Below are 54,707 nucleotides of genomic sequence, written 5' to 3'. Positions count from 1 at the left end.
GCGTATGAACATGTACTGCTTGCGTCGCGCGAAGTATCTGCGGATGCAGAAGGTGCGGTCGTGCGTCAGCCCTGGCGCTGCTTGTGGCGCGGGTTTTCGCAGATGACCATGACCCGGCCGTGACGGCGGATCACCCTGCACTTGTCGCAGATCTTCTTGACGCTCGGCTTGACCTTCATTGGTGAGGTTCTCCGGGTCAGTGCCACCGCCCCGCGGACACGGGGCACAGGCAAGATCTACTTGTACCGGTAGACGATCCGGCCACGCGTCAGGTCGTACGGAGACAGCTCCACCACGACCCGGTCGTCAGGGAGGATGCGGATGTAGTGCATACGCATCTTGCCGCTGATGTGTGCCAGGACCTGGTGGCCGTTCTGGAGCTCGACCTTGAACATGGCGTTCGGAAGAGACTCGACGACAGTGCCCTCGATCTCGATGGCACCTTGCTTCTTGGCCACGCTTCGCCCTTCGAATCGACTACCTTGATCGGCTCGCGTGGTGAGCGCATGCAGGCATGCGGGTGCACGAGAGCCGACGAGTCAGTCTACGTCAGCGCACCCGGAAAGACGAATCGAGGAAGTTTGCCCCACAGGGGTGATCTTTAAGCAAGGGGATCGGGAGCAGCTGTCACGCCGTGCTCGGCGAGCTTCGCCCGGCCGCCGTCGGGAGCGGTCAGGACCAGCGGGCCCTCCTCGGTCAGCGCGACGGAGTGCTCCCAGTGCGAGGACCAGGTGCCGTCGGTCGTGATGACCGTCCAGTCGTCGTCCAGGACCTCGGTCCGCGGGGTGCCGAGGGAGACCATCGGCTCAATCGCCAGGCAGAAACCGGGGACCAGCTTGGGACCCTTGCCGCGGCGGCGCTCGACGTAGTTCAGCAGATGCGGGTCCATGTGCATCTCGGTGCCGATGCCGTGGCCGCCGTAGTCCTCGACGATCCCGTACTTGCCGCCGCCGGGCTTGGGCTGGCGGCGGATGTACGTCTCGATGGCGCGGGAGACGTCGACCAGGCGGTTGCCGAGCTTCATGGCCGCGATGCCCGCCCACATCGACTCCTCGGTCACCCGGGAGAGCTCGACCAGTTCCGGAGCGTGCCCGGAGCCCACGAACGCGGTGTAGGCGGCGTCGCCGTGCCAGCCGTCGACGATGGCGCCGGCGTCGATGGAGATGATGTCGCCGTCCTTGAGGACGGTCTTCTCGTCCGGGATGCCGTGGACGACAACCTCGTTGACCGAGGTGCAGATCGTCGCGGGGAAGCCGCCGTACCCGAGGAAGTTCGACTTGGCGCCGTGCTCCTCCAGGACCTTGCGGGCGACCTCGTCCAGGTCCTTCGTGGTGGCCCCGGGGACCGCCGCCTCGCGTGTGGCCGCATGGATGGCGGCGACGACCAGGCCCGCCTCACGCATCTTGGCGATCTGCTCGGGGGTCTTGATCTGCACCATGGCGGCCTGCGCTCTCCGTCTTCTCCGACATCCGTTACGTACACAACACTACGGCCGCGACGCCCGTCGAGGGCACCGCGGCCGCAGCAGCGTTCACATCTACTTGCTCTTGAGCGCGTCCATCGCGCGGGCGGTGACGTCCTCGACCTTGCCGAGCGCGGAGATCGTGACGACCAGGTCCTGCGCCCGGTAGTAGTCGATGATCGGCTCGGTCTGCGTGTGGTAGACCTCGAGTCGCTTGCGGACGGTCTCCTCGGAGTCGTCGTCGCGCTGGTACAGCTCGCCGCCGCAGACGTCGCAGACGCCCTCGACGGCCGGCTTCTTGTACTGCACGTGGAACACGTGACTCGAGTCCTTGCGGCACACGCGGCGGCCCGCGATGCGCTTGACCACCTCGTCCTCGGGGACCTCCAGGTCCAGGACCGCGTCCAGCTTCATGCCCTCTGCCTTGAGCATGGCGTCCAGCGCCTCGGCCTGCAGCACGTTGCGCGGGAAGCCGTCCAGCAGGAAGCCGTTCTCGGCGTCCGGCTGCTCCATGCGGTCCTTCGCCATGGCGATCGTGACCTCGTCCGGCACCAGGTTGCCCGCGTCCATGTAGGACTTCGCGAGCTTGCCCAGTTCCGTCTGCCGACTGATGTTGGCGCGGAACAGGTCGCCCGTCGAGATGTGCGGGATCGACAGGTTCGTGGCGAGGAACGCAGCCTGCGTTCCCTTGCCGGCACCGGGCGGCCCGACGAGGACGATTCGCATCAGCGGAGGAACCCTTCGTAATTGCGCTGCTGAAGCTGGCTCTCGATCTGCTTCACCGTCTCGAGACCGACACCCACGATGATCAGGATGCTGGTGCCACCGAACGGGAAGTTCTGGCTTGCCCCGAAGCCAACCAACGCCATCGTCGGTACGAGAGCGATCAGGCCCAGATACAGCGAACCCGGCCAGGTGATCCGGTTGAGTACGTAGCTGAGGTACTCAGCGGTCGGCCGGCCAGCCCGGATGCCCGGGATGAAGCCACCATACTTCTTCATGTTGTCCGCGACTTCCTCGGGGTTGAACGAGATCGCCACGTAGAAGAACGCGAAGAAAACGATCAGAAGGAAGTACATAGTGATGTAAATCGGGTGGTCGCCCTTGGTCAGATTCTGCTCGATCCACGTCTTCCAGCCCGAGTTGCTCTTCGAGAACTGCGCGATCAGAGCGGGAATGTAGAGCAGCGACGAGGCGAAGATGACAGGAATCACACCTGCCTGATTCACCTTCAACGGGATGTACGTGGACGTACCGCCGTAGGACCGGCGACCGATCATGCGCTTCGCGTACTGGACCGGGATGCGGCGCTGGGCCTGCTCGACGAAGACCACCAGGCCGACCATGACCAGACCGACCAGGATCACGGTGCCGAACTCGATCCAGCCGTCGGCCAGCGAGCCCTGCTGCTTGATCGCCCAGAGGGCGGCCGGGAAGGTGGCGGCGATCGAGATGAACATCAGGATCGACATGCCGTTGCCGATGCCGCGGTCGGTGATGAGCTCACCGAGCCACATGACGACGGCCGTACCGGCGGTCATCGTGATGACCATCGTGATGGTCACGAAGATGGACTGGTCGGGCACGATCTGGTTCGCGACCGGGCAAGTGCTGAACAGCGCGCCGCTGCGGGCGGTGGCCACCAGGCCGGTGCCCTGCAGGATGGCCAGCGCCACCGTCAGGTATCGGGTGTACTGCGTGATCTTCGCGGTGCCGGCCTGACCCTCCTTCTTGAGGGCCTCCAGGCGCGGGATCACCACCGTCAGCAGCTGAAGGATGATGCTCGCGGTGATGTACGGCATGATGCCGAGCGCGAAGATCGTGATCTGCAGCAGCGCGCCACCGCTGAACATGTTGACCAGACCGAACAGACCCTGGCTGCCGCCTTGCGACGCCGCATCGATACAGGTCTGGACGTTCTTGTAGTCGACTCCCGGGATCGGGATGTGGGTACCGACCCGGTAGACCACGATGATGCCGAGCGTGAAGAGCAGCTTCTTGCGCAGGTCGGGCGTCCTGAACGCCCGGGCGAACGCGGTGAGCACGGTGCCTCCTGCGACCCCCGCGTATCGTCGCGTGAGGTGATGGTCAAAAGGGATGATGGCCTGTCAAACGAGATTACGGCACCCCGGCAACGCATTGGGCACCAGCGGCACAGCCTACCGATACCAGCGGCATCTCGGAACGACGATCTCCGCCTAAACGCTCTGTCTCGGAATTCGGCCGCCCCGGGTCGACGGAGGACGAGGCCCGCCGCTCCCAGGTGAACCGTGACGCGGGTGGTCCCGGCGGACCGCGACCACCGTGCGTCTGACGGCTTTCTCACAACCACCCGGACGGGGAACTCGCCGCGGATGGCACATACGCCGACCGGGGATGCCTCCAAGAGGCATCCCCGGTCGGGTCGTTCAGGTCAGCGAGACGTCGGTCAGACGAGCTCGGTGACGGTGCCGCCGGCGGCGGTGATCTTCTCCTTGGCGGAACCGGAGACGGCGTCGACCGTCACCTGCAGCGCCACGGAGATCTCGCCCTGGCCGAGGACCTTGACGAGGCTGTTCTTGCGAACGGCACCCTTGGCGACGAGACCCTCGACGGTGACCTCGCCACCCTCCGGGTACAGCGACGCCAGCTTGTCGAGGTTCACGACCTGGAACTCGGTCTTGAACGGGTTGCGGAAGCCCTTCAGCTTCGGGAGACGCATGTGGAGGGGCATCTGGCCACCCTCGAAGCGCTCCGGAACCTGGTAGCGGGCCTTCGTGCCCTTGGTACCACGACCGGCCGTCTTACCCTTCGACGCCTCACCACGGCCCACACGGGTCTTCGCGGTCTTGGCGCCGGGGGCGGGACGGAGGTTGTGGATCTTGAGCGGGTTGTTCTCCGCCATGATCAGTCGACCTCCTCAACCGTCACGAGGTGGCGGACGGTGTGCACCATTCCGCGGAACTCGGGGCGGTCCTCCTTGACGACCACGTCGTTGATCCGCTTGAGGCCAAGCGAACGAAGGGTGTCGCGGTGGTTCTGCTTGCTGCCGATGTACGACTTCGTCTGCGTGATCTTGAGCTGAGCCATGATTACGCACCCGCTCCCGCACGCGCACGCAGCAGAGCCGCGGGGGCGACGTCCTCGAGGGGCAGACCGCGGCGGGCCGCGATCTCCTCGGGACGCTGCAGGCCCTTGAGGGCCGCCACGGTCGCGTGCACGATGTTGATCGCGTTGGACGAGCCGAGCGACTTCGACAGGATGTCGTGAACGCCGGCGCACTCGAGCACCGCACGCACCGGGCCACCGGCGATGACGCCGGTACCGGGGGAAGCAGGCTTGAGCAGGACGACGCCCGCGGCCTTCTCGCCCGTGATCGGGTGCGGGATGGTGCCCTGGATACGGGGGACCTTGAAGAAGTGCTTCTTGGCCTCCTCAACACCCTTGGCGATGGCGGCCGGCACCTCCTTGGCCTTGCCGTAACCGACACCGACGGTGCCGTCACCATCGCCCACCACGACCAGCGCGGTGAAGCTGAAGCGACGACCACCCTTCACAACCTTGGCGACGCGGTTGATCGCGACGACGCGCTCAACGTACGCGGTCTTCTCGGCGGCAGCAGCGCCGCCGTCACGGCCCTTCCGGTCCCGCCGCTCGCCGCCACCGGCACCGCTTCCGCGGCGCTGGGGTCCAGCCATTGGAATTACCTCTCTCTGTTTCCGCTAGCTACGGAACCGACTCAGAACTTGAGTCCGGCTTCGCGGGCGGCGTCCGCCAGAGCGGCAATGCGCCCGGCGTACTGGTTACCACCACGGTCGAATACGACAGCCTCGACGCCCGCGGCCTTGGCGCGCTCGGCGACCAGGGCGCCGACCTTGCCGGCCTGCGCGGACTTCTCGCCCTCGCCGCGGATCGACGCGTCCAGGGTCGACGCCGACGCCAGGGTGTGACCCTTGATGTCGTCGATGACCTGGGCCACGATGTGGCGGTTGGAGCGCGTCACGACCAGGCGCGGACGCTCAGCCGTACCCGAGATGTGCTTACGGATCCGGATGTGACGACGCTTGATGGCAGCACGCTTGTAAGCGTCGCCCTTAGCAATCTTGACACCGTATGCCATGGCTTACTTACCCGCCTTTCCGACCTTGCGGCGGATGACTTCGCCTTCGTACTTGACGCCCTTGGCCTTGTACGGGTCGGGCTTGCGCAGCTTGCGGATGTTGGCCGCAACCTCGCCGACCTTCTGCTTGTCGATGCCCTCGACCGAGAAACGGGTCGGAGCCTCCACCTTGAAGGTGATGCCCTCGGGCGCTTCGACAGTGATCGAGTGGCTGTAGCCGAGCGAGAACTCCAGGTTGGAGCCCTTCGCCAGGACGCGGTAACCGACACCGCTGATTTCGAGCTTCTTCACGTAACCCTGGGTCACGCCGGTGATCATGTTCGCCACCAGCGTGCGGGACAGGCCGTGGAGGGCCTTGTTCTGACGCTCGTCGTTCGGGCGGGTGACGTTCAGAACGCCGTCCTCGCCCTTAGCGATCTCGATCGGCGACGCAATGGTGTGGGAGAGGGTCCCCTTCGGGCCCTTCACCTGCACCGTACGGCCGTCGATGGTGACGTCCACGCCGGCGGGAACCGTGATGGGGAGCTTGCCAATACGCGACATAGCTGTTTCCTCCGTTCCCTTCCGCTACCAGACGTAGGCGAGAACTTCTCCGCCTACGCCCTTCTTGCCGGCCTGCTTGTCGGTGAGGAGCCCGTGGGACGTGGAGATGATCGCCACGCCGAGGCCGCCCAGCACCTTGGGCAGGTTGGTGGACTTCGCGTACACCCGGAGACCGGGCTTGGAGATCCGCTTGATGCCCGCGATGGAGCGCTCACGGTTCGGGCCGAACTTCAGCTCGAGGACGAGGTTCTTGCCGACCTCGGCGTCCTCGACCTTCCAGCCCGTGATGAAGCCCTCCTGCTGGAGGATCTCCGCGATGTGCGACTTGATCTTGCTGTGCGGCATACCCACGGTGTCGTGGTACGCCGAGTTCGCGTTACGCAGACGCGTAAGCATGTCTGCGATCGGATCAGTCATGGTCATGAATTGGCCTTCGGCCTCTCTCGCCGGGGTTTCCTGTATGCGCCATCCCTCTCCCCACTCAGTGGCGGGACGGGTGCGGTGCGGGGACCTACGGCGTAGTAAGTCGTACGGGCGGTCAGACGCCCAACCCTCCTAGCCTAAGCCATGGAGAGCCGGGGTCTGACCGAACCTCTACTTACCGAGAGCTTCCGGAATCCCGAAGTACGGGATTACCAGGAGCTCTTGGTCACGCCCGGGAGCTCGCCACGGTGAGCCATCTCACGAAGGCACACGCGGCAGAGGCCGAACTTGCGGTACACGGAGTGCGGACGGCCGCAGCGCTGGCAGCGCGTGTAGCCACGGACGCCGAACTTGGGCTTACGAGCAGCCTTGGCAATCAGAGCCTTCTTCGCCATCTCGCTTACGCCTCCTTGAAGGGGAAGCCGAGGTGACGGAGAAGGGCACGGCCTTCGGCGTCGTTGGTCGCCGTGGTGACCACGGTGATGTCCATACCCCGGACGCGGTCGATCTTGTCCTGGTCGATCTCGTGGAACATGACCTGCTCCGTGAGACCGAAGGTGTAGTTGCCACGGCCGTCGAACTGCTTGGGGGACAGGCCGCGGAAGTCGCGGATGCGCGGCAGCGCGAGCGACAGGGTGCGGTCCAGGAACTCCCACATGCGGTCGCCACGGAGCGTGACGTGGGCACCGATCGGCTGGCCCTCGCGCAGCTTGAACTGCGCGATGGACTTGCGGGCCTTGGTGACGGCCGGCTTCTGACCGGTGATCGTGGTCAGGTCACGGACGGCACCGTCCATGAGCTTCGAGTCACGGGCGGCGTCGCCGACACCCATGTTGACCACGATCTTGACCAGGCCGGGGATCTGCATGACGTTCTCGTAGGAGAACTCTTCCTGCAGCTTGGCCTGGATCTCCTCGCGGTACTTCGTCTTGAGACGCGGAGTGGTGGTGGTAGCCATCAGATGTCCTCACCCGTCCGCTTGGCAACGCGGATCTTGTTGCCCTCGTCGTCGAAGCGGTAACCGACGCGCGTGACGACCTTGTTGCCGTCCTTCTCCACGACGAGCTGAACGTTGCTCACGTGGACAGGGGCTTCGGTGGTCACGATGCCGCCGGCCTGCGAACCGCGAGCGGTGGGGCCGGCCTTCGTGTGCTTCTTGACCCGGTTGACACCCTCGACCAGGACGCGGTCCTCGCGGGGGTAGGCCGCGATGACCTTGCCCTGCTTGCCCTTGTCCTTACCGGTGATGACCTGGACCAGGTCGCCCTTCTTGATCTTCATGCTTACAGCACCTCCGGCGCGAGCGAGATGATCTTCATGAACTTCTTCTCGCGCAGCTCACGGCCGACCGGGCCGAAGATACGGGTGCCGCGAGGGTCGCCGTCGTTCTTCAGAATGACGGCGGCGTTCTCGTCGAAGCGGATGTACGAGCCGTCCGGACGGCGGCGCTCCTTGACGGTGCGAACGATGACCGCCTTGACGACGTCACCCTTCTTCACGTTGCCACCGGGGATCGCGTCCTTGACGGTGGCGACGATGACGTCACCGATGCCCGCGTAGCGGCGACCGGAGCCACCGAGCACACGGATGCAAAGGATTTCCTTCGCACCAGTGTTGTCGGCGACACGCAGTCGCGACTCCTGCTGGATCACGTCTATCTCCTGATTGTCTGCCGGTTCCCGGCAGGGGCTGCCTCTGGGAGGCGGAGCCCCTGCCGAGCCTGGCGGAACGAACCCGAGGGGGAAACCCCTCAGGTGTGTCGTTGGAATCCCCTCGCGGGGATTTCCTTACTTGGCCTTCTCGAGAATCTCGACGACGCGCCAGCGCTTCGTCGCGGACAGCGGCCGGGTCTCCATCAGGAGGACACGGTCGCCGACGCCCGCGGCGTTCTGCTCGTCGTGGGCCTTGAGCTTGTTCGTACGGCGGATGACCTTGCCGTACAGCGCGTGCTTGACGCGGTCCTCGACGGCGACGACGACGGTCTTGTCCATCTTGTCGCTGACGACCAGGCCCTCACGGGTCTTGCGGAATCCGCGGTCCGTCTTGGTCTCTTCAGTCACGTTGTTCTCGCTCATGCGCTCTCCACCGTCTCGATGCCCAGCTCGCGCTCACGCATCAGGGTGTAGATCCGCGCGATGTCCTTGCGGACGGCCTTGAGCCGTCCGTGGTTCTCGAGCTGACCGGTCGCCGCCTGGAAGCGGAGGTTGAACAGCTCTTCCTTGGCTTCGCGGAGCTTCGCAAGAAGCTCCTCGTCACCCAGTTCGCGCAGCTCGGACGCCTTGGTACCGGCCGACATCACGCTTCACCTGCCTCGCGCTTGACGATCCGGCACTTCATCGGCAGCTTGTGGGCTGCGCGAGTGAGCGCCTCACGCGCAATCTTCTCGTTGGGGTAGGACAGCTCGAACATGACCCGGCCCGGGTGCACGTTCGCGACCCACCACTCGGGAGAACCCTTACCGGAACCCATGCGGGTCTCGGCGGGCTTCTTCGTCAGCGGGCGGTCCGGGTAGATGTTGATCCAGACCTTGCCGCCACGCTTGATGTGGCGGGTCATCGCGATACGCGCCGCCTCGATCTGGCGGTTGGTGACGTACGCCGGCGTGAGGGCCTGAATGCCGTACTCGCCGAACGAAACCTGCGTACCGCCCTTGGCCTGACCACGGCGCTTCGGGTGGTGCTGCTTGCGGTGCTTGACCCTACGGGGGATCAGCATTTCGGTCAGGCCTCCGTTCCGGTGCTCTCAGCCGGAGCGGCAGCGGCGGCGGGAGCGTCGGCCTTGGGGGCCTCGGCAGCCGGCGCGGACTGCTGCTGCGGCTTGCGGCCGCGACCGCCACGCTCGCCACCACGGCCACCACGGGCCGGGCGGTCGTTGCCGCCGCCACGGGCCGGGCGGTTACCCGCACGGGCAGCGGCGTTCTCGGCGCGGACCTCGGCGATGTTCTTGACGTCGCCCTTGTAGATCCAGACCTTCACACCGATACGGCCGAAGGTCGTCTTGGCCTCGAAGAAGCCGTAGTCGACGTTCGCGCGGAGCGTGTGCAGGGGCACGCGGCCCTCGCGGTAGAACTCCGAGCGGGACATCTCGGCGCCGCCGAGACGGCCACCGCACTGGATCTTGATGCCCTTGGCGCCGGCCTTCATCGTGCCCTGCATGCTCTTACGCATGGCGCGACGGAAGGAGACGCGGGAGGACAGCTGCTCGGCGACGGCCTGAGCGACCAGCTGAGCGTCGGTCTCGGGGCTCTTGACCTCGAGGATGTTCAGCTGGACCTGCTTGCCCGTGAGCTTCTCGAGGTCGCCGCGGATGCGGTCGGCCTCGGCGCCACGGCGGCCGATGACGATGCCGGGACGCGCGGTGTGGATGTCCACCCGCACGCGGTCACGGGTGCGCTCGATCTCAACCTTCGAGATGCCGGCGCGCTCCATGCCGGACGTCATCATCCGACGGATGGCGACGTCTTCCTTGACGTAGTCCTTGTACAGCTTGTCGGCGTACCAACGGGACTTGAAGTCCGTGGTGATGCCGAGCCGGAACCCATGCGGGTTAACCTTCTGGCCCATTACCGGGTTCCTTCCTTGCTGCTGACGACCACGGTGATGTGGCTGGTCCGCTTGCGGATCCGGTAGGCGCGGCCCTGGGCGCGCGGCCGGAACCGCTTCAGGGTCGGGCCCTCGTCGACGTAGGCCTCGGAGATGAAGAGGCTGTCGGCGTCGGTGTGGTCGTAGTTGTGCGCGGCGTTGGCAATGGCGCTGTCGAGCACCTTGCCCACCGGCACGCTCGCGGCCTGCGGGGCGAAACGCAGGACCGCCTGAGCCTCCGTGGCATCCATGCCACGGATAAGGTCCACCACGCGGCGGGCCTTCATGGGCGTAACGCGGATGTACCGCGCCTGGGCCCTGGCTTCCATGGTTGTCCTTCCAGTGTCTGTCATGGTCATTCCACCCCGCGTTAGCGGCGCTTCGACTTCCGGTCGTCCTTCACGTGACCCCGGAAGGTGCGCGTCGGCGAGAACTCGCCGAGCTTGTGGCCGACCATCGACTCGGTGACAAACACCGGAATGTGGGTCTTGCCGTTGTGCACCGCGATCGTGTGGCCGAGCATGGCCGGGATGATCATCGAGCGACGGGACCAGGTCTTGATGACGTTCTTGGTACCGGCTTCGTTCTGAGCGTCCACCTTCTTTACAAGGTGTCCGTCGACGAAGGGTCCCTTCTTGAGACTGCGCGGCATCTAAACCCGCTCCTAGCGCTTCTTGTTCGTCTTGCGGCGGCGGACGATGTACTTGTTCGAAGCCTTCTTCGGCGAACGAGTACGACCCTCCTTCTGACCCCACGGCGAGACCGGGTGGCGACCACCGGAGGTCTTGCCCTCACCACCACCGTGCGGGTGGTCAACCGGGTTCATCGCCACACCGCGAACGGTCGGGCGGACGCCGAGCCAGCGCTTGCGGCCGGCCTTGCCCCAGTTGATGTTCGACTGCTCGGCGTTGCCGACCTCGCCGACGGTGGCGCGGCAGCGCACGTCGACCAGGCGGATCTCTCCGGACGGCATGCGCAGGTGGGCCATCTGGCCCTCCTTCGCGAGCAGCTGCACGGAGGCACCGGCGGAGCGGGCGAACTTGGCACCGCCACCGGGACGGAGCTCGATCGCGTGGATCGTGGTACCGACCGGGATGTTGCGGAGGGCCAGGTTGTTGCCCGGCTTGATGTCGGCCCCGGGACCGTTCTCGACGCGGTCACCCTGCTGCAGGTTGCGCGGGGCGAGGATGTAGCGCTTCTCGCCGTCCGCGTAGTGCAGCAGCGCGATGCGCGCGGTGCGGTTGGGGTCGTACTCGATGTGCGCGACCTTCGCCGGCACGCCGTCCTTGTCGTGACGACGGAAGTCGATCACGCGGTAGGCGCGCTTGTGTCCGCCACCCTGGTGGCGAACGGTCACACGACCGGCGTTGTTACGGCCGCCCTTGCTGTGCAGCGGGCGGACCAGCGACTTCTCCGGCGTGGACCGCGTGACCTCGACGAAGTCGGCGACGGAGGAGCCACGGCGGCCCGGCGTCGTCGGCTTGTACTTGCGGATTCCCATTTCTCAGTCCTCGTCCGATATTCGGACCAGGGCGCTCCGTTAGGAGGCCTGGCCGAAGATGTCGATACGGTCGCCCTCAGCGAGGGTCACGATCGCGCGCTTGCTGTCCGCACGCTTGCCGAAGCCCGTCTTGGTGCGCTTGCGCTTGCCCTGACGGTTGATCGTGTTGACCCCGGTGACCTTGACCGAGAAGACCGCCTGGACGGCCTCCTTGATCTGCGTCTTGTTGGCGCCGGGCGCGACGATGAAGGTGTACTTGCCCTCGTCGAGAAGCGCGTAGCTCTTCTCCGAGACGACCGGCTTGAGCAGCACGTCACGGGGGTCCGTGAAGGACTTGCTCAGCGGGGTCTCGACGGTGTTCTTGCCCTCGGTGGCGTGGCGCTTCGCCTTGGCGACGCGCGCGGCCTTGGCGGCCTTGGCGGCCTTCGAGGCGATGCTCGGGTGACGCGTAGCCATCAGGCTTCGCTCCCTTCGGTGTCAGCAGCCGACGACTGCGGCGCGCCAGACACGAAGGACTCGAACGCGGCCTGGGTGAAGACCACGTCGTCCGAGACGAGAACGTCGTACGTGTTCAGCTGGCCCGGCTCCAGGATGTGGACCTGGGGCAGGTTGCGCGCGGAGAGCAGCGCGGCCTCGTCGGAGCGCTCGATGACCAGGAGCACGTTCTTGCGCTCGCTGACCTTGCCGAGGAAGCTCTTCGCGGCCTTGGTGGAGGGGGTCTCGCCCTCGATCACGCCGGTGATGACGTGGATACGAGCGTTGCGGGCCCGGTCGGTGAGGGCGTGGCGCAGGGCCGCGGCCTTCATCTTCTTCGGGGTCCGCTGCGAGTAGTCACGCGGCGTGGGGCCGTGAACGACGCCACCGCCGGCGAACTGCGGCGCACGGGTCGAACCCTGGCGGGCGCGGCCGGTGCCCTTCTGGCGGTAGGGCTTCTTGCCACCACCGCGGACCTCGCCACGACGCTTGACCTTGTGCGTGCCCTGACGGGCGGCGGCCAGCTGCGCGACGACGACCTGGTGAAGCAGCGGAATGCTGATCTTCTCTACGTCGAAGATCTCGGCCGGGAGCTCGACGGTCCCGGCGTTGTCGCCGGAGGGCGACAGAATGTCAATGGTGCTCATAGTCCTCAGGCCCCCTTGGCCGCGGTGCGGACCAGGACGAGGCCGCCGTTCGGACCAGGAACCGCGCCCTTGATAAGGAGCAGGCCCTTCTCCGCGTCAACGGCGTGAACGGTCAGGTTCTGGGTGGTGACCCGCTCGTTGCCCATGCGACCCGCCATGCGGAGGCCCTTGAACACACGGCCCGGGGTGGCACAGCCACCGATGGAGCCGGGAGAGCGGTGCTTGCGCTGGGTGCCGTGACCGGCGCCGAGGCCCTTGAAGTTGTGACGCTTCATGACACCGGCGAAGCCCTTGCCCTTGCTCTTGCCGGTCACGTCCACCTTGACGCCGGCCTCGAAGGTCTCGGCGGTGATCTCCTGGCCGAGGGTGTACTCGCTGGCGTCAGCGGTACGGATCTCGACGAGGTGGCGGCGGGGAGTGACGTCGGCCTTGGCGAAGTGACCCTTGAGGGGCTTGTTCACCTTGCGAGGGTCGATCTCGCCGAAGGCGATCTGGACCGACTCGTAGCCGTCGGTGTCGTTCGTACGGACCTGGGTGACGACGTTGGGGCCGGCCTTGACGACGGTGACCGGAACAACACGGTTGTTCTCGTCCCACACCTGCGTCATGCCGAGCTTCTCGCCCAGGATGCCCTTGATCTGCTTAGCCATCTTCAGATCACCGGCCTTCAGAGCTTGATCTCGATGTCGACACCGGCCGGGAGGTCGAGTCGCATCAGAGAGTCAACGGTCTTGGGGGTCGGGTCGAGGATGTCGATCAGGCGCTTGTGCGTGCGCATCTCGAAGTGCTCGCGCGAGTCCTTGTACTTGTGCGGCGACTTGATGACGCAGTACACGTTCTTCTCAGTGGGCAGCGGCACCGGGCCCGCGACCGACGCACCAGTACGCGTCACCGTCTCGACGATCTTCTTCGCCGAGCTGTCGATGACCTCGTGGTCGTAGGCCTTGAGCCGGATGCGGATCTTCTGTCCCGCCATGGCTACTCAGTAGTCCTTTGTCTCGAATAAAACGCTCTGGTACCCGGGGGGTTTGCGTCCCTCCTCCGACCCACGCGGTCGGGCGTGTCGCGTCCTCGCTGACAGAGATCTCCACGAATGGATTTCCCTACGAGGGACGCGGCCCTGAGACCGCAGATCGGGGGCTGAACACCCACCGAGCGCCTGGTCGGCACCCCGCTGACACTTCCCGGAAGATTCCCGTACGTCCGCCCCAGCGCTGCCTCTCGGCAGTTGGAGCGACGAGTACTGTGGGACTCGCTTCCGGTCCCCCCGGCGGGAGGCGCGCAGCATCGGCACTCGACCGAGCAACCCCGCTAGTCTGCCATACGGGGCATGTCGCTGGCCAATCGAGCCGAGGACTTTACCCCGAAGGTGACACAGGTCAAACCCTGGCGGACTTGGGAGGCTTCCGCCCTGGCGCCAAGGTCGATCCCCCTCCTACGTGACCAGGCTCACGGAGCGGACGCCGGAGCCGGTCGGACACCTTGTCCCTCTCGCACTCCTTCGCAGAAACATCACGCGGATCACCCTTCTCTTGCCGCCACTCGCCCCAGAAGCGAACTGCCGCACACGCGCGTTGCGTTGCTCAGGATGCACTTGTGATGATGTGCCGCATGTCTGAGCACGGGGGAAGAGCGGCAGAACCACCGCGGACCGGCGTCCCCAGGTCGAGTCTTGCCGCATACGCGGAGATGACCGGACAGCCGAGAAAAATCGATGATGCGGGGAGCCGGCGACGGGAAGGGCCCGAGGGTGCGCCCTCTGGAGCCGCGGCGCCCGTTCCTCCCAGCACGCCGACGGTGGGCGATCCGAGTCCTCCCGACGAAGACCCCCTGCTCGTCGAGCGACGTCTCAGGTATGTCACGTTGCTGGAGGAGTTCCGGCGGACGCCGGTTCTGGTGCCCTTGGGCGACACCGAGGGACCCGTTGACGAGCGCGGCATGCTGACGGCCGACCTCAATGGCGTCCGCTTCATCCTGGCCTTCTCGGATGAGCAAGCCTTGGCGCGGTACGCCCAGGCCCGTGGTGAGTTCCACCGTGAGTGGACCTATCAGACCGTTCTCGGCTCGCGCCTGCTCGATGCGGCCGTCCCGGCGGCCGGTACGGCGTGTGGAGTCGCGCTGGACTGTGCGGACGGACCTGACGGTGCGGTCTTCCCGCCGGTGCAGGGGATTGTGCCCATCGAGGCCGCTGTAGACGCCGACTGGCCCGGGAGGAGCAATCGATGAGCGCCGATGGCAAGGATCTCAAAGCCCAGGGTCTCGGCCTCATCGCCAAGGGCTTGACAGACGCGCTCGGTGAGTTGAAAGAGCTGGGCATGGTCGGTCAGGCTGGCGCCGGTCGTGGCTTCGGCGACGTTTCCCTTTCCGGAATGGAACTGGGCCATGAAGGGCTGGTCGACGTCTTCACGTCGTTCTGCGAGCGCTGGGAATGGGGCGTCCGCTCCCTCATCAATGAGGGAAACGGATTCGCGGTCAGGACCGGCCTGTCCGCCGGCACGTATTACGAGACTGAACAGTACGTCGAGGGCAGTTTCAAAGTTGTCGCCAATGCCGCGATAGGCAACCCCTACGCCTCCGAGGACGAGGTCACGCAACAGGGCTGGGGTGACATCGCGACATCCGGCGCCTTTGGCGGCGCCGATTACAGCCAGGAGTCGTTCGACCGGGCCGGGGAGAACATCAAGCAAGGCTGGAAGGACGCCAGCCGCGATGTGATGACTTCGCGCACCATGGGACCGGTGGGGCTGAACCCCGCGAACCTGCACGACGGCTTCGGCGTATCCGATGCCGAGTACGACCAGATGCTGGACAGCACGTTCGGCCCCTCGCCGGAGAAACGGGCCGAAGCGGCGCAGCAGGGCAACGGAGCGGGCTGATGGGCGTCTTCGGTGACATCGGCAATGACCTCAAAGGCCTGGGCCGCGACATCAAAGATGGTGTCAACGACGGCTTGGGTGCCATTGAGGAGGGTGTCGACGAGGGCAAACGACTCGTCGGAGTCGGGGTCGACTGGGGCACCGACAAGGTCGGGGACGGCCTGGACAAAGTCGGCATGCATGACGCTGCTGACGCCGTCGAGGACTGGGGTGACGGCCTCGCGTCCGATCTCGGCGCGACTCCGGGAGAGCAGCAACTCGGCCAGACAGAGGATCCTGACGAACTGATCCACGGCAATCCCGCCAGGATCCGCACGAGCGCGCAACACCTCAGGGACTTCCACGGAGCCTTCGACAAGGTCGGCCAAGGGATGCGCAGACTCGACTCCTCGCACTGGAGGGGCGAAGCGGGTGACGCATTTCGCGAGAAGTTCGAGCTGCACCCCACGCGATGGCTCCGGGCGTCGGACGCCTGTGAGACGGCGGCAAGCGCCCTGGACGGATACGCCGAAACCGTCAAGTGGGCTCAGGAGCAGGCCAAAGACGCCATTGGCCTGTACAAGAAGGGCAAGCATGCCTCCGAAGAGGCCGTGCGCGCTTACAACAAACGGATCGACGCCTACAACGCGAAGGTCAGAGCGGACCAGGATCCGGGACCGGTGCCCGACCCCTTCAAGGATCCAGGCAGGGCCGACATCCAGGCGGCCCGGGAGAAGCTCGCCGAGGCCCGCAAACAGCGGAACACGGCAGCCTCGACCGCTCAGGGCAAGATCAAAGCGGCGCTGGAGCACGCCCCCGCCGAACCTCCGCCCCTCGATCGTCTCGGCAACAACATCATCGACGGTTACCAGGCGATCGACATGGAACTCACCCATGTCGTCGGTGGCGTCCTCAAAGGTGGCGCGGGTCTCGTCACCTTCGTCCGCGGTCTCAACCCCACCGATCCCTACAACCTGACCCATCCCGCCGAGTATCTCCAGAACGTCAACATGACGTTGAGCGGGTTGGTGTCCACAGCCGCACATCCCGAGCGGGTCGTCCAGGCAGCGGTGGAAGGATTCAAGAAGGATCCCTCCGAATTTTTTGGCCGTCTCATTCCGGAGGCCATCGGAACCAAGGGGGCCGGCCTCGCCCGCAGCGGCGTAAGCCTGAGCGTAAAAGAGGGAATGGAGGTCGCGGCATCGAATGTGGCATCCAAGGGCCTCAAATACGGCGACGAGGCAGCCGGAGCGGCGCCGAAGAACTGGGACGATCTGGCGAGCAGCACCGAGCACGTCAAAGAAAAGGCAATCCATTACGACTCGGTGGATCCGAAACAGGCACAGGACTTCTTGGACTCCGAGTATCCTTGGCTCAAGGACGTGAACAATACTGGGCAGCCTGGATACACGTTGAATTGCAGCCACAACACCGTCGCCGTGGACCGCCGCCTGGACGGAATCGACGTGAGCGCCGCTCCCAAGCATGCCGGTGACCACATTCCGCCGGAACAGCTCGGCATGAAGGACAGAGTAAAAGGCCACTATGACATGGTGGACAGCTACGACGACATCATTCGTGACCTTCAGGGGCGGGGGCAGGACTCACGAAGCGCCGTCTACATCTCACGCCCGGACGGCACGGCCCACGTCTTCAACGCCGTTAACACTCCCCATGGCGTGGTCTTCCTGGACGGCCAGAGCGGAACACTGGGCATGTTGGAGAAAAACGTCTCTTCCATCGGGCACATCCCGTATCGCAATGGAGCTCCCTAAATGTTGACCAAGGATGAGGTAGTGGCCGCGGCCACTGACTTCCTGAAGAACCGCGCTTACCCGGACAGGCCGGATTCCGTAGTGGTACTCCCGGAAACAGGGGTCGAATTCACGTACGGCTGGACCATTCGCTTCGATTTCAAGGAACACATCGAGACCGGTGACCCCGCGCAGGCTCCGTTCACCTCTGTTGTCGTCGTGCCGCATGATGGAAGCACTGTCCACCTCGCTCCGACATTCCCTGCAGTAGCGGAATACATGGATCTTCAGGCTGCAGGCAACTGGCCCCCCAGGAAGGGGCACTGAAATGCCCACCCCCGAACGGCAGGCTGCGGAGTGGCTCCAGCGCACCTACCGGGGTCTCGTCGAACTGGCAGACCTCCAGCCGGTGCACGAGTCGGCAACCGCCTGGCTGATGGCGTGCCGGGCCGTGCAACAGCCGGGCTACCCCCAGACGCCCATGCTCGCGGCATCGATCGTGCTTCCCAAAGACGGCAGCTCCCCGTTCCACCCGTCACCCAGTGATCCGCTCGGAGATCTTGAACCGGCTCCCTTGCTCGATGCCGCCATCGCGCGCGTAGAGAACCAAGGGCGGCGGATCAACGCGCGCGGCTGTGTCGTCTCCCTGCATTCGGCGATCAACAAGAGCCCCTCGTCCCCTCTGGCCTGGCAACCCTCGGACGAGGCTCCGGGCTGGTGGAGCAGACTCTCCCGCAGGTATTTTCCGGAGTTCGAGCGACAGCGGGCGAGCAGCTGGGACGAGATTGTCAAGGCGGTCCAGGAGACGGGCCCCGACACCCGGGGCGTTGTGTGGCTACGTCGTGAGATCAACGGTCGGGAAGCGACGGGCAACCTGATTTATGCCCACAACAACAAGGGGCAGGTCGTCTTCCTCGACGGCCTGACGTCGTCCCTGGCACGGCTCGACAGCCAGCACGTGCGCGAGCTCGTACTCATCCGGGCCACGCCGGAGGCGATCAGGCCGCGGCGCCGCCCCTGGGAGCAGGAGGCGTTCGACTACGACTCGGCGGTGACGAAGGCCCGGCTATGGCTGGAAAGCACATACGGAGGCCAGGTCGAGCTGGTGGCTCCGAAAGCCGAGGACGAGACCCGTCGCGGCTGGGTGTTCTCCTGCGACACACGGCGCCACCTCCGGGAAGGTCATTGGCAGGACACCATGCTGGACGCGACGCTGGTCGTTCCCAAGGACACGGGCACGCCCTTTGGCCTGCCGAACTCTGATCCGTGGAACTGGCTGGCCCATTGGGACGTTGGTGGGGCTCCGGGCACTGGTCGGTTCCCGCCGGCACCAGCCCCCGGCCGCGCCCACTGGTTCGAGCCGACACTCGCCGAACTCGGGCCCGTCCTATCCACCGCCGACCACCACGACTGGCAGTCGGCGGTTGGTGAACTCTCATCGTTGCCAGTAGGGTCTCGCGCCCTGGTCTGGGTCCGTCGCACCGACGGCCGTGGCCGTGAGGCCGTGGGATGGCTGCTCAATGCGCTCATTACAGCGACGGGTGTGATGCTGTTCGACGGCTCGTCCGACGAGCCAGTGTCATTCGACCCCGTTGGCGTCCGCGCGCTGCACGTGATCCGGTACCGCTGAGACCGGGGACGGCCGAGTCAGGCCGGAGGACTGTCCGCGCTGCGTTCAGAGGACCGGAGGCAATTCGTCATCTCCGCGGCAGCCTCCCGGCGGACCTTCTTGTGAACGAGGAGAGCTCCGTGGCGACGTCGGCGACGGCATCCCGTGCCGCGTCGAACACGTCGACGTACCACGGCGAAGCCCCGGCCCCCGTCCCACCCTCACTCGCCAACACGCCGGACCCACACTCACCGGTAACTCTAGCCACGGCCAGTGACACTCCCCACGCGGCCTGTCACAGGCAGCGCCCGAGATCGGCCACTCCCCCACCCAACACCCCAGCCGCAGGGGGCACATGAGTGCCGGTCCTCAGATACGGCCCCCACGCCGAGACGGCCCCGGGATGAACCCCCGCCGGGACGACCCACCGCTTGCTGAGCCCCAACCGTCAGAAGCGCTCGACTTCCCGGCCCTCGGGCACCGTGTAGCAACCGGACACCACGGTCACGCTCAGCTTCGGAGGATCATTCTTCGCACGCCGCACGACATTGACGCCCACCTTTCGCTCGTCGTCATCGGCAGCGAGGGTGAGGTTCTTGTTCTTGCTGATGTCCGCCTCATAGCCGACGACTTCCACCCGTGCTTCGGCAGTTCCGCGGTGACACCGGGCCGACTGTCGGACGCCTTCCCCTTGACGCCGATCAGCTCACGGATCCCACTCGGCACCTCCTCCATCGCGTCCGAGGCGTCACGCGAGGTGCTGATGCCGGCGGACGGAATCCCCGTGGATCCGCCGGCGGTCATGCCGCATCCGGTGAGGGCGATCAGAGCCAGGGGGACGGCGAGCGTCAAGGCGCCCAGTTCGGTCTTCACGTCAGAGATCCCTGCTTCCTAGGATCGGGCGGCGGAGCGGCCTTCACACCCCACGCGCACCCGTGTGTTCGGTGACGCCGTCCGACGACTGGCAGCCCTCGTTGCAGCCGGCTCGCGTCGCCGCGGAGCCCGGGCGCGAGGGCTCGCGGGACATCGCTGTGCCCCGCCACTCAGCACCCTCGCCCCAAGCCGCACATGGGCACCGTACTCACATCCCCCAACGCAAAGAGGCCCGCCCGACCGAAGTCGTGCGGGCCCCTTCAGGAGCTCAGGGAAGAGCTACCAGGCGTTCAAGCCCAACAGGCAAGCGATGCTTACTTGTTGATCTTGGTGACCTGGCCGGCGCCGACGGTCCGGCCACCCTCACGGATGGCGAACTTGAGGCCCTCCTCCATGGCGACGGGCTGGATGAGCTCGACCTTCATCTCAGTGTTGTCGCCCGGCATGACCATCTCCGTGCCCTCGGGGAGGGTCACAACACCGGTCACGTCAGTCGTACGGAAGTAGAACTGCGGACGGTAGTTGTTGAAGAACGGCGTGTGGCGGCCACCCTCGTCCTTGGACAGGATGTAGGCCTGGGCCTCGAACTCGGTGTGCGGCGTGACCGAACCGGGCTTGATGATGACCTGGCCGCGCTCGACGTCCTCGCGCTTGATGCCACGGAGGAGCAGACCGACGTTCTCACCGGCCTGGCCCTCGTCGAGCAGCTTGCGGAACATCTCGATGCCGGTGACCGTGGTGGTGGTCTTCTCCTGCTTGATGCCCACGATGTCGACGGTCTCGTTGACCTTCAGGACACCACGCTCGATACGGCCGGTGACGACCGTACCGCGACCGGTGATCGTGAAGACGTCCTCGATCGGCATGAGGAACGGCTTGTCGACGTCACGCTCGGGCTGCGGGATGTTCTCGTCGACGGCCTTCATCAGGTCGAGGACGGACTGGCCCCACTCCTTGTCGCCCTCGAGGGCCTTGAGCGCCGAGACCTTGACGACCGGAAGGTCGTCGCCCGGGAACTCGTACTCGGAGAGGAGCTCACGAACCTCGAGCTCGACGAGCTCCAGGATCTCCTCGTCGTCCACCATGTCGGCCTTGTTCAGGGCGACGACGATGTAGGGGACGCCGACCTGGCGGGCCAGGAGCACGTGCTCCTTGGTCTGCGGCATCGGGCCGTCGGTGGCGGCGACCACGAGGATGGCGCCGTCCATCTGCGCCGCACCCGTGATCATGTTCTTGATGTAGTCCGCGTGACCGGGGCAGTCGACGTGGGCGTAGTGACGCGTCTCGGTCTGGTACTCGACGTGCGCGATGGAGATGGTGATACCGCGCTGGCGCTCCTCAGGAGCCTTGTCGATCTGGTCGAAGGCCGAGGCCTCGTTCAGGTCCGGGTACGCGTCGTGCAGCACCTTGGTAATGGCGGCCGTGAGGGTCGTCTTACCGTGGTCAATGTGACCGATGGTGCCGATGTTGACGTGCGGCTTAGTCCGCTCGAACTTCGCCTTCGCCACTGGGTCCTCCTGTGGAGTGGTTCTGGTACGCCTTACTCATCGGCGCCAGGTGATCTTTGCTGGGATGCCGCCCGCCGGGGTTCTCCCTTACCGGGGTGATCCCCGGCGGTCGGTGTCAAGCCTAAAGCGTGTAAACGGGGTGTGTTACTCGCCCTTGGCCTTCGCGATGATCTCCTCGGCGACGTTCCGGGGAACCTCGGCGTAGGAGTCGAACTGCATCGAGTAGCTTGCGCGACCCGAGGTCTTGCTGCGGAGGTCGCCGACGTAGCCGAACATCTCCGAGAGGGGCACGAGGCCCTTCACGACGCGCGCACCGGCACGCTCCTCCATGGCCTGGATCTGACCACGGCGGGAGTTGATGTCGCCGATGACCTCACCCATGTAGTCCTCGGGCGTGGTGACCTCGACGGCCATCATCGGCTCGAGCAGCACAGGGCTGGCCTTGCGCGCGGCCTCCTTGAACGCCTGCGAACCGGCGATCTTGAACGCCAGCTCGGAGGAGTCGACCTCGTGGTAGGCACCGTCGAGAAGCGTGACGCGGACGCCCGTCATCTCGTACCCGGCGAGGATGCCGAACTGCATGGCCTCCTGCGCACCGGCGTCGACCGAAGGGATGTACTCCTTCGGGATACGACCACCGGTCACCTTGTTCACGAACTCGTAGGAGGCGTCGCCACCCTCGATCGGCTCGATCGCGATCTGCACCTTGGCGAACTGACCGGTACCACCGGTCTGCTTCTTGTGGGTGTAGTCCACGCGCTCGACGGCCTTGCGGATCGTCTCACGGTACGCGACCTGCGGCTTACCGACGTTGGCCTCGACCTTGAACTCACGGCGCATACGGTCGACCAGCACCTCGAGGTGCAGCTCGCCCATACCACCGATGATGGTCTGGCCGGTCTCCTCGTCCGAGTGGACCTGGAAGGAGGGGTCCTCCTCCGCGAGACGCTGGATGGCGACACCCAGCTTCTCCTGGTCACCCTTGGACTTGGGCTCGATGGCGACCTGGATGACCGGCGCCGGGAAGTCCATGGACTCCAGGATGACCGGGTTCTTGTCGTCGCTCAGCGTCTCACCGGTGGTGGTCTGCTTGAGGCCCATCACGGCGACGATGTCGCCGGCGCCCACCGACTCGATCTCCTCACGCTTGTTCGCGTGCATGCGGTAGATCTTGCCGATGCGCTCCTTCTTGCCCTTGACGGAGTTCAGCACCGCGGTGCCGGACTCCAGGCGGCCCGAGTAAACCCGGACGAAGGTGAGCTTGCCCAGGTGCGGGTCGCTCATGATCTTGAACGCGAGGGCGGACAGCGGCTCGTCCTCGGACGGCTTGCGCCGGACGACCAGCTCGGGGTCCTTCACGTCGTGGCCTTCGATGGCCTCGACGTCGAGCGGGGTCGGCAGGTAGCGCACGACCGCGTCGAGCAGGGGCTGGACGCCCTTGTTCTTGAACGCGGTGCCACAGAACACCGGGGTGACCGTGGTGTCGTTGGACTTGCCGGACGCGATGGTGATGCGACGGATCGCGGCGTACAGCTGCTCCTCGGTGGGCTCCTGGCCCTCGAGGTACAGCTCCATGATCTCTTCGTCGTTCTCCGCGACGGCCTCGACCAGCTTGTTCCGCCATTCCTCGGCGGCCTCGGTGTGCGTGGCCGGGATGTCGACGACGTCGTACATCTCGCCCTTCGCCGCCTCGGCGGACCACACGAGCGCCTTCATGCGGACCAGGTCCACGACGCCCTTGAAGTCGGCCTCGGCACCGATCGGAAGCTGCATGACCAGCGGCTGCGCACCAAGGCGGTCCGAGATCATGTCGACGCAGCGGTGGAACTCCGCGCCGGTCCGGTCGAGCTTGTTGACGAAGCAGATACGCGGCACGCCGTAGCGGTCGGCCTGACGCCACACGGTCTCGGACTGCGGCTCAACACCGGCGACACCGTCGAACACCGTCACGGCACCGTCGAGCACACGCAGGGAGCGCTCCACCTCGACGGTGAAGTCGACGTGCCCCGGGGTGTCGATGATGTTGATCGTGTAGTCGTTGTCCTCGAGCGGCCAGTGACAGGTGGTGGCAGCAGACGTGATCGTGATGCCACGCTCCTGCTCCTGCTCCATCCAGTCCATGGTGGCAGCGCCGTCGTGGACCTCACCGATCTTGTACGAAACGCCGGTGTAGAAGAGGATCCGCTCGGTGGTGGTCGTCTTGCCCGCGTCGATGTGGGCCATGATCCCGATGTTGCGGACCCTGGCCAGGTCAAGTGAAGTGGTAGCCATAAGGCTTCAGTCTTCTCTCGGTCTCGATGTGGGTAGCGACTACCAGCGGTAGTGCGCGAAGGCCTTGTTGGACTCGGCCATCTTGTGGGTGTCCTCGCGCTTCTTCACAGCGGCACCAAGGCCGTTGGAGGCGTCGAGAAGCTCGTTGAGCAGACGCTCGGTCATGGTCTTCTCGCGACGGGCGCGGGAGTAACCGACCAGCCAGCGCAGCGCGAGCGTGTTGGCACGACCGGGCTTGACCTCGATCGGAACCTGGTACGTCGCACCACCGACACGGCGGGACTTGACCTCGAGGGTCGGCTTGATGTTCTCAAGAGCGCGCTTCAGCGTGATGACCGGGTCGTTGCCGGTCTTCTCGCGCAGGCCCTCCATGGCGCCGTACACGATGCGCTCGGCGGTGGAGCGCTTGCCGTTCAGCAGCACCTTGTTGATCAGGGAGGTGACAAGAGGAGAACCGTAGACCGGGTCGATGATGACCGGGCGCTTCGGGGCGGGGCCCTTACGAGGCATTCTTACTTCTCCTTCTTGGCGCCGTAGCGGCTGCGGGCCTGCTTGCGGTTCTTGACACCCTGGGTGTCGAGCGAACCGCGGATGATCTTGTAACGAACACCGGGCAGGTCCTTCACACGGCCGCCGCGCACGAGCACGATCGAGTGCTCCTGCAGGTTGTGTCCCTCACCCGGAATGTAAGCAGTGACCTCGATCCCGCTGGTCAGACGCACACGCGCGACCTTACGCAGGGCCGAGTTCGGCTTCTTCGGGGTGGTCGTGAACACACGCGTGCAGACGCCGCGACGCTGGGGCGAACCCTCGAGTGCGGGCGTCTTGTTCTTCTCGACCTTGTCCTGCCGGCCCTTCCGGACCAGCTGCTGGATCGTAGGCACTACTTCTCCGGTTTCTGTGTGCCGAATGGTGAAGCTAACCTGGAACATCGCCGACCCACGCGGTCGGGTGTGTCGAATACTGCAGATTCCCGCCGTGAGGCGGAAAGGGCGCAGATTGCGGTGGCCGCTGACGGCTCCCCTTGCGGTTTGAAGGCACGCACGGGAGCCAGGGCACACCCCAGGCACAAGGTCTGAGCGTACCTATCGCATCCACTCCGGTCAAAACAAATGCTCTCGCGCAGGACACGCCGGGTCCGCCACACGATCGCCACACCGCCGCAACACCCCGGCCAGCGGCTCCGAGCAGGGCTCTGAGCGGCCCCAGGGGCCCTCCAGACGCCCCCGCACCCCGTACGGGCGCCGGGGTGCCCCGGGCCCACGCGCCGCCCTCAGAGGCAGCTAGCGTGCCCGCGGAACGGCCGCATCCGTGCCGGCGCGGCACCGCTCCCCCGTACACGCCGACGGGCGGCCATCCCCGAAGGGACGGCCGCCCGCCGACAGACCTACGCCTTACTGGTTGTACGGACCGTAGTCGTAGTCCTCCAGCGGAACGGCCTGGCCGGAGCCCGTGCCGAACGGCGAGTAGTCGATGTCGTCGTAGCCGACGGCCGAGTACATCGCGGCCTTGGCCTCCTCGGTCGGCTCGACCCGGATGTTGCGGTAGCGGGACAGACCCGTACCGGCCGGGATGAGCTTACCGATGATGACGTTCTCCTTGAGGCCGATCAGGGAGTCGGACTTGGCGTTGATCGCCGCGTCCGTCAGAACCCTGGTCGTCTCCTGGAAGGACGCCGCCGACAGCCACGACTCGGTGGCGAGCGAGGCCTTGGTGATACCCATCAGCTGCGGACGGCCGGAGGCCGGGTGGCCGCCTTCCTGGACCACACGACGGTTCTCGGTCTCGAACTTGCCGCGCTCGACCAGCTCGCCCGGCAGCAGCTCCGCGTCGCCGGACTCGATGATCGTCACCCGGCGGAGCATCTGCCGGATGATGATCTCGATGTGCTTGTCGTGGATCGACACACCCTGCGAGTTGTAGACCTTCTGGACCTCGCCGACCAGGTGGACCTGGACCGCGCGCTGACCGAGGATCCGCAGCACGTCGTGCGGGTTGGTGGCACCCACGGTGAGCTTCTGGCCCACCCCGACGTGGTCGCCCTCGCTCACCAGCAGACGGGCACGCTTCGAGATCGGGAACGCCGTCTCGTCGCTGCCGTCGTCGGGAGTGATGACGATCTTCTTGGTCTTCTCCGTCTCCTCGATGCGGACACGGCCGTCCGCCTCGGAGATCGGGGCGACACCCTTCGGCGTACGAGCCTCGAAGAGCTCGACGACACGGGGCAGACCCTGGGTGATGTCGTCACCGGCCACACCACCGGTGTGGAAGGTACGCATCGTCAGCTGGGTACCGGGCTCACCGATGGACTGGGCGGCGATGATGCCGACCGCCTCACCGATGTCGACCAGCTTGCCGGTGGCCAGCGAGCGGCCGTAGCACATGGCGCAGGTGCCGACGGCGGACTCGCAGGTCAGGACCGAACGGGTCTTGACCTCCTCGATGCCGTGCCTGACCAGCTCGTCGATGAGGACGTCGCCCAGGTCGGTGTTGGCCGGGGCCAGCACCACACCGTCGACGACGATGTCCTCGGCCAGCGCACGTGCGTACACGCTGGTCTCGACGTTGTCCGCCTTGCGCAGGACGCCGTCGGCGCCGCGCTCGGCGATCGCCAGGCGCAGACCGCGGTCGGTGCCGCAGTCCTCCTCGCGGATGATGACGTCCTGGGAGACGTCGACCAGACGACGGGTGAGGTAACCCGAGTCGGCGGTACGCAGAGCGGTGTCGGCCAGACCCTTACGGGCACCGTGCGTGGAGATGAAGTACTCCAGCACGGACAGGCCCTCACGGAAGGACGCCTTGATGGGACGCGGGATCGTCTCGTTCTTGGCGTTCGACACCAGACCACGCATACCGGCGATCTGACGCATCTGCATCATGTTTCCGCGGGCACCCGAGTCGACCATCATGAAGATGGGGTTCGTCTTCGGGAAGTTCGCGTTCATCGCCTCGGCGACCTCGTTGGTCGCCTTGGTCCAGATCGCGATGAGCTCCTGCGTGCGCTCGTCCTTGGTGATCAGACCGCGCTCGTACTGCTTCTGGACCTTCTCGTCCTGCGCCTCGTAACCCTTGACGATCTCCTTCTTCGCCTCGGGAACGACGATGTCGGAGATGGCCACGGTCACGCCGGAGCGGGTCGCCCAGAAGAAGCCGGCCGCCTTCAGGTTGTCGAGCGTCGCCGCCACGATGACCTTGGGGTAGCGCTCGGCGAGGTCGTTGACGATCTCGGAGAGCTGCTTCTTGCCGACCTCGTAGTCGACGAACGGGTAGTCCTCGGGCAGCAGCTCGTTGAAGAGCGCACGGCCCAGCGTCGTACGGAGGCGGAAGGTGTCACCCTGCTGCCACTCCGGCTCGCCCTCCTCGCGCTCCGGCGGGGTCCAGCCGCGCGGCGGGATGGTGCCCACCGGGAAGCGGATGTCCACGCGGGACTGCAGCGAGAGCTCGCCGGCGTCGAACGCCATGATCGCCTCGGCGACGGACGCGAAGGAGCGCTCCTCGCCCTTGACGTTGCGCAGGGCACCGTCGGTGGTCAGGAAGAACAGACCGAGGACCATGTCCTGGGTCGGCATCGTGACCGGGCGGCCGTCGGCCGGCTTGAGGATGTTGTTCGAGGACAGCATCAGGATGCGGGCCTCGGCCTGCGCCTCCGCGGAGAGCGGCAGGTGCACGGCCATCTGGTCACCGTCGAAGTCCGCGTTGAACGCGGTGCAGACGAGCGGGTGGATCTGGATGGCCTTGCCCTCGACCAGCTGCGGCTCGAAGGCCTGGATGCCGAGGCGGTGCAGCGTCGGCGCACGGTTCAGCAGAACCGGGTGCTCGGCGATGACCTCTTCCAGGACGTCGTACACGACCGTGCGGCCGCGCTCGACCATCCGCTTGGCGCTCTTGATGTTCTGCGCGTGGTTCAGGTCCACCAGGCGCTTCATCACGAACGGCTTGAAGAGCTCCAGCGCCATGGCCTTGGGCAGACCGCACTGGTGCAGCTTCAGCTGCGGACCGACGACGATCACGGAACGCGCGGAGTAGTCCACACGCTTACCGAGAAGGTTCTGACGGAAACGACCCTGCTTGCCCTTGAGCATGTCGCTCAGGGACTTCAGCGGGCGGTTACCGGGACCGGTGACCGGGCGACCACGACGACCGTTGTCGAAGAGGGCGTCCACGGCCTCCTGGAGCATGCGCTTCTCGTTGTTCACGATGATCTCGGGCGCGCCGAGGTCGAGAAGCCGCTTCAGGCGGTTGTTGCGGTTGATCACGCGGCGGTACAGGTCGTTCAGGTCGGAGGTCGCGAAGCGGCCACCGTCCAGCTGCACCATCGGACGCAGGTCCGGCGGGATGACCGGCACGCAGTCGAGCACCATGCCCTTGGGGCTGTTGCTGGTCTGCAGGAACGCGGAGACGACCTTGAGGCGCTTGAGCGCGCGGGTCTTCTTCTGGCCCTTGCCGGTGCGGATGATCTCGCGGAGGCGCTCGGCCTCCTCGTCGAGGTCGAAGGACTCCAGGCGCTTCTGCAGCGCCGCGGCACCCATCGAACCGTCGAAGTACGTGCCGAAGCGGTCACGCAGCTCGCGGTAGAGGAGCTCGTCACCCTCCAGGTCCTGGACCTTGAGGTTCTTGAACCGGGTCCAGACCTCGTCGAGGCGGTCGATCTCGCGCTGCGCACGGTCGCGCAGCTGCTTCATCTCGCGCTCGGCACCCTCGCGCACCTTGCGGCGCACGTCGGCCTTCGCACCCTCGGCCTCGAGCTCGGCCAGGTCGGTCTCGAGCTTCTTGGCGCGGGCCTCGAGGTCGGCGTCGCGACGGTTCTCGACCTGCTGACGCTCGACGGAGACGTGCGCCTCCAGCGAGGGCAGGTCACGCGTACGGCGCTCCTCGTCCACGTACGTGATCATGTACGCGGCGAAGTAGATGACCTTCTCGAGGTCCTTCGGGGCCAGGTCGAGCAGGTAGCCCAGGCGCGACGGGACGCCCTTGAAGTACCAGATGTGGGTGACGGGAGCGGCCAGTTCGATGTGACCCATCCGCTCACGACGCACCTTGGCGCGAGTGACCTCGACGCCGCAACGCTCGCAGATGATGCCCTTGAAGCGGACACGCTTGTACTTGCCGCAGTAGCACTCCCAGTCCCGGGTCGGACCGAAGATCTTCTCGCAGAAGAGTCCGTCCTTTTCGGGCTTGAGCGTGCGGTAGTTGATGGTCTCGGGCTTCTTGACCTCGCCGTGGCTCCACTGACGGATGTCGTCAGCGGTTGCCAGACCGATCCGGAGCTCATCGAAGAAGTTGACGTCGAGCACTATGCGTCAATCCCTCTCAGGGTTGTAAGTCTTAGGGGTCTGAAACGGGGGTCCTGGGGCCGGCCGGGGCTCATCGCTGAGCCCCGGGCCGGACTCCCGTCAGACCTCTTCGACGCTGCTCGGCTCGCGCCGGGACAGGTCGATGCCGAGCTCTTCCGCAGCGCGGAAGACGTCCTCGTCGGTGTCGCGCATCTCGATGGACATGCCGTCCGAGGACAGCACCTCCACGTTGAGGCACAGGGACTGCATCTCCTTGATGAGCACCTTGAAGGACTCGGGGATGCCGGGCTCGGGGATGTTCTCGCCCTTGACGATGGCCTCGTAGACCTTCACGCGGCCGGTCACGTCGTCGGACTTGATGGTCAGCAGCTCCTGGAGGGCGTACGCGGCGCCGTATGCCTCCAGCGCCCACACCTCCATCTCACCGAAGCGCTGGCCACCGAACTGGGCCTTACCACCCAGCGGCTGCTGGGTGATCATCGAGTACGGACCGGTCGACCGGGCGTGCAGCTTGTCGTCGACCAGGTGGTGGAGCTTCAGGATGTACATGTAGCCGACCGAGATCGGCTCCGGGAACGGCTCGCCGGAGCGGCCGTCGAACAGCCTCGCCTTGCCGGAGGGGAGCACCATGCGCTCGCCGTCGCGGTTCGGGATGGTGTGCTGCAGCAGACCCGCGAGCTCGTCCTCGCGCGCACCGTCGAAGACGGGGGTCGCGACGTTCGTGCCCGGGTCGACCTGGTCGGCACCGATGGCCTGCAGGCGCTGCGCCCACTCCTCGCCGAGACCGGAGACGTCCCAGCCGCGGCTGGCGAGCCAGCCGAGGTGGATCTCCAGGACCTGTCCCGGGTTCATTCGGGACGGGACACCCAGCGGGTTGAGGATGATGTCGACCGGGGTGCCGTCCTCCAGGAACGGCATGTCCTCGATCGGCAGGATCTTGGAGATGACGCCCTTGTTGCCGTGACGGCCGGCGAGCTTGTCACCGTCGGTGATCTTGCGCTTCTGCGCCACGTACACGCGCACCAGCTGGTTCACACCGGGGGGAAGCTCGTCGCCCTCCTCGCGGTCGAAGACGCGGACGCCGATGACCTTGCCGATCTCGCCGTGCGGCACCTTCAGCGAGGTGTCGCGCACCTCGCGCGCCTTCTCACCGAAGATCGCGCGGAGCAGGCGCTCCTCGGGGGTCAGCTCGGTCTCGCCCTTGGGCGTGACCTTGCCGACGAGGATGTCGCCGGCGACGACCTCGGCACCGATACGGATGATGCCGCGCTCGTCGAGGTCGGCGAGGACCTCCTCGGAGACGTTCGGGATGTCCCGGGTGATCTCCTCGGGGCCGAGCTTGGTGTCACGGGCGTCGACCTCGTGCTCCTCGATGTGGATCGAGGAGAGGACGTCGTCCTGCACGAGGCGCTGCGACAGGATGATCGCGTCCTCGTAGTTGTGACCCTCCCACGGCATGAACGCCACGAGCAGGTTCTTGCCGAGCGCCATCTCGCCGTTCTCGGTCGCGGGACCGTCGGCCAGGACCTGGCCGGCGATGACGCGGGCGCCCTCGTCCACGACAACCTTCTGGTTGACCGAGGTGCCCTGGTTCGAGCGCGAGAACTTGGCGAGGCGGTACGTGGTGTACGTGCCGTCGTCGTTGGCGGTGGTGATGTAGTCCGCGGAGACCTCCTGGACCACACCGTCCTTCTCCGACTTCAGGACGTCACCGGCGTCGACCGCGCAGCGGTACTCCATGCCGGTGCCGACCAGCGGCGCCTCGGACTTGATGAGCGGCACGGCCTGACGCATCATGTTCGCGCCCATGAGGGCACGGTTGGCGTCGTCGTGCTCGAGGAACGGGATCATGGCGGTCGCGACCGACACCATCTGGCGCGGCGAGACGTCCATGTAGTCGACGTCGTCACCGGGGACGTAGTCGACCTCTCCGCCACGACGGCGGACCAGGACGCGCGACTCCTCGAACCGGAAGTCCTCACCCAGCGGCGCGTTGGCCTGGGCGATGACGAAGCGGTCCTCCTCGTCGGCGGTCAGGTAGTCGACCTCGTCGGTGACGACACCGTCGGTGACCCGGCGGTAGGGCGTCTCGACGAAACCGAACGCGTTGACCCGGCCGTAGGAGGCGAGCGAGCCGATCAGGCCGATGTTCGGGCCTTCGGGGGTCTCGATCGGGCACATGCGGCCGTAGTGCGAGGGGTGCACGTCACGGACCTCGAAGCCGGCCCGCTCACGCGACAGACCACCGGGGCCCAGCGCCGAGAGACGACGCTTGTGCGTCAGACCCGACAGCGGGTTGTTCTGGTCCATGAACTGCGAGAGCTGGCTGGTGCCGAAGAACTCCTTGATGGAGGCGACGACCGGCCGGATGTTGATCAGGGTCTGCGGCGTGATCGCCTCGACGTCCTGGGTCGTCATCCGCTCGCGGACGACACGCTCCATACGAGCCAGACCCGTGCGGACCTGGTTCTGGATGAGCTCGCCGACGTTGCGCAGACGACGGTTGCCGAAGTGGTCGATGTCGTCGGTCTCGACGACGATCGAGGTGCCGTTGTCACCGACCGTCTCGGTCTCGCCGGCGTGCAGCTTCACCAGGTACTTGATCGTCGAGATGATGTCCTCGACGGTCAGGACGCCGGCGTCCAGCGGGGCCTCGCCGCCGAGCTTCTTGTTCACCTTGTAGCGGCCGACCTTGGCGAGGTCGTAGCGCTTGGGGTTGAAGTAGAGGTTCTCGAGCAGGGTCTGCGCGGCCTCGCGGGTCGGCGGCTCGCCCGGACGCAGCTTGCGGTAGATGTCGAGGAGCGCGTCGTCCTGGCCCTGGGTGTGGTCCTTCTCCAGGGTGGCGCGCATGGACTCGTACTCGCCGAACTCCTCGAGGATCTGCTCGGTCGTCCAGCCGAGAGCCTTCAGGAGAACGGTGACGGACTGCTTGCGCTTGCGGTCGATGCGGACACCGACCATGTCGCGCTTGTCGATCTCCATCTCCAGCCAGGCACCCCGGGAGGGGATCACCTTGGCCGAGAAGATGTCCTTGTCGGACGTCTTGTCGATGGAGGAGTCGAAGTAGACACCCGGCGAACGGACCAGCTGCGACACCACGACACGCTCGGTGCCGTTGATGACGAAGGTGCCCTTGTTGGTCATGAGCGGGAAGTCGCCCATGAAGACCGTCTGGGACTTGATCTCGCCGGTCTCGTTGTTGGTGAACTCAGCGGTGACGAAGAGCGGGGCCGCGTACGTGAAGTCGCGTTCCTTGCACTCGTCGATGGAGTTCTTGGGAGGCTCGAAGCGGTGGTCGCGGAAGGTCAGCGACATCGACCCGGAGAAGTCCTCGATCGGGGAGATCTCCTCGAAGATCTCCTCCAGACCGGACTTGGTGGGGACGTCCTGTCCATTGTCCAGAGCCGCCTCGACACGAGCCTTCCACGCGTCGTTGCCGAGCAGCCAGTCGAAGCTCTCGGTTTGCAGCGCAAGAAGGTTCGGAACCTCGAGGGGCTCCTTGATCTTTGCAAAGGAGATGCGCAGCGGGGCGGTGCTGGCGCCGTTGTTCGTATTCGCGGTCGAGGCAGTGCGCGAGGCGGCCAAGAGGGGGTCCTTCCGAGGGCTCGGACTCACTACGCGCGTACCGGTCCCCAGCTGGGGCACAGAGTCGGACCGTTCCTGATTCGGCCGGTACGGCCAGGTCAGAGGTGGTTCGATCGTCGGTGCTCAAGCGAGGGTATGCCCCTGGTGACGGGCAGGAGGCAGCTAACAGGCAGCGCAAAGGGTCAGTGTAGCCACTAGGCCCACTGATGTCCAGTGCGGGTTTTTGAAGACCCTCGTTGTTCTCAACCCCTGCTGCAAGCCACGCCCTCGATGCACATCGATACTGCCCTCTTCGCCGCCGATCCATGCCTCGGATCCGGATCGTTGTGACGACGCGTCCTGAGAATTGCGCGCTCCGTGCGGTTCGTCAAGGCCCCCCAAGCCCGAACAAGGTGCTGCCAACGTCACTGACCGCTGTCCCGGGGTCCGCCGGAGGCACGACGAAGATCACCATACTCGTCGCGACCGGCGGCGCAAGGCAGCCGCTCTGGGACCCCCTGAACGCCGAGGAGCGACCACCCAAGTGGGTGATCGCTCCTCGGTGCGTCAGCGTTACAGCGCTCTGCGAGCGGCTGTGTCGGCGCGCGTGAGCCCCTGGCGGGACTCGTGGTGTTACTTGACCTCGACGGAGGCGCCGGCGCCCTTGAGGGACTCGGCGGCCTTCTCGGCGGCTTCCTTGGCGACCTTCTCGAGGACCGGCTTCGGAGCGCCGTCCACGAGGTCCTTGGCCTCCTTCAGACCCAGGGAGGTCAGCTCACGCACGACCTTGATGACCTGGATCTTCTTGTCGCCGGCACCCGTGAGGATGACGTCGAACTCGTCCTGCTCCTCAGCGGCCTCGGCCGGGGCGCCCGGGCCGGCGGGGCCGGCGACGGCGACGGCCGCGGCGGCGGTGACGTCGAACTTCTCCTCGAACGCCTTCACGAACTCGGAGAGCTCGATGAGGGTCATCTCCTCGAACTGCGCGAGCAGGTCTTCCTGGCTGAGCTTCGCCATGATGGGCGATCCTTCCACTAATTCGGCTGGTGCCGGTATGTACTGGTGAGGCGGGCGTACGTTCGGCCCGCTACGACCGTCGCCTCAGGCGGCGGTCAATGCGCGAGCCGAATTACTCGGCACCGCCCTGCTCGGCCTGCTTGGCACGGAGCGCGTCCACGGTGCGGACGAGCTTCGAGGGAAGCGCCTGGAGGAGCTGAGCAGTCTGCGTCTGCTTGCCCTTGAAGGCGCCCGCCAGCTTGGCGAGCAGAACCTCGCGGGACTCGAGGTCCGCAAGCTTCTTGATCTCGTCGGCGGACAGCGCCTTGCCGTCAAGGACACCGCCCTTGATGACGAGGTTGGGGTTGTCCTTGGCGAAGTCACGAAGACCCTTCGCCGACGTCACCGGGTCACCGGTGATGAAGGCAACCGCCGTCGGACCGTTGAACAGGTCGTCGAGCTGGTTGATCCCGGCCTCGTTGGCCGCGATCTTGGTCAGCGTGTTCTTCACCACGGCGTACTGGGCGTCTTCACCGAGCGAACGGCGCAGCGTCTTGAGCTGCGCCACGGTGAGACCCCGGTACTCGGTCAGCACGGCGGCGTTCGAGCTGCGGAACTGGTCCGCGAGCTCGGCTACCGCGGCAGCCTTGTCGGGCCTTGCCATAAGCGTGGCCTCCTTCCGGGTGATGAGGACCGCTCAGAAGAGGCCGACAAAACAAAACGCCCCGGCGCAGGCGCAGGGGCGTGGCTCAACCGTTTGCTCGCGAGCGAACGTACGGGAACACATCCACAGTCACCTACGCGGGTCGTCCGCAGTTTCAGCGGATCCTTCGGCCGCCGCACTCTCTGACGAGCGCACGGCAACGACCAGCGGTCTTTGGCTTCTGGGGAAGCGTACGCGACCGCATCGCCGTCGAGCAAATCCGCCCGGAAGGCACCGGTCCGGACCGCGGCGCTCCCCGCCCTCCCGGGGCGGGGAGCGCCTGGTTCGGGTGCCTGCCGGGCGCCGGGGCGGGCTCAGCCCTCCTGGGCGTCGCTCAGGGCCTCGGCCAGGTCGACCGTGTCGGCTGCGGCCGGGGCGCGCACCGTCACGGGCTTGTTGAGGTCGAGGAAGGTGATGGTCATGTCGAGCGGGCCCTTGTCCGCGTCACCGCGCATCCGGAACTGCTTGGTGTGCTCGTCCTCGTCGATCCACATGTCCATGGTGAGCTTGTCGACGCCCATGTCCTCGTACTGCTTGAGGCTCTTCTCGCGCGACTCGCGCGTGGCCTTGTCCTCGTCCTTGAGCCCGTCGCGGAACTCGTCGAGGGTGACCGTGCCCTTGTAGTGGGTGGTCTCGACGCCGTCCACCTTCTCGGTGCCGACCTTCTTCACGTCCTTGGAGCCGGTGAGGAACGTGGACTCCTGGGCCGGGTTCTTCTCGACCTGGTCCTGCATGCCGAGGCCGCCGGCACCGGAGGCGCCGTCCTTCTCCGAGACGCCGAACTTCATCCAGTGCTTGCCGTCCATCTCCTCGGCGGCGTCGGCGCCGCCGCTCACGTACAGCGCGCCGTCGACGAAGCGGAGCTCCACCTCTCCGCTGTCGGGCCCCGCCTCCTTCGCCGACATCTTCATGCTCATGGCCATCGGCTTCATGCTCATCGAGGCCTCGGCCTCCACCCGGCCCTGCTCCGGGACCCGGCCCTTCATCCGGTACCGCAGGGACGTGATGTCCTGCGTGTTCTTCGCGGCCTTGGCCACGGCGGCGGCGGGCGCCATCGACGGCGACTCCTCGCCGCCCTTGGAACACGCGACCGCTCCCCCGCCCAGGGCGAGGGCGGCGAGTGCCACTCCGGTCGTCCCGCGTCGTACGGTTCCGCGCACAGTCGTCAGCATGGTTCCCCCCAAGGAACGGACAGCCTTCTCACAGCAAGAGCGCAGAGCCTAACCCAGCGGGATTCACGCAGTCTCCCGAGTTCCGTGGGGCCGGAGGGGCACGTGAGGCCGGTACGGCCGGGTCAGGGGGTCTTCGTGTCCGCGAGGTCCGCGAAGTCGACGGTGTCGTCGGCGGGCGGCCGCTCGGGGACCCGGACCGGCGTCCCGAAGTCGCGGTAGTACGCCGTCGTCAGCGAGGTGCCGTTCCCCGTCTCGCCCCGCTCCGACCGCTTGACCAGCAGGCCCTCGGCGTCGACCCAGATGTCGACCTTCTCCTTCGTGACCCCGGCCTGGGTGAACCACTTCCGGAGACCGGCCACCTCGGCGGCGGTCAGCCCGGGGTGCGATCCGCCCAGCCCGGCCGCGGTCGCGGTGCCCGAGTAGTGCGTCGTACGGACTCCGCGGACCCGTTCCGTTCCGACCTCGCGGGCGTCGGGCGCCGCCAGGAGCAGTTCGACGGACTGGGCCGGGGTGAAGTTCACGGAGGCGTCGTAGTCGTACCGGATCCAGTGCCTGCCGCTGCCGGAGACGGTAGCGAACCGGTCGCTCATCCGGGCGTAGTAGGCGCGGGAGACGAAGCGGGCCGGCGTGGAGGTGTTGCCGAGCTCCCGCATGGTCCGGGCCCAGCTGCCGCCGGTGTAGGTGATGGTCAGGGTGCCCGAGAGGCCCTTGCTCCAGCCGAGGGTGCCCTTGGACCGGGTGGCCACCGTGTCCCCCAGGGCCATGGTGCAGTCGACGCGGGCCGATCCCGCCCGGTGCGTCCTGCTCCGGACCTCTTTCAGGGCGGCGGTGACCGAGGGGCTGACGGCGGCGCCCCGGTCGTCGTCCCGGCCCGCCGACGGGCCGTCCGGGCCGCAGGCGGTCAGGGCGCCGGTCAGCGCGCCGAGCACGGCCAGCGACAGGCCCGCGCGCCGCAGCACGGTGCTGATCATGTCCCCCACCCCTGAGCGATGACTGTGATCGGCACGTTAGCGCAGGCCACCGGCGCGGGGGCGGGGTTCGCGCATCCCGTGGGAGCCGGGAAAAAGGGGACGGGCCCCGCACCTCGAAAGGTGCGGGGCCCGTCCTGGGTTCGCGTGCGCGACGCGGCTGCCTCGATGAGCGGAAGGCTCAGACGGCGGCCGGGTCCTCCTCGACGAGGAGGTTGCGGGTGCGGTTCGGGTCGACCGGAACGCCGGGGCCGATCGTGGTGCTGATCGCGGCCTTCTTGATGTAGCGACCCTTGGCGGCCGACGGCTTCAGACGAAGGATCTCGTCCAGCGCGGCGCCGTAGTTCTCCACCAGCTGGGTGTCGTCGAAGGACGCCTTGCCGATGATGAAGTGCAGGTTCGAGTGCTTGTCGACGCGGAACTCGATCTTGCCGCCCTTGATCTCGGTCACGGCCTTGGCCACGTCCGGGGTCACGGTGCCGGTCTTCGGGTTCGGCATCAGACCACGCGGGCCGAGGACTCGGCCGAGGCGGCCGACCTTGCCCATGAGGTCCGGGGTGGCGACGACGGCGTCGAAGTCCAGACGGCCCTTCGCAACCTCGTCGATGAGCTCGTCGGAGCCGACGATGTCGGCGCCCGCGGCGGTCGCGGCCTCGGCACGGTCACCGGTCGCGAAGACCAGGACCCGGGCGGTCTTACCGGTGCCGTGCGGGAGGTTCACGGTGCCACGGACCATCTGGTCGGCCTTGCGCGGGTCGACACCCAGGCGGAAGGCGACCTCGACGGTGCCGTCGAACTTGGTCGTGGAGGTCTCCTTGGCGAGACGGACGGCCTCGAGCGGGGCGTAGAGCTTGTCCCGGTCGATCTTGGCGTCCGCAGCGCGGAGAGACTTGCTGCGCTTGCTCACTACTGCTCCTGTGTGTTCTGAGGAGTCGTGGTACGGGCCGAGCAGGCCCTTCCACGGTTCAAGGCGTACGAGGTGGGCTTCAGCCCTCGACCGTGATGCCCATGGAACGGGCGGTGCCGGCGATGATCTTCGACGCGGCGTCCAGGTCGTTGGCGTTCAGGTCGGGCATCTTGGTCGTGGCGATCTCGCGGACCTGCGCCTGGGTGATCTTGGCGACCTTGGTCTTGTGCGGCTCGCCGGAGCCCTTCTCCACACCCGCGGCCTTGAGGATCATCTTCGCGGCCGGCGGGGTCTTGGTGATGAAGGTGAAGGAGCGGTCCTCGTAGACCGTGATCTCCACCGGGATGACCCAGCCACGCTGCGACTCGGTCGCGGCGTTGTAGGCCTTGCAGAACTCCATGATGTTGACGCCGTGCTGGCCCAGCGCGGGGCCCACCGGCGGAGCCGGGTTGGCGGCACCGGCCTGGATCTGGAGCTTGATAAGCCCCGTGACCTTCTTCTTCTTGGGAGGCATTCCGGGTCCTCTTTCGTTTTCGCCTTCCTACGTCCGAGTCGCCCCAGACGGCTGCCCCGACCGGACCAAAGATCCGGATGGAGGCATACCGCACAACGATAACGGGTATCTGTGCGCGGCCAAAAACCGAGCAGGTCAGACGGGCTGCGAGAGCCTGTCTGACCTGGTCGGAGGCATCTGTTCCAGAAAGCTAGTTCTTCTGGATCTGGTCGAAGGAGAGCTCGACCGGGGTCTCGCGGCCGAAGATCTCGACGAGTCCCTTGACCTTCTTCGAGTCGGCGTTGATCTCGTTGATCGTCGCCTGCAGTGTCGCGAAGGGGCCGTCGGTGACGGTGACCGAGTCGCCGACCTCGAAGTCCAGCACCTGGACCTCGACCTTGCGGGACGGAGCCGGCTTGCCCTCGGCCTCGGCGGCCTCGCGGGCGGCCTTCTCCTCGGCCTCCGGGGCGAGCATCTTGACGATCTCGTCCAGGGTCAGCGGGTACGGGTCGTAGGCGTTGCCCACGAAGCCGGTGACGCCGGGGGTGTTGCGGACGACGCCCCAGGACTCGTTCGTCAGGTCCATGCGGACCAGCACGTAGCCGGGCAGCTTGTTCTGGCGAATGGTCTTGCGCTCGCCGTTCTTGATCTGCGCGACCTCTTCCTGCGGCACCTCGGCCTGGAAGATGAAGTCCTCGACGTTCAGCGAGACGGCACGCTGCTCGAGGTTGGTCTTCACGCGGTTCTCGTAGCCGGCGTACGTGTGGATGACGTACCACTCGCCGGGGAGGGTGCGCAGTTCCTCGCGCAGTGCGGTGACCGGGTCGACCGGCTCCGCCTCTTCCTCGGCGTCCTCGGCGACGGCCTCGTCCTCGGTGTCCTCGTCGGACGCCTCGGCGTCGGCATCCGCGGTGTTCTCGGCGTTCTCGACGCCTTCGGCGGACTCCTCGGACTCGTCCTCGACCTGCAGGGACGCCTCGTCGGCGGGCTCGCCCGCCTCGTCGTCGGCAGCCTGGGCCTGGTCCGGGTCCTCGGCGTCCGCCGCCTCAACGATGTCGAGCTCGTCCTCAGCGGACTCGACCGACTCGGTGGCGTCGTTCAGGTTCGGGTCAGACACGGTGGCTGCTTCTTCCTGGATACATGGGGGTGGAACACGCGAAAGGGGCGCCGGTGACGGCGCCCTTCGCTCTTGGCTCAGCCGAAGACGTACTTGGCGGCGTGATCGAGTCCATAGTCAATCACGGTGACCAGACCGATCATGATGATGACGAAGACGATCACCACGGTCGTGTACGTCGTCAGCTGATTGCGAGACGGCCAGACGACCTTGCGGAGCTCCGCGACGATCTGGCGGTAGAAGAGGGCAAGGCGCTTCAGCGGGCCCTTCTTGGCACGCTTTCCGCCCTTGCGGGTCTTCTTCTTGGACTCCGGCGCCTCATCCTGGGCATCAGGCATGTCGATGGAGCCCACGGCGTCCGTCACTCGTCCTCACCTGATTCCGGGTCGTGGCCGCGCCGCGCCCGGTTGAGCCGCACGGCGGTGCAAAGCAGTACGTACATGCGCACACATCCTGGCGAAGGAGTGTGTAGCAGGGCCGGAGGGACTTGAACCCCCAACCGCTGGTTTTGGAGACCAGTGCTCTACCAATTGAGCTACGACCCTTTGGTTCCCCCAACGTACCGCATCCACCCGGGTGCTCGGTGTGTGCACCGGGAGAGTGCGGCCGGTGAAGGCCAACGAGGTGAGAGTGTACGTGCTCGGCGGCCGGGCGTCGAACAGAAAGTGTCCGTACGGGCTTTGTCCGTGGTTGATCCATGGGTGTTCAGTCTGTGAAACCCGCGTGCCGGGGGAGTTTCCGGTCTGGAACGATGGGCCCCATGAGCGCTGCAACCCCTCCCACCGAGCGCCGGGTCTCCGCCCGGATCGGTGCGATCTCCGAGTCCGCCACCCTCGCCGTGGACGCCAAGGCGAAGGCCCTCAAGGCCGCCGGGCGTCCGGTGATCGGCTTCGGCGCCGGTGAGCCCGACTTCCCGACCCCGGACTACATCGTCGAAGCCGCCGTCGAGGCGTGCAAGAACCCGAAGTACCACCGCTACACGCCTGCGGGAGGTCTGCCCGAGCTGAAGGCCGCGATCGCCGCCAAGACGCTGCGCGACTCGGGTTACGAGCCCGACGTCTCGCAGGTCCTGGTGACCAACGGCGGCAAGCAGGCGATCTACGAGGCCTTCGCCGCGATCCTCGACCCGGGTGACGAGGTGATCGTCCCGGCGCCGTACTGGACGACCTACCCGGAGTCGATCCGGCTCGCGGGCGGCGTGCCGGTCGAGGTGGTCGCGGACGAGACCACCGGCTACCGGGTCTCGGTCGAGCAGCTGGAGGCGGCGCGCACGGAGAAGACGAAGGTCGTCCTCTTCGTCTCGCCCTCCAACCCGACCGGCGCGGTCTACACCGAGGCCGAGACCGCGGCCATCGGCCGCTGGGCCGTGGAGCACGGCCTGTGGGTGCTCACCGACGAGATCTACGAGCACCTGGTCTACGGGGACGCGGTCTCCGTCTCGCTGCCGGCGCTCCTGCCCGAGCTGCGCGACAAGTGCATCGTGGTCAACGGCGTCGCCAAGACGTACGCCATGACCGGCTGGCGCGTGGGGTGGATCATTGGCCCGAAGGACGTCGTCAAGGCCGCGACCAACCTCCAGTCCCACGCCACCTCGAACGTGTCCAACGTCGCCCAGGTCGCCGCGCTCGCCGCCGTGTCGGGCGACCTGGAGGCCGTCGCGAAGATGCGCGAGGCCTTCGACCGCCGCCGCAAGACCATCGTGCGGATGCTGAACGAGATCGACGGCGTGCTCTGCCCGGTGCCCGAGGGCGCCTTCTACGCGTACCCGTCGGTGAAGGGCCTGCTCGGCAAGGAGATCCGCGGCAAGCGCCCCCAGGACACGGTCGAGCTGGCCGCGCTCATCCTGGAGGAGGCCGAGGTCGCCGTCGTCCCGGGCGAGGCCTTCGGTACGCCGGGTTACCTGCGTCTGTCGTACGCGCTGGGTGACGAGGACCTGGTCGAGGGCGTCTCGCGGATCCAGAAGCTGCTGGCGGAGGCCCGCGCCTGACGTCTGCGTACACCCCCTGGGGTGTCGTTCTCCTTTTCGCGCTCCACGCGCGTGTGCGGGCCGTCTCCCTCCGGGGAGGCGGCCCGCTTCTTCGTTCGAGCAAGACCACGATCAGGGAAAACGCTACCGGCGCGACATTCCCGTACGGCAGGATCCTGGGATGGAGCGTGTACGTGATCTCTCTGAACTGCCCAAGGCCCATCTGCACCTGCACTTCACGGGGTCCATGCGCCCCAGCACGCTGCTGGAGCTGGCCGACAAGCACGGCGTCCGGCTGCCGGACGCGCTGACCAGCGCGGAGCCGCCGCAGCTGCGGGCGACCGACGAGCGCGGCTGGTTCCGTTTCCAGCGGCTGTACGACGCGGCCCGCTCGTGCCTCAGGGATCCGGACGACATCCGGCGGCTGGTGCGCGAGGCCGCCGAGGAGGACCTGAAGGACGGCTCCGGGTGGCTGGAGATCCAGGTCGACCCGACGTCGTACGCGCCGCGCCTCGGCGGGCTCATCCCGGCCATGGAGGTGATCCTGGACGCGGTGGACTCCGCCGCGCGGGAGACCGGCCTCGGGATGCGGGTCCTGGTGGCCGCGAACCGGATGAAGCACCCGCTGGACGCCCGCACGCTGGCCCGCCTGGCGGTGCGGTACGCGGACCGGGGCATCGTCGGTTTCGGGCTGTCCAACGACGAACGGCGGGGCATGGCCCGGGACTTCGACCGGGCGTTCGCCATCGCGCGGGAGGGCGGGCTGCTGTCGGCGCCGCACGGCGGTGAGCTGGCCGGGCCCTCGTCCGTCCGTGACTGCCTGGACGACCTGGAGGCCACGCGGATCGGGCACGGGGTGCGGGCCGCCGACGACCCCCGGCTGATGAAGCGGCTGGCGGACCGCCAGGTGACCTGCGAGGTCTGCCCGGCGTCCAACGTCGCCCTCGGCGTCTACGAGAAGCCCGAGGACGTACCCCTGCGCACTCTGTTCGAGGCCGGGGTGCCGATGGCGCTCGGGGCCGACGACCCGCTGCTGTTCGGCTCGCGGCTCGCCGCCCAGTACGAGATCGCCCGCCGCCACCACGGCTTCACGGACGCGGAACTGGCCGAGCTGGCGCGCCAGTCCATCCGGGCGTCGGCGGCCCCGCACGACGTGAGCGCGAAGCTGCTGGCCGGAGTGGACGACTGGCTGAACTCGTGACCGGTGTCCCGGCCGGGCCCTAGAGGCTGACGCCCACCGTCACGGGCTCGTTGACCAGGGTGATGCCGAAGACGTCGCGGACTCCGGCGACGACCTCGCGGGCCAGGGCGAGCAGGTCCTCGGTGGTCGCCTCGCCCCGGTTGGTGAGGGCCAGGGTGTGCTTGGTCGAGATCCGGGCGGGGCCGGTGCCGTAGCCCTTGGTGAAGCCGGACCTGTCGATCAGCCAGGCGGCGGAGGTCTTGGTGTGGCTGTCCCCGGCCGGGTAGGCCGGCGGCATCACCTCGTCGCCGAGCCGCTCACGCACGCGCGCGTGGAACGCGGCGAACTCCTCGTGGGTGAGGATCGGGTTGGTGAAGAACGACCCGGCCGACCAGGTGTCGTGGTCCTCGGGGTCGAGGACCATGCCCTTGCCGGACCTCAGCTTCAGGACGGTCTCGCGGGCCGCTGCGAGGGGCACGCGGTCGCCCGGTTCGACACCGAGGGCGCGCGCCGTCTCGGCGTACTTGAGCGGAGCCGAGAGTCCGGCGGCGTCCTCCAGTTCGAAGCGGACGCGGAGCACGACGTAGCGCTCGGGGTCCGCCTTGAAGCGGCTGTGCCGGTAGGAGAAGGCGCAGTCGGCGTTGGCCAGCGTGACCGTCTCGCGCGTGCGCCGGTCGTACGCGACGACCTCGGTGATGGTCGACGACACTTCCTGGCCGTACGCGCCGACGTTCTGGATGGGGGTCGCGCCCGCCGAGCCGGGGATGCCGGCGAGGCACTCGACGCCCGCGAGTCCGGCCTCGACGGTGCGGGCGACCGCGTCGGTCCACACCTCGCCGGCGGCCAGCTCCAGCCTCGTGCCGTCGAGCGCGAACCCGGTGGTGGCGATGCGCAGGGCGGTCCCCGGGAACCCCTTGTCGCCGATGACCAGGTTCGATCCACCGCCGATGACCAGCAGCGGCGTACCGCTGTCGTCGGCCTCACGGACGGCGGCGATCACCTCGTCGTCGGTGGTGGCGGTGACCAGCCGGGTGGCGGGCCCGCCGAGCCGGAAGGTGGTCAGGGGGGCGAGCGGAGCGTCGTGGAGTTCCTGCACGGGCTCAAGACTACGAGAGAGCACGGGGGCCGCCGCCCATCGGTGGGGCCCGGTGTGTGTCCGGCTGACCCCGGCGTGCCGGTACGGCGTCGGGGAGGCCCGCGTCACGGCGGGCCTCCCTCACGTCCTACGGCGTCCGCTCGAAGCGCCGCAGCACCTCGTCCCAGTCGGGCGGCAGCTCGTCGGCCGGCGCCGTCCAGGTGAGGAACGTCGCGTCCCGCATCAGGGGCCGCAGCGTGCCGGCGGCCGGGGCGTGCGCGCCCGAGCGGGCGAAGTGCTTGAGGGCCGCGGGCGACTCCCAGGCGGACAGGGTCCAGAAGGTGCGCCGCAGGGGCCAGGCCTTCAGGGAGGCTCCGTACGCGCCGGGCGCCCTGGCGACCTGCCGCCACACGGCGGGCGTGCGCAGGAAGAATCTGAGCGCTCCCCAGCGGGTGCGGGTCTCGAACCGGGAGGCCATGACGTGGACCTGCCCGTGCTGCGGCGGGGGGTGCGGAACGGTCCAGGGAAGAGTGGGCACGGGGTGTACTCCTTCCGGTGCGGCGGACGGTCAGCGGGCGGCGGTCTCCAGGGCCGGTTCCTCGGGCTCGGCGGTGGCGGCGGCCTCGACAGTCCCGGCGGTGCGCCGGGCGGAGGGGATGGCCAGGGCCGCCGTGGCCGCGACGGCCACCACGCCGGCGCCCACCCAGAGCGCGGGCCGCAGTCCGTCCACGAAGCTCTGGGCGGACTCGTAGCCGCCCTGGGACGCGAAGATCGAGGACATCACCGCGATGCCGAGGGCGCCGCCGACCTCGCGCAGGGCGTTGTTGGCGCCGGAGGCGATGCCCTGCTCCTTCGGGTGGACGCTGGACATGACCAGGGCGGACGCCGGGGCGAAGTACAGGGACATCCCGATGCCGCTGACGATCAGGCCGGGCAGCTGTCCCGAGTAGGCGACGTCGGCGGTGACCACGGCTGCGAGGTACGCGAGTCCCGCGGCCTGCAGGAACAGTCCCGCCGCGACGACCGGCCGGCCGCCGACGCGGTCCGAGAGGTAGCCGGCGATCGGCGCGACGAGCATCGGCATGCCGGTCCAGGGCAGCATCCGCAGTCCGGCCTCGGTGGGCGAGTAGCCGAGGACGCCTTGCATGTACTGGCTGAGCAGGAAGATCGAGCCGAACATCCCGAGGAACATCAGCAGGCTCGCGGCGTTGATCCCGGAGAAGGCCCGCGAGCGGAAGAGCCGCATCGGCAGCATCGGGGCCTTGTCGCGGATGCCGTGCCGGACGAACCCGCCGAGCAGCACGGCACCGGTGACGAGAGCCGTCAGGACGTACGCGCTGGTCCAGCCGTCGGCGGGCCCGCGGACCAACCCGTAGACGATCCCGAAGAGGCCGCCACTGGCGAGGAGTGTGCCGGTGATGTCGAGCGGGGCTCCGCTGCCGTAGGACTCGGACAGGCGCAGCCGGGCGAGCGGGAGCAGGGCGAGGCCCAGCGGGACGTTCAGCCAGAAGATCCAGTGCCAGGACACGTGTTCGGTGAGGCTGCCGCCGATGAGGGGCCCGGAGGCGACGGCGAGGCCGTTGACGGCTCCCCAGATCCCGTACGCCGTCCCGCGCTTGGCGGCCGGCACGGCGGCGGTCAGCAGGGTCAGCGTCAGCGGCATCATGATCGCGGCGCCGACGCCCTGAACCGCGCGGGCGGCGATCAGCGAGTCGATGCCGGGCGCCATGGCCGCGGCGGCGGAGGCGCCGGTGAAGACGGTGAGGCCCGCCAGGAACATCCGCCGCCGGCCGAACCGGTCGCCCAGGGCCGCGCCGAACATCAGCAGTACGGCGAAGGTGAGCGTGTACGCGCTCACGGTCCATTCGAGATCGTCCAGCGCACCCCCGAGGTCCTGGCGGATGGAGGGCAGGGCGGTGGTGACGACGAGGTTGTCCAGGGCCGCCATGAACCCGGCGACGCTGGTGACGACGAGGGCCCAGGCGGCTCCCCCGCGACGTGCGGTCTGCTCTGACATCTCTCCCCCAGAGGATGTTCGGTGGTGCTGGTTAGTAATTGATGACTAACTTCCGCGAACATGGCGAAGGGCACCGAAGACGCCCCCTGCCGCCTACTTCTCCAGCCGCCCGTCGAGTCGCGCCGACGGGTAGATCCCTTCCCAGACCCGGTGCTCCGACGGAAAGCCCATGGCCACGAGACAGTTGATGAGCATCCCGTACGCCATGAAGGTCGTCGTCTCGTCGACGTCCGCCCCGAGCGACAGATGGACGGTGTCCCACAGCCGCGTCCAGCCGGCCCGCACCGCTTCTCCGAACTCACGCTCACCGGCCTGCTCGGCGGCGGCCACGGCGAGGTACATCTGCATCTGCATCATGAGCTGCTCGGGCTGCTCCGCGATGACCCTGCTGTACGCGTTCCCCATGGCCACCTGGGCCTCTTCGCCTTCGAGGCCCTCGGAGGCCTCCTCGAAGGTGCGGATCGTGTCCTCCACGCAGCGCTCGGCGGCCGCCAGGAAGATCGCCTTCTTGGTGGGGAAGAGCCGGAAGAGATACGGCTGCGAGACGCCGACCCGCTTGGCGATCGCCTCGGTCGACGTGCCGTAGTAGCCACCGCGGGCGAACTCGCTCGTCGCCGCACGGATGACGCTCTCGCGCCTCTCCTCCGCACTCATCCTGACCATGAGAGAAAGTTAGTACTCAATCACTAACTTGGTCAAGGGGTGGGGTGGGGGGTGGCTTTTACGAGGGGCCGGAAGGGGACAGTGAGCGCGAGAGGGGTGCGGAAACCGGAACGCCTGGAGCGCGGTGGGCGTTGGGGCGGGCAGGGGGCCTGATACGCGTAAGGAGCGCCCCTCCATTGAGGACGCCCCTTACATCGCACTTCGTCGCCCCCCGTCGCGCCGGTTCCCGCGGAGCTTCGGATGGCGTTCACGTGGGGTCTGTCACTTAGGTCGAGTCACCGCACGGCCTCTGTCACACCCCCGCCGTTCAGGCCAGGCGTACGACCGCCCGTGACATGCCCAGCACCTTCTGGCCGGCGCTCATCGCCACGAGGTCCACGCGGACCGTGTCGTCGTCGAGCTTGGCGGCGACCTTGGCGCTGACCTCGATGGTCGCTCCCTGGTCGTCGTTCGGGACGACGACGGGCTTGGTGAAGCGCACGCCGTACTCGACCACCGCGCCCGGGTCGCCGACCCAGTCGGTGACGACGCGGATGGCCTCGGCCATGGTGAACATGCCGTGCGCGATGACGTCGGGGAGACCGACCTCGACCGCGAACTTCTCGTTCCAGTGGATCGGGTTGAAGTCCCCGGAGGCACCCGCGTACTGCACCAGCGTGGCGCGTGTCACGGGGAAGACCTGGGCCGGCAGCTCGGTGCCGACCTCGACGTCCGCGTAAGAGATCTTCGCCGTCATGTCAGCTTCCCTCCGCCGCGCGGGCGACGAGCTTCGTGAGAGCCGTCACCACGTGCTCGCCCGCCTCGTCGTGGACCTCACCGCGGATGTCCACGATGTCGTTGCCCGCGAGGGACTTGATCGACTCGATGGTCGAGGTGACCGTGAGCCGGTCCCCCGCGCGCACCGGCCGGGTGTAGGCGAACTTCTGGTCGCCGTGCACCACGCGGGTGTAGTCGAGGCCGAGTTGGGGGTCCTGAACGACCTGGCCGGCGGCCTTGAAGGTGATCGCGAAGACGAAGGTCGGCGGGGCGATCACATCGGGATGCCCGAGAGCCTTGGCGGCGTCGGGGTCCGTGTACGCGGGGTTGTCGTCCCCCACGGCCTCCGCGAACTCGCGGATCTTCTCCCGGCCGACCTCATAGGGGTCGGTGGGCGGGTAGGTCCGCCCCACGAAGGACTGGTCGAGCGCCATGGCTCGGCACCTCCTGGTTTTCAGCCGGAACAACAAGTCACGGCCGAGGCCCACGGCAGGACGCTCGCCGGACGAACGCCGAGCGTCCTCTGCGGACACTCGGCGACTGAACGACGAGGGTCCACGGCTGGACGCTCAGCGAATGAACGACGAGATCCACGGCGGGACGCTCGGCGATCCAACGACGCGAGGCCGCCCCCGTTGCTGGGGACGGCCTCGTGTACGAGCCTGAAATTATCGCGTTTCGCGGTGCGCGGTGTGCGCGTTGCAACGCGGGCAGTGCTTCTTCATCTCCAGTCGGTCCGGGTTGTTACGCCGGTTCTTCTTGGTGATGTAGTTCCGCTCCTTGCACTCCACGCAGGCCAGCGTGATCTTCGGGCGGACGTCGGTGGCAGCCACAGGAGTGCTCCTTGACGAACGGATGGGACGATTAACGCATAGAAGAGTAGCCGATCGAAGGACCGACCCCACAATCGGCTACTGTCAGTAGCGGTGACCGGACTTGAACCGGTGACACAGCGATTATGAGCCGCTTGCTCTACCGACTGAGCTACACCGCTGAGATGCGATCGGGCCCCGCCTTGCGACGGGAACCTCACACACCAGAGCCCCAATACGGAATCGAACCGTAGACCTTCTCCTTACCATGGAGACGCTCTGCCGACTGAGCTATTGGGGCGAGCGATGAAGACATTACACGGTCGGCCGCCGATCGCCCAAATCCGTTTCGCGGCACCTGCCCCGGGCTGTCTCCCACCCGCCCCTCGGGTCGTCCCGCACCCACTCCGCCGTCCGTTTTCCACCCTTCCGCGGGCCTTGCCGCGGAAGGGAACCGTGGCCCACGCGCGAGCCCTGGAACTCCGGGAGCCATGCCCTCCCGGGCGCCCTGAGGCTGCCGGGAACCGTGCCCTTCGCGTGGGCACCGCAGCGATCGGAACCGACCCCTCTGGCGTGGGCCCTCGGCTACCGAAACCGTGCCCTCTCGCGTCGCCCCCGCGGCTACCGAAACATGCCCTCTCGCGTGGGCCCTGCGGCGGACGCGAACCACGCCTCCGACGACTCCTCGTACCCGCGATACGGAAGTGATCGCTGATGTGCGTGAGGTCACCGGGACCGCTGGTTCCACGTGAAGCGATGAGGCCGGCACGGACTCCGGGCCGTCGCGAACCGTGCGCGCGTCGCCGCCGTCACCGGGTTCGCCCAGCCCACCGCCTCGCTCCCGCCCGAGCGCCGGCGTCCGCGTCAACCTGGCGACCACACCGGTACGACTATTGCGCTCCTCCCGGATACGGGCGCGTCGCGACCCTAGGCTCGACTCACTCTGCGTGATCTTGCGTCCCTGCCGCGCAGACGTCACCGACCCCAGGAGCGCGATGCCCGACAGCCAGCCGCAGCCGCCCCACTCCTCGTCCTCCTCGGGGCACGCCGACGCCTCCGCCCTCCTGCTGTGCGGAGCACGGCTCACCGACGGCCGGACCGTGGACGTGCGGCTGGGCGGCGGACGCATCGAGGCCGTCGGCACCGCGGGGAGCCTCGCTCCGAGCGGAAACGCTGCCCACGGCACGCGCGTGGACCTCGACGGCTACCTGCTCCTGCCTGCCCCGGCCGAGGCGCACGCCCACGGGGACACGGCGTTCACGGCCGACGGGTACGGCCCGGTCTCGTACGACTGCGAGGAGGTCCAGCGCCGGGCCACCGAGGCGGCGCTGCTCCAACTCGGGCACGGGGCCACGGCGTTGCGCGCGCACGTGCACGTAGGCGACGTCCAGGGGCTGGGCGCGCTGACGGCCGTGCTCCAGGCCCGCCGGGCGCTGCGCGGTCTCACCGAGCTGTCGACGGTGGCGATGCCGCGGCTGCTGACCGGGGTGGCCGGGGCGGACGGGCTCGCGATGCTGCGGGACGCGGTGAAGATGGGCGCCTCCGTGGTGGGCGGCTGCCCGGACGCCGACCCGGACCCGACGGGCTACGTCGAGGCCGTACTGGAGATCGCCTCCGAGCACGGCTGCCCCGTCGATCTGCACACGGACGGCGCCGACCCGGCCCGCCTCGCCCGGCTGGCGGCGATGGCGGGGGGGCTGCGCCCGGGAGTGACGCTCGGCCCGTGCGGCGGACTCGGGCGGCTGCCGTCCGACGTGGCGATCCGCGCCGCGGACCAGCTCGCGGCGGCGGGGATCACGGTGGTGTGCCTCCCGCAGGGCGGCTGCGGCAGCGTCGACCGCCAGGGGACGGCTCCGGTACGGCTGTTGCGGGCGGCCGGCGTACGGGTCGCGGCGGGCAGCGGCGCCCTGCGCGACGTCTCGAACCCGGTGGGCCGAGGGGACCCGTTGGAGGCGGCGTACCTGCTCGCCTCGCGCGACGGGCTGCGGCCCGAGGACGCCTACGACACGGTCAGTTCGGCCGCCCGGGCCGCCCTCGGCCTGCCCGAGGTGCGGGTGGAGGCCGGTTTCCCGGCGGAACTGCTCGCGGTACGCGGCGACGGCCTCGCGGGCGCGCTGTCGCTGGCGTACAGCCGGATCGTCGTACACGGGGGGCGCGTTGTCGCACGGACGAGCGCGGTGCGGGAGTACTGCAGTTCGGGTGCGGCGGGCTTGGATCTGCCCCGGCAGGGGCGGGGCCTGCCGTCCTGAACGACGGGACACCTGCCGTCTTGAGCGGCGGGAGGGGTGCGGCGGGAGAGCTTCCGTAGGGCACGTGGGTGACCGTGACCCGGGGCCCGTGACTCGTGGCCGGGGCCCGTGACTCGTGGCCGGGGCCGTGATTGGTGGCCCATGGCATGCCGTCTGGCTGGGTCCGCGGCCTGTGGCGCGCGACAGGTGGTCCAGTCGGCGCTCCGTGAGCTACGGCGTGCCCTCCCAGCGCCTCGGACACCTCGGACTCCCGGTGTCCGAGGCGGGGTCCGGGTGTCCGAGGCGGTGTCCGTCGGCAGCGGTCAGAGCATGCCGCCGCCCAACATGGCTCCGGTCAGCGGGTTGCCGAGCCCCGGCGCGTCGCCGACGGGGAACTCCGTGGCGCCCGAAGGAGCCTTGACCTCGCCCGCCTCGGCGAACTTGAGGACCAGGGGCACCTTGGCGCCCTTGGGGTGCTCGGCGAGGACGGCCAGGTCGACCTTCACCTGCTCGAGGTCGCCGTTCCTGATCTTGAAGTCGACAGCGACCTTCTTGTCCGGAGCGTCCTTGAGGTCGCGGGACGTGGGCAGTTCGGCGCCCGGCGGGAGGTCGCCCTCCAGCGGACGGAGCCGGTCGAACAGCTCGGTGAGCACGTCGCGGAGGTTGGCCTTGGCGACGACGTGCTCGGCCCCGTCGCTGCCGCTCCCGTCACGGAAGGTGACCTCGTCCGCGAGGACACCGCGTACGGCCTTCATGATCTTCCGCTGCGTCCTGGCGTCGATGTCGTCGCCGCCGGAGCCCTTCGCGCCCTTCCCGGACGCCTCCAGTTCGCGGGTGTCCATCTTGGCCCACCCGCCGTCGAGCACCTTCTGGAACCGCTTGTCCTCCTGCGGGAGTTCGTCCGTGGACGGGAGGGGGAAGCCCATGGCCTCGCCGACCGCCTTCATGTCGGCGCGGTAGTACATGAAGTCGCCGACGACCCGGTACTCGACCAGGACACCCTTGGAGCCGGCGACCTTCACGCTCGTACCGACGAGGTCCTTCTCGCCCGAATCCGCCAGCTTCTTGCGGGACTTGACCGAGATGTCGACGTGCAGTCCGGCGATGAAGTCGGCGAACTCGTCCGGCATCTCGTCGGCGTCGTCCGAGAGCGAGGCCAGCGCCTCGGGGGTCGCGTCCAGGCTCAACTCGATGCCGAGCGACTTCTGTTCGCCGAGCCGGTCGACGGCGTGGTCGACCTTCTGTCCGGCGGTGAGGTTCTCGACCGTGCCGCAGGCGGCCGCCGTGGCGAACAGGACGGCGGCACAGCCGGCCACGGTGACGGTCTTGCGTATGGCGGTGATGGCGGTCTCCTTACGAGGCCGTACGGCTCCGCGCGGCCCCCGTGGCTCGTACGGCGTACGACGACCTCTGAATTCACAGTGATCACTGGTACGACCCACGAGTCGTCCACAGGGTTGTGCGGCGAATGCGCCCACCCGGGCGTACGGTCGGAATCATGCGCATTGTCATTGCTGGAGGTCATGGTCAGATCGCGCTGCGGCTGGAGCGTCTGCTCGCCGCGCGCGGGGACGAGGCGGCGGGCATCATCCGCCGCGCGGAACAGGGCGACGAGCTGCGAGAGGCCGGCGCCGAGCCGATCGTGTGCGATCTGGAGTCCGCCTCGGTCGAGGAGGTCGCCGGGCATCTGCGGGGCGCCGACGCGGCCGTCTTCGCGGCGGGAGCCGGTCCGGGCAGCACCGTGGCCCGCAAGGACACGGTGGACCGGGCCGCGGCGGTCCTGTTCGCGGACGCGGCGGAGCTGGCGGGGGTACGGCGGTACGTCGTCGTCTCCTCCATGGGCGCCGATCCCGCGCACCAGGGCAACGAGGTCTTCGACGCGTATCTGCGCGCCAAGGGCGAGGCGGACGAGTACGTACGGAACCGGGAGGCGCTGGACTGGACGATCCTGCGGCCCGGCGCCCTGACGAACGACGCCGGCACGGGCCTCGTCCGTCTGGAGGCCTCCACCGGCCGGGGCTCGGTCCCCCGCGACGACGTCGCGGCGGTGCTCGCGGAGCTGGTGGACACCCCGGCGACGGCGGGCCTCACCCTGGAACTGATCAGCGGTTCCGCACCGATCTCGGTGGCCGTGAAGTCGGTGGCGGGGAACTAGGGGCGCACAGCGCATGGCCCTCGGCGGCGCGGCCCGGCGGGCTTCCGCCCACGGGTCGGTGGCGCCCGAGGGCGGGTCCTAGAAGAGCGGCAGCTGGCCGGGGAAGTCGGGCACCACATACCCGTCCAGCGCCGGCTGGGCCGCTCCGAGCTCGGCCTGGCGACGCGACCCGGGACACGACACGAGGTCACCGCTACCCCGGGCCCCGGCCGGGTCGTGGCGCGCGAACCGTCCCGCGACGACGGCGATCTCGCGACGGCACTCGGGGCACTTCCTGCGACGGGACGACATGGGATCAAGTGTGCCCGGCGCCGGGTGAAACGGGGTGACGGCACTCGTCGTGCGCAGCGGCGCACCGGCGGGGCGCCGTCGTGTCCCGCAACGCTCACTTCGACGGATCGCAGGTCGCGTCGATCGCGGAGCGCTACCCTGTGCATACCGAAGGTGGGGGGCGCCTTCAGGCACGGCGCGCCTTCCGAGGGCCGAGGGGGGCCGGTGTGAACACCATCGACGTCGGGCGGGTACGCCGTCGCGTGGAAGCCGTCGAGGACTGGTTCCTGGCCGAAGATCAATGGCCGGTGGTCAGTTCGGCACTCACGGAGCTGGAATCGGCTCTCGTACGGCGCGACGACACAGCGGTCCGCGCCGTCTTCGACACGCTGCAGTCACTGGAGGAAGGCGCGCGGCGCGCAAATGCCCTGCCCGGTCCGGCGAAGACCCCCATCCCGCCGCATCAGCGGGAACAGCTGAACTACCTGGTCCGTCGCCTCACACTCGATTTGGGACAGCCGCCGCCGGCATCGGACGGCACCGAGGGACGACAGCCGCGACACAGCGGCTGACCACGGCATCCGTCCGGCTCTCCGCACCGGGAAGCGAGTCACCGGCAATGCGCCCCTTCATCAGACCGGCCCTGCTCGTGACGTGTTTCGCGCCGCGCGCCAAGGATGCCGGTGAACCGAACCATCCGTATCTGCAGGCCCTGTGGTCGGCGTGCCGCGCTCTTGGGATGACCTCACCGGTCGTCGGCGCTCCGGCACCCGTGGAGGTCCTGCCGCCCGGTCTCGACCATGGCCAGGAATTCACGTCGCTGGGTATCGCCGCCCGAGCGAGTACGAGCGGGCTCTACTCCGCGTTCGCCTTCACGGAGCACGACGTGACCGGTCTCGTCGCACTGCTCGCGCCGAACGAGACCGAAACCGGGCTGGAGGGCTGGAATCCACTGCTCCGGGAATGGACGGACGCGCTCACGGCCGCGGGACCGGTGCCTTCCTCGGAAGGGATCCTGCACGAGTTCCGCATCTTCGAGGCGCTGTACGGGGGTCGCGGCGCGAGAGGCAGACGTGCCGACCCCGAGCACATCCGCAGGAACGCGCCGTCGGGCGGGGACGGTACGTGGTGGCAGGGGTTCGACGAGACGGACGAAGGCTTCCGCATATGGAACGCCGACGGGTACGACTCCCCGGCCCCGCTCTCGGACCTCTACGTCCTGGCACCGGTCCGGCATGAGAACACACTGGACGCCTGGGCCTGGGCGCTGCCCGGTCAGCAGGGCCTCAGGCCGCTGACGCGCTACCTCATGCACGCGGCGAAGGTGCGCTACGAGGAACGGCTGTACGCGTCCTCCGAGAACGTGCACACGCGCGTGGACCGCAGCGACGCAGAGACGGAAGCCCTGCTCCAGGTCCTCGCACCGACATCGACGGACCGCCCGGTGTCACTGGACCGCATCCGCAGCGCGGCGGCGCTGCTCGACCGCGGTCAGTTCGGTCCCCAAGGACTCCTGTGGACGATCACGCGACAGCGCCAACTGATACGTACCGTCTCGATCGCCGTCGACAACCTGCGCATCCACACGCCGAGCGTCCGGCGGCATGGTCCGGACGTCACGTGGCCGGAGGCCGAACTCGCCGTCGCGCAGCGGGTGATCAAACAGGTGGAGAGCGATCAGGTCCAGCTGGAAGCCTGTCGCGAACGCGCCGACGCGGCTCGCACCGTGGCCTCCGGGATCACCGAACGGGCGCTCAACGAGCACCGGGTCTGGTTGACGCTCGTCCAGACCTCCGTTCTGGGTGCGGTGCTCACGGCGCTGACCGTCGTCCAGGCCTTCCAGTACGAACCCCCGCTCCCCCGGCATCTGCAGTCTCCGGTGATTCTGCTGCTGGCATCACTCGCACTCGCCCTGCCACTGCTGGTGCTGCGCTCCGCCAGAGCGGCGGTGTCCACGCCGTACCGGTGGCTGGATGCGAGCGCCGTGGTCCTGCTGGGTGTCGCAGCGGGCTGGACGGCGGTCGTGGCGTGGGGCGTGCACTACGGGCACGCCCCCGTTCCCGCCGCCATCACCGTGCCGTGCAGCGGAGCGGGCGGACTGCTCGCCTACGGCGCGTACTACTACTGGGACCGGCGCAGGTCCCGGCCCGACTGACCTTCCGAACCGAGTCCGGCGGGTGGGACTCGCGAGCGGCGTGATTGCGGACTTCCCTGACCATCTCGGGCGACTGGAACGAGGTTCCCCATGGGCCGGAACGATGACGCACGTCAAGAGCCGGAGGAACCTCAGGACCCGGATGAAGTCCAGGAGCCGGGCATGCCCGAGGATTCGGACGTATCCGAGGTGCCTGAGACGCCGCGGGCACGTCCGGAGCCGGACCCCGGCTCGGCCATCAGCGACTTCGTCGCGGCGCTGGACGTGGAGGACCTCATCATGAGGTTCGACGTCGACTTCGACGTACCGATGCAGCAGTCCCGCGCGATCGGCATGCTGCGACTGGCCGAGGCGGACGAGCCGAGCGCCCAGGACGACATCCGCCGCACGGCCCGCCGCGTCGGTGTGCACTGGTGTGAGACGGTCCGGGCCGACGTGGCCTACGAACTGCTCACCGGACTGCGGCAGATCGAGGCCTCCCGGTCCGACGCCGAGTATCTGCACGCACGGCTGACGCGTGGCGAGCTGGACCCCACGGACGTCTTCAGCCGCTACGTGATCGCTCGGTGGTTCGACGGGGCGGGCCGGATCCAGTACCGGCTGGGCAGTTTCACCA

At 67.5% G+C, this 54,707-nt stretch carries 62 protein-coding genes and 3 tRNA genes (1 of these 65 cut by a window edge); 12 read left to right on the top strand and 53 right to left on the bottom strand.

The genetic code is table 11. From position 1 onward, the window contains the following. Positions 1 to 65: 65 nt before the first annotated feature. From rpmJ to rpsJ, 26 genes are all read right to left on the bottom strand, one after another. Positions 66 to 179, bottom strand: coding sequence for a 50S ribosomal protein L36 (gene rpmJ, locus ACZ4VA_RS22185; protein WP_003998809.1), 114 nt, complete (start codon positions 177 to 179; stop codon positions 66 to 68). Positions 180 to 236: 57 nt separating this feature from the next. Further along, entirely contained in the window at positions 237 to 458 is a 222-nt protein-coding gene (gene infA, locus ACZ4VA_RS22180; protein ID WP_003948620.1) for a translation initiation factor IF-1, read from the bottom strand. Positions 459 to 601: 143 nt separating this feature from the next. Further along, the gene (gene map, locus ACZ4VA_RS22175; RefSeq protein WP_355780850.1) at positions 602 to 1,438 is read right to left on the bottom strand and encodes a type I methionyl aminopeptidase; all 837 of its coding nucleotides are present in this window, start codon (positions 1,436 to 1,438) and stop codon (positions 602 to 604) included. Between the two features lie 99 nt (positions 1,439 to 1,537). Beyond that, positions 1,538 to 2,188, bottom strand: coding sequence for an adenylate kinase (locus ACZ4VA_RS22170; protein WP_355780848.1), 651 nt, complete (start codon positions 2,186 to 2,188; stop codon positions 1,538 to 1,540). Further along, on the bottom strand, positions 2,188 to 3,507 hold the full coding sequence (secY, locus tag ACZ4VA_RS22165) for a preprotein translocase subunit SecY (RefSeq protein ID WP_355780846.1): 1,320 nt from the start codon (positions 3,505 to 3,507) through the stop codon (positions 2,188 to 2,190). The genes ACZ4VA_RS22170 and secY overlap by 1 nt, the downstream gene beginning before the upstream one ends. 383 nt (positions 3,508 to 3,890) lie before the next feature. Beyond that, entirely contained in the window at positions 3,891 to 4,346 is a 456-nt protein-coding gene (rplO, locus tag ACZ4VA_RS22160; RefSeq protein ID WP_355780843.1) for a 50S ribosomal protein L15, read from the bottom strand. Positions 4,347 to 4,348: 2 nt separating this feature from the next. Further along, positions 4,349 to 4,531 (bottom strand): 50S ribosomal protein L30, encoded by a 183-nt coding sequence (gene rpmD, locus ACZ4VA_RS22155; RefSeq protein WP_033319647.1) that lies wholly within the window; start codon positions 4,529 to 4,531, stop codon positions 4,349 to 4,351. A gap of 2 nt (positions 4,532 to 4,533) precedes the next feature. Beyond that, positions 4,534 to 5,139 carry a 30S ribosomal protein S5 gene (gene rpsE / locus ACZ4VA_RS22150; protein WP_006376045.1) on the bottom strand — a complete coding sequence of 202 codons (606 nt, stop codon included), beginning with the start codon at positions 5,137 to 5,139 and terminating at the stop codon, positions 4,534 to 4,536. 41 nt (positions 5,140 to 5,180) lie between these two features. Further along, a complete protein-coding gene (gene rplR, locus ACZ4VA_RS22145) occupies positions 5,181 to 5,561 on the bottom strand; it encodes a 50S ribosomal protein L18 (RefSeq protein WP_121405505.1) in 381 nt (126 codons plus the stop codon). A gap of 3 nt (positions 5,562 to 5,564) precedes the next feature. After that, a complete protein-coding gene (gene rplF / locus ACZ4VA_RS22140) occupies positions 5,565 to 6,104 on the bottom strand; it encodes a 50S ribosomal protein L6 (protein ID WP_355793269.1) in 540 nt (179 codons plus the stop codon). A gap of 24 nt (positions 6,105 to 6,128) precedes the next feature. Next, positions 6,129 to 6,527, bottom strand: a complete 399-nt coding sequence (gene rpsH / locus ACZ4VA_RS22135; RefSeq protein ID WP_010986352.1) for a 30S ribosomal protein S8 — start codon at positions 6,525 to 6,527, stop codon at positions 6,129 to 6,131. A 209-nt stretch (positions 6,528 to 6,736) separates the two neighbouring features. Beyond that, positions 6,737 to 6,922 carry a type Z 30S ribosomal protein S14 gene (locus ACZ4VA_RS22130; protein ID WP_003948630.1) on the bottom strand — a complete coding sequence of 62 codons (186 nt, stop codon included), beginning with the start codon at positions 6,920 to 6,922 and terminating at the stop codon, positions 6,737 to 6,739. 5 nt (positions 6,923 to 6,927) lie between these two features. Next, positions 6,928 to 7,485 carry a 50S ribosomal protein L5 gene (rplE, locus tag ACZ4VA_RS22125; RefSeq protein ID WP_121405503.1) on the bottom strand — a complete coding sequence of 186 codons (558 nt, stop codon included), beginning with the start codon at positions 7,483 to 7,485 and terminating at the stop codon, positions 6,928 to 6,930. Continuing rightward, entirely contained in the window at positions 7,485 to 7,808 is a 324-nt protein-coding gene (gene rplX, locus ACZ4VA_RS22120; RefSeq protein WP_030967306.1) for a 50S ribosomal protein L24, read from the bottom strand. The genes rplE and rplX overlap by 1 nt, the downstream gene beginning before the upstream one ends. Before the next feature lie 2 nt (positions 7,809 to 7,810). Continuing rightward, positions 7,811 to 8,179 (bottom strand): 50S ribosomal protein L14, encoded by a 369-nt coding sequence (gene rplN / locus ACZ4VA_RS22115; RefSeq protein ID WP_003998823.1) that lies wholly within the window; start codon positions 8,177 to 8,179, stop codon positions 7,811 to 7,813. Between the two features lie 135 nt (positions 8,180 to 8,314). Next, a complete protein-coding gene (rpsQ, locus tag ACZ4VA_RS22110; RefSeq protein WP_095748091.1) occupies positions 8,315 to 8,602 on the bottom strand; it encodes a 30S ribosomal protein S17 in 288 nt (95 codons plus the stop codon). Beyond that, positions 8,599 to 8,823, bottom strand: a complete 225-nt coding sequence (gene rpmC, locus ACZ4VA_RS22105; protein WP_003998824.1) for a 50S ribosomal protein L29 — start codon at positions 8,821 to 8,823, stop codon at positions 8,599 to 8,601. The genes rpsQ and rpmC overlap by 4 nt, the downstream gene beginning before the upstream one ends. Further along, entirely contained in the window at positions 8,823 to 9,242 is a 420-nt protein-coding gene (gene rplP / locus ACZ4VA_RS22100; protein WP_099500627.1) for a 50S ribosomal protein L16, read from the bottom strand. The genes rpmC and rplP overlap by 1 nt, the downstream gene beginning before the upstream one ends. A gap of 5 nt (positions 9,243 to 9,247) precedes the next feature. Further along, a complete protein-coding gene (gene rpsC, locus ACZ4VA_RS22095; protein ID WP_356167229.1) occupies positions 9,248 to 10,090 on the bottom strand; it encodes a 30S ribosomal protein S3 in 843 nt (280 codons plus the stop codon). Continuing rightward, positions 10,090 to 10,437, bottom strand: a complete 348-nt coding sequence (rplV, locus tag ACZ4VA_RS22090; RefSeq protein WP_003974262.1) for a 50S ribosomal protein L22 — start codon at positions 10,435 to 10,437, stop codon at positions 10,090 to 10,092. Before rplV ends, rpsC begins: the two co-directional genes overlap by 1 nt. A 41-nt stretch (positions 10,438 to 10,478) precedes the next feature. Further along, positions 10,479 to 10,760, bottom strand: coding sequence for a 30S ribosomal protein S19 (gene rpsS, locus ACZ4VA_RS22085; protein WP_015035577.1), 282 nt, complete (start codon positions 10,758 to 10,760; stop codon positions 10,479 to 10,481). A gap of 12 nt (positions 10,761 to 10,772) precedes the next feature. Next, on the bottom strand, positions 10,773 to 11,609 hold the full coding sequence (rplB, locus tag ACZ4VA_RS22080) for a 50S ribosomal protein L2 (RefSeq protein ID WP_059192905.1): 837 nt from the start codon (positions 11,607 to 11,609) through the stop codon (positions 10,773 to 10,775). 39 nt (positions 11,610 to 11,648) lie between these two features. Continuing rightward, a complete protein-coding gene (gene rplW, locus ACZ4VA_RS22075) occupies positions 11,649 to 12,065 on the bottom strand; it encodes a 50S ribosomal protein L23 (protein ID WP_121405501.1) in 417 nt (138 codons plus the stop codon). Continuing rightward, positions 12,065 to 12,730, bottom strand: coding sequence for a 50S ribosomal protein L4 (gene rplD / locus ACZ4VA_RS22070; protein ID WP_010986343.1), 666 nt, complete (start codon positions 12,728 to 12,730; stop codon positions 12,065 to 12,067). Before rplD ends, rplW begins: the two co-directional genes overlap by 1 nt. Before the next feature lie 5 nt (positions 12,731 to 12,735). After that, the gene (rplC, locus tag ACZ4VA_RS22065) at positions 12,736 to 13,380 is read right to left on the bottom strand and encodes a 50S ribosomal protein L3 (protein WP_355782961.1); all 645 of its coding nucleotides are present in this window, start codon (positions 13,378 to 13,380) and stop codon (positions 12,736 to 12,738) included. Positions 13,381 to 13,397: 17 nt separating this feature from the next. Next, a complete protein-coding gene (rpsJ, locus tag ACZ4VA_RS22060) occupies positions 13,398 to 13,706 on the bottom strand; it encodes a 30S ribosomal protein S10 (protein WP_003948644.1) in 309 nt (102 codons plus the stop codon). Positions 13,707 to 14,527: 821 nt separating this feature from the next. Here rpsJ and ACZ4VA_RS22055 point away from each other — a divergent pair. From ACZ4VA_RS22055 to ACZ4VA_RS22035, 5 genes are read left to right on the top strand one after another with little or no spacing between them, the layout of a single operon-like run. Then, the gene (locus ACZ4VA_RS22055) at positions 14,528 to 14,956 is read left to right on the top strand and encodes a hypothetical protein (protein ID WP_388906486.1); all 429 of its coding nucleotides are present in this window, start codon (positions 14,528 to 14,530) and stop codon (positions 14,954 to 14,956) included. Beyond that, a complete protein-coding gene (locus ACZ4VA_RS22050) occupies positions 14,953 to 15,606 on the top strand; it encodes a hypothetical protein (RefSeq protein WP_468082412.1) in 654 nt (217 codons plus the stop codon). The genes ACZ4VA_RS22055 and ACZ4VA_RS22050 overlap by 4 nt, the downstream gene beginning before the upstream one ends. Then, positions 15,606 to 17,360 (top strand): putative T7SS-secreted protein, encoded by a 1,755-nt coding sequence (locus tag ACZ4VA_RS22045; RefSeq protein ID WP_355782952.1) that lies wholly within the window; start codon positions 15,606 to 15,608, stop codon positions 17,358 to 17,360. Before ACZ4VA_RS22050 ends, ACZ4VA_RS22045 begins: the two co-directional genes overlap by 1 nt. Then, complete coding sequence (locus tag ACZ4VA_RS22040) at positions 17,361 to 17,666, top strand: YrhB domain-containing protein (protein ID WP_355782950.1); 306 nt, start codon at positions 17,361 to 17,363, stop codon at positions 17,664 to 17,666. A 1-nt stretch (position 17,667) separates the two neighbouring features. Then, the gene (locus ACZ4VA_RS22035; protein WP_468082411.1) at positions 17,668 to 18,969 is read left to right on the top strand and encodes a YrhB domain-containing protein; all 1,302 of its coding nucleotides are present in this window, start codon (positions 17,668 to 17,670) and stop codon (positions 18,967 to 18,969) included. A 427-nt stretch (positions 18,970 to 19,396) separates the two neighbouring features. On the opposite strand, the gene ACZ4VA_RS22030 is transcribed toward ACZ4VA_RS22035, so the two are convergent. The 16 genes from ACZ4VA_RS22030 to ACZ4VA_RS21955 form a co-directional block, all read right to left on the bottom strand. Further along, a complete protein-coding gene (locus tag ACZ4VA_RS22030; RefSeq protein WP_355782944.1) occupies positions 19,397 to 19,585 on the bottom strand; it encodes a hypothetical protein in 189 nt (62 codons plus the stop codon). Between the two features lie 550 nt (positions 19,586 to 20,135). Then, entirely contained in the window at positions 20,136 to 21,329 is a 1,194-nt protein-coding gene (tuf, locus tag ACZ4VA_RS22025; RefSeq protein ID WP_093905285.1) for an elongation factor Tu, read from the bottom strand. Between the two features lie 144 nt (positions 21,330 to 21,473). Next, positions 21,474 to 23,600, bottom strand: coding sequence for an elongation factor G (gene fusA / locus ACZ4VA_RS22020; RefSeq protein WP_355791266.1), 2,127 nt, complete (start codon positions 23,598 to 23,600; stop codon positions 21,474 to 21,476). Between the two features lie 39 nt (positions 23,601 to 23,639). Next, positions 23,640 to 24,110, bottom strand: coding sequence for a 30S ribosomal protein S7 (rpsG, locus tag ACZ4VA_RS22015; RefSeq protein WP_003974303.1), 471 nt, complete (start codon positions 24,108 to 24,110; stop codon positions 23,640 to 23,642). A 2-nt stretch (positions 24,111 to 24,112) separates the two neighbouring features. Beyond that, the gene (gene rpsL / locus ACZ4VA_RS22010) at positions 24,113 to 24,484 is read right to left on the bottom strand and encodes a 30S ribosomal protein S12 (protein ID WP_003948652.1); all 372 of its coding nucleotides are present in this window, start codon (positions 24,482 to 24,484) and stop codon (positions 24,113 to 24,115) included. Positions 24,485 to 24,994: 510 nt separating this feature from the next. Then, a complete protein-coding gene (locus tag ACZ4VA_RS22005) occupies positions 24,995 to 28,894 on the bottom strand; it encodes a DNA-directed RNA polymerase subunit beta' (protein WP_356167209.1) in 3,900 nt (1,299 codons plus the stop codon). 99 nt (positions 28,895 to 28,993) lie between these two features. Beyond that, entirely contained in the window at positions 28,994 to 32,479 is a 3,486-nt protein-coding gene (gene rpoB, locus ACZ4VA_RS22000) for a DNA-directed RNA polymerase subunit beta (protein ID WP_355788069.1), read from the bottom strand. Positions 32,480 to 33,091: 612 nt separating this feature from the next. After that, positions 33,092 to 33,475 (bottom strand): 50S ribosomal protein L7/L12, encoded by a 384-nt coding sequence (gene rplL, locus ACZ4VA_RS21995; protein WP_355788072.1) that lies wholly within the window; start codon positions 33,473 to 33,475, stop codon positions 33,092 to 33,094. Positions 33,476 to 33,587: 112 nt separating this feature from the next. Continuing rightward, the gene (gene rplJ / locus ACZ4VA_RS21990; protein WP_355788074.1) at positions 33,588 to 34,118 is read right to left on the bottom strand and encodes a 50S ribosomal protein L10; all 531 of its coding nucleotides are present in this window, start codon (positions 34,116 to 34,118) and stop codon (positions 33,588 to 33,590) included. A gap of 353 nt (positions 34,119 to 34,471) precedes the next feature. Beyond that, a complete protein-coding gene (locus ACZ4VA_RS21985; protein WP_389391164.1) occupies positions 34,472 to 35,329 on the bottom strand; it encodes an SCO4651 family lipoprotein in 858 nt (285 codons plus the stop codon). A 122-nt stretch (positions 35,330 to 35,451) separates the two neighbouring features. Then, entirely contained in the window at positions 35,452 to 36,300 is an 849-nt protein-coding gene (locus ACZ4VA_RS21980) for an SCO4651 family lipoprotein (RefSeq protein WP_356167202.1), read from the bottom strand. A 178-nt stretch (positions 36,301 to 36,478) separates the two neighbouring features. Continuing rightward, on the bottom strand, positions 36,479 to 37,204 hold the full coding sequence (rplA, locus tag ACZ4VA_RS21975; RefSeq protein ID WP_356167199.1) for a 50S ribosomal protein L1: 726 nt from the start codon (positions 37,202 to 37,204) through the stop codon (positions 36,479 to 36,481). A gap of 79 nt (positions 37,205 to 37,283) precedes the next feature. Then, positions 37,284 to 37,718, bottom strand: coding sequence for a 50S ribosomal protein L11 (rplK, locus tag ACZ4VA_RS21970; protein WP_030359033.1), 435 nt, complete (start codon positions 37,716 to 37,718; stop codon positions 37,284 to 37,286). A gap of 190 nt (positions 37,719 to 37,908) precedes the next feature. Beyond that, positions 37,909 to 38,814: a transcription termination/antitermination protein NusG gene (nusG, locus tag ACZ4VA_RS21965; protein WP_355781640.1), complete on the bottom strand. Its 906-nt coding sequence runs from the start codon at positions 38,812 to 38,814 to the stop codon at positions 37,909 to 37,911. A 77-nt stretch (positions 38,815 to 38,891) separates the two neighbouring features. Continuing rightward, complete coding sequence (gene secE / locus ACZ4VA_RS21960) at positions 38,892 to 39,179, bottom strand: preprotein translocase subunit SecE (RefSeq protein ID WP_121405488.1); 288 nt, start codon at positions 39,177 to 39,179, stop codon at positions 38,892 to 38,894. Positions 39,180 to 39,286: 107 nt separating this feature from the next. Next, positions 39,287 to 39,359, bottom strand: a tRNA-Trp gene (locus ACZ4VA_RS21955). 215 nt (positions 39,360 to 39,574) lie between these two features. Here ACZ4VA_RS21955 and ACZ4VA_RS21950 point away from each other — a divergent pair. Together ACZ4VA_RS21950 and ACZ4VA_RS21945 are read left to right on the top strand one after the other, a co-directional pair. After that, positions 39,575 to 40,801: a pyridoxal phosphate-dependent aminotransferase gene (locus ACZ4VA_RS21950; protein WP_355781637.1), complete on the top strand. Its 1,227-nt coding sequence runs from the start codon at positions 39,575 to 39,577 to the stop codon at positions 40,799 to 40,801. A 160-nt stretch (positions 40,802 to 40,961) separates the two neighbouring features. Further along, positions 40,962 to 41,981 carry an adenosine deaminase gene (locus tag ACZ4VA_RS21945; protein WP_355781635.1) on the top strand — a complete coding sequence of 340 codons (1,020 nt, stop codon included), beginning with the start codon at positions 40,962 to 40,964 and terminating at the stop codon, positions 41,979 to 41,981. A 19-nt stretch (positions 41,982 to 42,000) separates the two neighbouring features. Here ACZ4VA_RS21945 and ACZ4VA_RS21940 read toward each other — a convergent pair whose 3' ends face one another. The 9 genes from ACZ4VA_RS21940 to ACZ4VA_RS21900 form a co-directional block, all read right to left on the bottom strand. Continuing rightward, positions 42,001 to 43,056, bottom strand: coding sequence for a UDP-N-acetylmuramate dehydrogenase (locus ACZ4VA_RS21940; RefSeq protein WP_356167189.1), 1,056 nt, complete (start codon positions 43,054 to 43,056; stop codon positions 42,001 to 42,003). A gap of 127 nt (positions 43,057 to 43,183) precedes the next feature. Continuing rightward, the gene (locus ACZ4VA_RS21935; RefSeq protein WP_356167186.1) at positions 43,184 to 43,573 is read right to left on the bottom strand and encodes a DUF3291 domain-containing protein; all 390 of its coding nucleotides are present in this window, start codon (positions 43,571 to 43,573) and stop codon (positions 43,184 to 43,186) included. Positions 43,574 to 43,603: 30 nt separating this feature from the next. Continuing rightward, on the bottom strand, positions 43,604 to 45,052 hold the full coding sequence (locus ACZ4VA_RS21930; protein ID WP_468082410.1) for an MFS transporter: 1,449 nt from the start codon (positions 45,050 to 45,052) through the stop codon (positions 43,604 to 43,606). A 93-nt stretch (positions 45,053 to 45,145) separates the two neighbouring features. Further along, the gene (locus tag ACZ4VA_RS21925) at positions 45,146 to 45,715 is read right to left on the bottom strand and encodes a TetR/AcrR family transcriptional regulator (protein ID WP_355786746.1); all 570 of its coding nucleotides are present in this window, start codon (positions 45,713 to 45,715) and stop codon (positions 45,146 to 45,148) included. Between the two features lie 307 nt (positions 45,716 to 46,022). Beyond that, a complete protein-coding gene (locus tag ACZ4VA_RS21920; RefSeq protein WP_356167181.1) occupies positions 46,023 to 46,451 on the bottom strand; it encodes a MaoC family dehydratase in 429 nt (142 codons plus the stop codon). 1 nt (position 46,452) lies between these two features. Beyond that, entirely contained in the window at positions 46,453 to 46,905 is a 453-nt protein-coding gene (locus tag ACZ4VA_RS21915) for a MaoC family dehydratase N-terminal domain-containing protein (RefSeq protein ID WP_356167178.1), read from the bottom strand. A 234-nt stretch (positions 46,906 to 47,139) separates the two neighbouring features. Continuing rightward, positions 47,140 to 47,304, bottom strand: a complete 165-nt coding sequence (gene rpmG / locus ACZ4VA_RS21910) for a 50S ribosomal protein L33 (protein WP_003948671.1) — start codon at positions 47,302 to 47,304, stop codon at positions 47,140 to 47,142. A gap of 88 nt (positions 47,305 to 47,392) precedes the next feature. After that, a tRNA-Met gene (locus tag ACZ4VA_RS21905) sits at positions 47,393 to 47,465 on the bottom strand. 46 nt (positions 47,466 to 47,511) lie between these two features. Beyond that, positions 47,512 to 47,584 (bottom strand) — tRNA-Thr (locus tag ACZ4VA_RS21900). A 694-nt stretch (positions 47,585 to 48,278) separates the two neighbouring features. Here ACZ4VA_RS21900 and ACZ4VA_RS21895 point away from each other — a divergent pair. Further along, the gene (locus ACZ4VA_RS21895) at positions 48,279 to 49,532 is read left to right on the top strand and encodes an amidohydrolase family protein (protein ID WP_355781621.1); all 1,254 of its coding nucleotides are present in this window, start codon (positions 48,279 to 48,281) and stop codon (positions 49,530 to 49,532) included. Positions 49,533 to 49,834: 302 nt separating this feature from the next. Here ACZ4VA_RS21895 and ACZ4VA_RS21890 read toward each other — a convergent pair whose 3' ends face one another. Next, positions 49,835 to 50,827: a hypothetical protein gene (locus ACZ4VA_RS21890; protein WP_355781619.1), complete on the bottom strand. Its 993-nt coding sequence runs from the start codon at positions 50,825 to 50,827 to the stop codon at positions 49,835 to 49,837. Between the two features lie 182 nt (positions 50,828 to 51,009). Here ACZ4VA_RS21890 and ACZ4VA_RS21885 point away from each other — a divergent pair, with 182 nt between their 5' ends. Further along, complete coding sequence (locus ACZ4VA_RS21885) at positions 51,010 to 51,666, top strand: NAD(P)H-binding protein (protein ID WP_355781616.1); 657 nt, start codon at positions 51,010 to 51,012, stop codon at positions 51,664 to 51,666. Positions 51,667 to 51,744: 78 nt separating this feature from the next. Here ACZ4VA_RS21885 and ACZ4VA_RS21880 read toward each other — a convergent pair whose 3' ends face one another. After that, positions 51,745 to 51,957 (bottom strand): hypothetical protein, encoded by a 213-nt coding sequence (locus tag ACZ4VA_RS21880; protein ID WP_151474131.1) that lies wholly within the window; start codon positions 51,955 to 51,957, stop codon positions 51,745 to 51,747. A 206-nt stretch (positions 51,958 to 52,163) separates the two neighbouring features. Between ACZ4VA_RS21880 and ACZ4VA_RS21875 the strand changes: the two genes are divergently transcribed. The 3 genes from ACZ4VA_RS21875 to ACZ4VA_RS21865 all read left to right on the top strand — a co-directional run. Continuing rightward, positions 52,164 to 52,508, top strand: coding sequence for a CATRA system-associated protein (locus ACZ4VA_RS21875; RefSeq protein WP_355781611.1), 345 nt, complete (start codon positions 52,164 to 52,166; stop codon positions 52,506 to 52,508). 47 nt (positions 52,509 to 52,555) lie between these two features. Continuing rightward, positions 52,556 to 54,091: a CATRA conflict system CASPASE/TPR repeat-associated protein gene (locus ACZ4VA_RS21870; protein WP_356167169.1), complete on the top strand. Its 1,536-nt coding sequence runs from the start codon at positions 52,556 to 52,558 to the stop codon at positions 54,089 to 54,091. A 162-nt stretch (positions 54,092 to 54,253) separates the two neighbouring features. Then, positions 54,254 to 54,707, top strand: partial view of a CHAT domain-containing protein gene (locus ACZ4VA_RS21865; RefSeq protein ID WP_468082409.1) — the 5' portion only. 2,240 nt of this gene lie beyond the right edge of the window; only the first 454 of its 2,694 coding nucleotides appear in the window; its start codon is at positions 54,254 to 54,256; its stop codon lies beyond the right edge, outside the window.

The sequence above is a fragment of the Streptomyces sp. NPDC028308 genome, from assembly GCF_055565855.1.
Note: the sequence above shows the minus strand (reverse complement) of the source record. Positions and strands in the feature narration are given on the sequence as shown.

Bases quoted from the DNA above. Each gene is read 5' to 3' on its own strand.
- ACZ4VA_RS22040 (WP_355782950.1), top strand. From the start codon at position 17,361: ATGTTGACCAAGGATGAGGTAGTGGCCGCGGCCACTGACTTCCTGAAG.
- rpmJ (WP_003998809.1), bottom strand. From the start codon at position 179: ATGAAGGTCAAGCCGAGCGTCAAGAAGATCTGCGACAAGTGCAGGGTG.
- rplO (WP_355780843.1), bottom strand. From the start codon at position 4,346: ATGGCGGAGAACAACCCGCTCAAGATCCACAACCTCCGTCCCGCCCCC.
- ACZ4VA_RS21885 (WP_355781616.1), top strand. From the start codon at position 51,010: ATGCGCATTGTCATTGCTGGAGGTCATGGTCAGATCGCGCTGCGGCTG.
- rpsC (WP_356167229.1), bottom strand. From the start codon at position 10,090: ATGGGCCAGAAGGTTAACCCGCATGGGTTCCGGCTCGGCATCACCACG.
- rplR (WP_121405505.1), bottom strand. From the start codon at position 5,561: ATGGCATACGGTGTCAAGATTGCTAAGGGCGACGCTTACAAGCGTGCT.
- rpsH (WP_010986352.1), bottom strand. From the start codon at position 6,527: ATGACCATGACTGATCCGATCGCAGACATGCTTACGCGTCTGCGTAAC.
- rpsS (WP_015035577.1), bottom strand. From the start codon at position 10,760: ATGCCGCGCAGTCTCAAGAAGGGACCCTTCGTCGACGGACACCTTGTA.
- rplX (WP_030967306.1), bottom strand. From the start codon at position 7,808: ATGAAGATCAAGAAGGGCGACCTGGTCCAGGTCATCACCGGTAAGGAC.
- rplK (WP_030359033.1), bottom strand. From the start codon at position 37,718: ATGCCTCCCAAGAAGAAGAAGGTCACGGGGCTTATCAAGCTCCAGATC.
- rpmD (WP_033319647.1), bottom strand. From the start codon at position 4,531: ATGGCTCAGCTCAAGATCACGCAGACGAAGTCGTACATCGGCAGCAAG.
- ACZ4VA_RS21915 (WP_356167178.1), bottom strand. From the start codon at position 46,905: ATGGCGCTCGACCAGTCCTTCGTGGGGCGGACCTACCCGCCCACCGAC.
- rplJ (WP_355788074.1), bottom strand. From the start codon at position 34,118: ATGGCAAGGCCCGACAAGGCTGCCGCGGTAGCCGAGCTCGCGGACCAG.
- ACZ4VA_RS22170 (WP_355780848.1), bottom strand. From the start codon at position 2,188: ATGCGAATCGTCCTCGTCGGGCCGCCCGGTGCCGGCAAGGGAACGCAG.
- rplL (WP_355788072.1), bottom strand. From the start codon at position 33,475: ATGGCGAAGCTCAGCCAGGAAGACCTGCTCGCGCAGTTCGAGGAGATG.
- ACZ4VA_RS21920 (WP_356167181.1), bottom strand. From the start codon at position 46,451: ATGACGGCGAAGATCTCTTACGCGGACGTCGAGGTCGGCACCGAGCTG.
- rplE (WP_121405503.1), bottom strand. From the start codon at position 7,485: ATGGCTACCACCACCACTCCGCGTCTCAAGACGAAGTACCGCGAGGAG.
- map (WP_355780850.1), bottom strand. From the start codon at position 1,438: ATGGTGCAGATCAAGACCCCCGAGCAGATCGCCAAGATGCGTGAGGCG.
- ACZ4VA_RS22050 (WP_468082412.1), top strand. From the start codon at position 14,953: ATGAGCGCCGATGGCAAGGATCTCAAAGCCCAGGGTCTCGGCCTCATC.
- ACZ4VA_RS21880 (WP_151474131.1), bottom strand. From the start codon at position 51,957: ATGTCGTCCCGTCGCAGGAAGTGCCCCGAGTGCCGTCGCGAGATCGCC.
- rpmC (WP_003998824.1), bottom strand. From the start codon at position 8,823: ATGTCGGCCGGTACCAAGGCGTCCGAGCTGCGCGAACTGGGTGACGAG.
- ACZ4VA_RS21895 (WP_355781621.1), top strand. From the start codon at position 48,279: ATGCCCGACAGCCAGCCGCAGCCGCCCCACTCCTCGTCCTCCTCGGGG.
- rplB (WP_059192905.1), bottom strand. From the start codon at position 11,609: ATGGGAATCCGCAAGTACAAGCCGACGACGCCGGGCCGCCGTGGCTCC.
- ACZ4VA_RS22130 (WP_003948630.1), bottom strand. From the start codon at position 6,922: ATGGCGAAGAAGGCTCTGATTGCCAAGGCTGCTCGTAAGCCCAAGTTC.
- fusA (WP_355791266.1), bottom strand. From the start codon at position 23,600: ATGGCTACCACTTCACTTGACCTGGCCAGGGTCCGCAACATCGGGATC.
- rpsG (WP_003974303.1), bottom strand. From the start codon at position 24,110: ATGCCTCGTAAGGGCCCCGCCCCGAAGCGCCCGGTCATCATCGACCCG.
- rplD (WP_010986343.1), bottom strand. From the start codon at position 12,730: ATGAGCACCATTGACATTCTGTCGCCCTCCGGCGACAACGCCGGGACC.
- ACZ4VA_RS21985 (WP_389391164.1), bottom strand. From the start codon at position 35,329: ATGCTGACGACTGTGCGCGGAACCGTACGACGCGGGACGACCGGAGTG.
- rplP (WP_099500627.1), bottom strand. From the start codon at position 9,242: ATGCTGATCCCCCGTAGGGTCAAGCACCGCAAGCAGCACCACCCGAAG.
- ACZ4VA_RS21930 (WP_468082410.1), bottom strand. From the start codon at position 45,052: ATGTCAGAGCAGACCGCACGTCGCGGGGGAGCCGCCTGGGCCCTCGTC.
- ACZ4VA_RS21870 (WP_356167169.1), top strand. From the start codon at position 52,556: ATGCGCCCCTTCATCAGACCGGCCCTGCTCGTGACGTGTTTCGCGCCG.
- rplF (WP_355793269.1), bottom strand. From the start codon at position 6,104: ATGTCGCGTATTGGCAAGCTCCCCATCACGGTTCCCGCCGGCGTGGAC.
- rplC (WP_355782961.1), bottom strand. From the start codon at position 13,380: ATGGCTAAGCAGATCAAGGGCATCCTGGGCGAGAAGCTCGGCATGACG.
- ACZ4VA_RS21925 (WP_355786746.1), bottom strand. From the start codon at position 45,715: ATGGTCAGGATGAGTGCGGAGGAGAGGCGCGAGAGCGTCATCCGTGCG.
- ACZ4VA_RS21980 (WP_356167202.1), bottom strand. From the start codon at position 36,300: ATGATCAGCACCGTGCTGCGGCGCGCGGGCCTGTCGCTGGCCGTGCTC.
- ACZ4VA_RS22045 (WP_355782952.1), top strand. From the start codon at position 15,606: ATGGGCGTCTTCGGTGACATCGGCAATGACCTCAAAGGCCTGGGCCGC.
- rplW (WP_121405501.1), bottom strand. From the start codon at position 12,065: ATGGCTACGCGTCACCCGAGCATCGCCTCGAAGGCCGCCAAGGCCGCC.
- ACZ4VA_RS21945 (WP_355781635.1), top strand. From the start codon at position 40,962: ATGGAGCGTGTACGTGATCTCTCTGAACTGCCCAAGGCCCATCTGCAC.
- rplV (WP_003974262.1), bottom strand. From the start codon at position 10,437: ATGGAAGCCAGGGCCCAGGCGCGGTACATCCGCGTTACGCCCATGAAG.
- rpsQ (WP_095748091.1), bottom strand. From the start codon at position 8,602: ATGAGCGAGAACAACGTGACTGAAGAGACCAAGACGGACCGCGGATTC.
- ACZ4VA_RS21950 (WP_355781637.1), top strand. From the start codon at position 39,575: ATGAGCGCTGCAACCCCTCCCACCGAGCGCCGGGTCTCCGCCCGGATC.
- ACZ4VA_RS22035 (WP_468082411.1), top strand. From the start codon at position 17,668: ATGCCCACCCCCGAACGGCAGGCTGCGGAGTGGCTCCAGCGCACCTAC.
- rpsE (WP_006376045.1), bottom strand. From the start codon at position 5,139: ATGGCTGGACCCCAGCGCCGCGGAAGCGGTGCCGGTGGCGGCGAGCGG.
- rpsJ (WP_003948644.1), bottom strand. From the start codon at position 13,706: ATGGCGGGACAGAAGATCCGCATCCGGCTCAAGGCCTACGACCACGAG.